At 53.0% G+C, this 53,758-nt stretch carries 63 protein-coding genes and 1 pseudogene (2 of these 64 cut by a window edge); 30 read left to right on the top strand and 34 right to left on the bottom strand.

The features are described from left to right. Positions 1–39: the beginning of a type II toxin-antitoxin system HicA family toxin gene (locus tag CPH80_RS21320; RefSeq protein ID WP_413772248.1), read on the bottom strand. It extends 177 nt beyond the left edge of the window; 39 of the gene's 216 nt are visible here — the first part of the coding sequence; the start codon lies at positions 37–39; the stop codon falls past the left edge of the window. 257 nt (positions 40–296) lie between these two features. On the opposite strand from CPH80_RS21320, the gene tnpA (CPH80_RS21310) reads away from it, so the two are divergent. After that, positions 297–650 carry an IS200/IS605 family transposase gene (tnpA, locus tag CPH80_RS21310; protein WP_319823058.1) on the top strand — a complete coding sequence of 118 codons (354 nt, stop codon included), beginning with the start codon at positions 297–299 and terminating at the stop codon, positions 648–650. 39 nt (positions 651–689) lie between these two features. After that, positions 690–830: pseudogene (locus CPH80_RS21305) on the top strand (IS256 family transposase); the annotation flags it as partial. A 48-nt stretch (positions 831–878) separates the two neighbouring features. Here CPH80_RS21305 and CPH80_RS21300 read toward each other — a convergent pair. Then, positions 879–1,127: a HigA family addiction module antitoxin gene (locus CPH80_RS21300; protein ID WP_096281865.1), complete on the bottom strand. Its 249-nt coding sequence runs from the start codon at positions 1,125–1,127 to the stop codon at positions 879–881. Positions 1,128–1,419: 292 nt separating this feature from the next. On the opposite strand from CPH80_RS21300, the gene CPH80_RS21295 reads away from it, so the two are divergent. Then, a complete protein-coding gene (locus tag CPH80_RS21295) occupies positions 1,420–2,382 on the top strand; it encodes a transposase (protein WP_096281240.1) in 963 nt (320 codons plus the stop codon). Positions 2,383–2,395: 13 nt separating this feature from the next. On the opposite strand, the gene CPH80_RS21290 is transcribed toward CPH80_RS21295, so the two are convergent. Both CPH80_RS21290 and CPH80_RS21285 read right to left on the bottom strand, forming a co-directional pair. Continuing rightward, positions 2,396–2,953, bottom strand: a complete 558-nt coding sequence (locus CPH80_RS21290; protein WP_096281238.1) for a GNAT family N-acetyltransferase — start codon at positions 2,951–2,953, stop codon at positions 2,396–2,398. Next, complete coding sequence (locus CPH80_RS21285) at positions 2,928–3,227, bottom strand: DUF1778 domain-containing protein (protein WP_096281236.1); 300 nt, start codon at positions 3,225–3,227, stop codon at positions 2,928–2,930. Before CPH80_RS21285 ends, CPH80_RS21290 begins: the two co-directional genes overlap by 26 nt. A 421-nt stretch (positions 3,228–3,648) precedes the next feature. On the opposite strand from CPH80_RS21285, the gene CPH80_RS21280 reads away from it, so the two are divergent. Genes CPH80_RS21280 through CPH80_RS21275 form a run of 3 tightly spaced genes read left to right on the top strand, consistent with a single transcriptional unit; the run spans position 3,649 to position 4,556 of the window. Next, a complete protein-coding gene (locus CPH80_RS21280) occupies positions 3,649–4,005 on the top strand; it encodes a helix-turn-helix domain-containing protein (protein ID WP_096281234.1) in 357 nt (118 codons plus the stop codon). Continuing rightward, positions 3,995–4,132, top strand: coding sequence for a hypothetical protein (locus CPH80_RS22100; RefSeq protein WP_197703578.1), 138 nt, complete (start codon positions 3,995–3,997; stop codon positions 4,130–4,132). The genes CPH80_RS21280 and CPH80_RS22100 overlap by 11 nt, the downstream gene beginning before the upstream one ends. Continuing rightward, on the top strand, positions 4,119–4,556 hold the full coding sequence (locus tag CPH80_RS21275) for a HipA domain-containing protein (RefSeq protein ID WP_197703577.1): 438 nt from the start codon (positions 4,119–4,121) through the stop codon (positions 4,554–4,556). Before CPH80_RS22100 ends, CPH80_RS21275 begins: the two co-directional genes overlap by 14 nt. Here the strand turns inward: CPH80_RS21275 and CPH80_RS21270 are convergent. Continuing rightward, a complete protein-coding gene (locus CPH80_RS21270; RefSeq protein ID WP_096281231.1) occupies positions 4,553–5,773 on the bottom strand; it encodes an RNA-guided endonuclease InsQ/TnpB family protein in 1,221 nt (406 codons plus the stop codon). The two genes, CPH80_RS21275 and CPH80_RS21270, sit on opposite strands and share 4 nt — an antisense overlap. Positions 5,774–5,796: 23 nt before the next feature. Here CPH80_RS21270 and tnpA (CPH80_RS21265) point away from each other — a divergent pair, with 23 nt between their 5' ends. Both tnpA (CPH80_RS21265) and CPH80_RS21260 read left to right on the top strand, forming a co-directional pair. After that, a complete protein-coding gene (tnpA, locus tag CPH80_RS21265) occupies positions 5,797–6,207 on the top strand; it encodes an IS200/IS605 family transposase (protein ID WP_096281229.1) in 411 nt (136 codons plus the stop codon). 39 nt (positions 6,208–6,246) lie between these two features. Next, positions 6,247–6,609 carry a HipA domain-containing protein gene (locus tag CPH80_RS21260; RefSeq protein WP_096281227.1) on the top strand — a complete coding sequence of 121 codons (363 nt, stop codon included), beginning with the start codon at positions 6,247–6,249 and terminating at the stop codon, positions 6,607–6,609. 51 nt (positions 6,610–6,660) lie between these two features. Here CPH80_RS21260 and CPH80_RS21255 read toward each other — a convergent pair whose 3' ends face one another. The 6 genes from CPH80_RS21255 to CPH80_RS21230 all read right to left on the bottom strand — a co-directional run bounded on the left by CPH80_RS21255 (position 6,661) and on the right by CPH80_RS21230 (position 11,457). Then, on the bottom strand, positions 6,661–7,050 hold the full coding sequence (locus tag CPH80_RS21255; protein WP_096281225.1) for a type II toxin-antitoxin system HicB family antitoxin: 390 nt from the start codon (positions 7,048–7,050) through the stop codon (positions 6,661–6,663). 2 nt (positions 7,051–7,052) lie between these two features. Then, entirely contained in the window at positions 7,053–7,259 is a 207-nt protein-coding gene (locus tag CPH80_RS21250) for a type II toxin-antitoxin system HicA family toxin (protein WP_264754805.1), read from the bottom strand. 228 nt (positions 7,260–7,487) lie between these two features. Then, entirely contained in the window at positions 7,488–8,702 is a 1,215-nt protein-coding gene (locus tag CPH80_RS21245) for a hypothetical protein (RefSeq protein WP_134036946.1), read from the bottom strand. A 456-nt stretch (positions 8,703–9,158) separates the two neighbouring features. Next, positions 9,159–9,575, bottom strand: a complete 417-nt coding sequence (locus CPH80_RS21240; protein WP_096281221.1) for a helix-turn-helix domain-containing protein — start codon at positions 9,573–9,575, stop codon at positions 9,159–9,161. Between the two features lie 34 nt (positions 9,576–9,609). Further along, on the bottom strand, positions 9,610–9,783 hold the full coding sequence (locus tag CPH80_RS21235; RefSeq protein ID WP_227520547.1) for a type II toxin-antitoxin system HigB family toxin: 174 nt from the start codon (positions 9,781–9,783) through the stop codon (positions 9,610–9,612). Positions 9,784–9,978: 195 nt separating this feature from the next. Continuing rightward, on the bottom strand, positions 9,979–11,457 hold the full coding sequence (locus tag CPH80_RS21230) for an O-antigen ligase family protein (protein ID WP_096281219.1): 1,479 nt from the start codon (positions 11,455–11,457) through the stop codon (positions 9,979–9,981). Between the two features lie 469 nt (positions 11,458–11,926). Between CPH80_RS21230 and CPH80_RS21225 the strand changes: the two genes are divergently transcribed. Together CPH80_RS21225 and nadS are read left to right on the top strand one after the other, a co-directional pair. Next, on the top strand, positions 11,927–12,889 hold the full coding sequence (locus CPH80_RS21225) for a transposase (RefSeq protein WP_096281218.1): 963 nt from the start codon (positions 11,927–11,929) through the stop codon (positions 12,887–12,889). Beyond that, a complete protein-coding gene (nadS, locus tag CPH80_RS21220; RefSeq protein ID WP_227520289.1) occupies positions 12,890–13,036 on the top strand; it encodes a NadS family protein in 147 nt (48 codons plus the stop codon). A 111-nt stretch (positions 13,037–13,147) separates the two neighbouring features. Here the strand turns inward: nadS and CPH80_RS21215 are convergent, their stop codons facing one another. From CPH80_RS21215 to CPH80_RS21195, 5 genes are all read right to left on the bottom strand, one after another. Then, the gene (locus tag CPH80_RS21215) at positions 13,148–13,450 is read right to left on the bottom strand and encodes a CopG family antitoxin (protein ID WP_096281216.1); all 303 of its coding nucleotides are present in this window, start codon (positions 13,448–13,450) and stop codon (positions 13,148–13,150) included. Position 13,451: 1 nt separating this feature from the next. After that, on the bottom strand, positions 13,452–13,724 hold the full coding sequence (locus tag CPH80_RS21210; protein ID WP_096281214.1) for a BrnT family toxin: 273 nt from the start codon (positions 13,722–13,724) through the stop codon (positions 13,452–13,454). A gap of 129 nt (positions 13,725–13,853) precedes the next feature. After that, positions 13,854–14,087, bottom strand: coding sequence for a BrnA antitoxin family protein (locus tag CPH80_RS21205; protein ID WP_096281212.1), 234 nt, complete (start codon positions 14,085–14,087; stop codon positions 13,854–13,856). Continuing rightward, complete coding sequence (locus tag CPH80_RS23480; RefSeq protein ID WP_227520546.1) at positions 14,071–14,289, bottom strand: BrnT family toxin; 219 nt, start codon at positions 14,287–14,289, stop codon at positions 14,071–14,073. Before CPH80_RS23480 ends, CPH80_RS21205 begins: the two co-directional genes overlap by 17 nt. A gap of 10 nt (positions 14,290–14,299) precedes the next feature. Next, complete coding sequence (locus tag CPH80_RS21195) at positions 14,300–14,779, bottom strand: BrnA antitoxin family protein (RefSeq protein ID WP_096281859.1); 480 nt, start codon at positions 14,777–14,779, stop codon at positions 14,300–14,302. A 589-nt stretch (positions 14,780–15,368) separates the two neighbouring features. Here CPH80_RS21195 and CPH80_RS21190 point away from each other — a divergent pair. Further along, on the top strand, positions 15,369–15,914 hold the full coding sequence (locus CPH80_RS21190; RefSeq protein ID WP_227520288.1) for a hypothetical protein: 546 nt from the start codon (positions 15,369–15,371) through the stop codon (positions 15,912–15,914). A gap of 62 nt (positions 15,915–15,976) precedes the next feature. Here CPH80_RS21190 and CPH80_RS21185 read toward each other — a convergent pair whose 3' ends face one another. The 3 genes from CPH80_RS21185 to CPH80_RS21175 all read right to left on the bottom strand — a co-directional run bounded on the left by CPH80_RS21185 (position 15,977) and on the right by CPH80_RS21175 (position 18,025). After that, a complete protein-coding gene (locus CPH80_RS21185) occupies positions 15,977–16,237 on the bottom strand; it encodes a helix-turn-helix domain-containing protein (protein WP_096281208.1) in 261 nt (86 codons plus the stop codon). Position 16,238: 1 nt separating this feature from the next. Then, positions 16,239–16,559, bottom strand: coding sequence for a type II toxin-antitoxin system mRNA interferase toxin, RelE/StbE family (locus tag CPH80_RS21180; RefSeq protein ID WP_227520287.1), 321 nt, complete (start codon positions 16,557–16,559; stop codon positions 16,239–16,241). A 992-nt stretch (positions 16,560–17,551) separates the two neighbouring features. Beyond that, the gene (locus tag CPH80_RS21175; RefSeq protein ID WP_096281206.1) at positions 17,552–18,025 is read right to left on the bottom strand and encodes a pilin; all 474 of its coding nucleotides are present in this window, start codon (positions 18,023–18,025) and stop codon (positions 17,552–17,554) included. Between the two features lie 323 nt (positions 18,026–18,348). Between CPH80_RS21175 and pilB the strand changes: the two genes are divergently transcribed. From pilB to CPH80_RS21120, 11 genes are all read left to right on the top strand, one after another. Then, positions 18,349–20,064, top strand: a complete 1,716-nt coding sequence (gene pilB, locus CPH80_RS21170; protein ID WP_096281204.1) for a type IV-A pilus assembly ATPase PilB — start codon at positions 18,349–18,351, stop codon at positions 20,062–20,064. Between the two features lie 2 nt (positions 20,065–20,066). Continuing rightward, positions 20,067–21,284 carry a type II secretion system F family protein gene (locus CPH80_RS21165; protein WP_096281203.1) on the top strand — a complete coding sequence of 406 codons (1,218 nt, stop codon included), beginning with the start codon at positions 20,067–20,069 and terminating at the stop codon, positions 21,282–21,284. An 89-nt stretch (positions 21,285–21,373) separates the two neighbouring features. Then, positions 21,374–22,249 carry a prepilin peptidase gene (locus CPH80_RS21160; RefSeq protein ID WP_096281201.1) on the top strand — a complete coding sequence of 292 codons (876 nt, stop codon included), beginning with the start codon at positions 21,374–21,376 and terminating at the stop codon, positions 22,247–22,249. Positions 22,250–22,257: 8 nt separating this feature from the next. Beyond that, on the top strand, positions 22,258–22,857 hold the full coding sequence (gene coaE / locus CPH80_RS21155; protein ID WP_096281199.1) for a dephospho-CoA kinase: 600 nt from the start codon (positions 22,258–22,260) through the stop codon (positions 22,855–22,857). Further along, positions 22,829–23,941, top strand: a complete 1,113-nt coding sequence (locus tag CPH80_RS21150) for a hypothetical protein (RefSeq protein WP_096281197.1) — start codon at positions 22,829–22,831, stop codon at positions 23,939–23,941. Before coaE ends, CPH80_RS21150 begins: the two co-directional genes overlap by 29 nt. Positions 23,942–23,947: 6 nt before the next feature. Next, positions 23,948–24,691: a tRNA (N6-threonylcarbamoyladenosine(37)-N6)-methyltransferase TrmO gene (gene tsaA, locus CPH80_RS21145; RefSeq protein WP_096281195.1), complete on the top strand. Its 744-nt coding sequence runs from the start codon at positions 23,948–23,950 to the stop codon at positions 24,689–24,691. Positions 24,692–24,734: 43 nt separating this feature from the next. Next, on the top strand, positions 24,735–27,095 hold the full coding sequence (locus CPH80_RS21140; RefSeq protein ID WP_096281193.1) for a response regulator: 2,361 nt from the start codon (positions 24,735–24,737) through the stop codon (positions 27,093–27,095). A gap of 17 nt (positions 27,096–27,112) precedes the next feature. After that, complete coding sequence (gene yacG / locus CPH80_RS21135; RefSeq protein ID WP_096281191.1) at positions 27,113–27,301, top strand: DNA gyrase inhibitor YacG; 189 nt, start codon at positions 27,113–27,115, stop codon at positions 27,299–27,301. A gap of 131 nt (positions 27,302–27,432) precedes the next feature. Further along, positions 27,433–27,990 carry a YfaZ family outer membrane protein gene (locus CPH80_RS21130; protein WP_096281189.1) on the top strand — a complete coding sequence of 186 codons (558 nt, stop codon included), beginning with the start codon at positions 27,433–27,435 and terminating at the stop codon, positions 27,988–27,990. Between the two features lie 145 nt (positions 27,991–28,135). After that, entirely contained in the window at positions 28,136–30,322 is a 2,187-nt protein-coding gene (locus CPH80_RS21125) for a hypothetical protein (protein ID WP_096281187.1), read from the top strand. Positions 30,323–30,424: 102 nt separating this feature from the next. Beyond that, positions 30,425–31,348: a glucosaminidase domain-containing protein gene (locus CPH80_RS21120; protein WP_096281185.1), complete on the top strand. Its 924-nt coding sequence runs from the start codon at positions 30,425–30,427 to the stop codon at positions 31,346–31,348. A gap of 38 nt (positions 31,349–31,386) precedes the next feature. On the opposite strand, the gene CPH80_RS21115 is transcribed toward CPH80_RS21120, so the two are convergent. The 4 genes from CPH80_RS21115 to zapE form a co-directional block, all read right to left on the bottom strand. Next, a complete protein-coding gene (locus CPH80_RS21115) occupies positions 31,387–34,074 on the bottom strand; it encodes a LuxR C-terminal-related transcriptional regulator (RefSeq protein ID WP_096281183.1) in 2,688 nt (895 codons plus the stop codon). Positions 34,075–34,243: 169 nt separating this feature from the next. Beyond that, the gene (locus CPH80_RS21110) at positions 34,244–35,605 is read right to left on the bottom strand and encodes a DUF1329 domain-containing protein (RefSeq protein WP_096281181.1); all 1,362 of its coding nucleotides are present in this window, start codon (positions 35,603–35,605) and stop codon (positions 34,244–34,246) included. Positions 35,606–35,638: 33 nt separating this feature from the next. Then, positions 35,639–37,495, bottom strand: a complete 1,857-nt coding sequence (locus CPH80_RS21105; RefSeq protein WP_096281179.1) for a DUF1302 domain-containing protein — start codon at positions 37,493–37,495, stop codon at positions 35,639–35,641. A gap of 152 nt (positions 37,496–37,647) precedes the next feature. Beyond that, entirely contained in the window at positions 37,648–38,781 is a 1,134-nt protein-coding gene (zapE, locus tag CPH80_RS21100) for a cell division protein ZapE (RefSeq protein WP_096281177.1), read from the bottom strand. 194 nt (positions 38,782–38,975) lie between these two features. On the opposite strand from zapE, the gene CPH80_RS21095 reads away from it, so the two are divergent. Further along, positions 38,976–39,404: a YhcB family protein gene (locus CPH80_RS21095; RefSeq protein ID WP_096281176.1), complete on the top strand. Its 429-nt coding sequence runs from the start codon at positions 38,976–38,978 to the stop codon at positions 39,402–39,404. On the opposite strand, the gene CPH80_RS21090 is transcribed toward CPH80_RS21095, so the two are convergent. The 11 genes from CPH80_RS21090 to CPH80_RS21040 form a co-directional block, all read right to left on the bottom strand. Further along, positions 39,405–40,148 (bottom strand): Nif3-like dinuclear metal center hexameric protein, encoded by a 744-nt coding sequence (locus CPH80_RS21090; protein WP_096281174.1) that lies wholly within the window; start codon positions 40,146–40,148, stop codon positions 39,405–39,407. It lies immediately after the preceding gene. Between the two features lie 169 nt (positions 40,149–40,317). After that, positions 40,318–41,370 carry a histidinol-phosphate transaminase gene (gene hisC / locus CPH80_RS21085; RefSeq protein ID WP_096281172.1) on the bottom strand — a complete coding sequence of 351 codons (1,053 nt, stop codon included), beginning with the start codon at positions 41,368–41,370 and terminating at the stop codon, positions 40,318–40,320. After that, on the bottom strand, positions 41,363–42,673 hold the full coding sequence (gene hisD, locus CPH80_RS21080) for a histidinol dehydrogenase (RefSeq protein WP_096281170.1): 1,311 nt from the start codon (positions 42,671–42,673) through the stop codon (positions 41,363–41,365). The genes hisC and hisD overlap by 8 nt, the downstream gene beginning before the upstream one ends. Positions 42,674–42,700: 27 nt before the next feature. Further along, positions 42,701–43,339, bottom strand: coding sequence for an ATP phosphoribosyltransferase (gene hisG, locus CPH80_RS21075; protein ID WP_096281168.1), 639 nt, complete (start codon positions 43,337–43,339; stop codon positions 42,701–42,703). A 29-nt stretch (positions 43,340–43,368) separates the two neighbouring features. Next, a complete protein-coding gene (gene murA / locus CPH80_RS21070; RefSeq protein WP_096281166.1) occupies positions 43,369–44,631 on the bottom strand; it encodes a UDP-N-acetylglucosamine 1-carboxyvinyltransferase in 1,263 nt (420 codons plus the stop codon). 28 nt (positions 44,632–44,659) lie between these two features. Then, positions 44,660–44,902: a BolA/IbaG family iron-sulfur metabolism protein gene (locus CPH80_RS21065; RefSeq protein WP_096281164.1), complete on the bottom strand. Its 243-nt coding sequence runs from the start codon at positions 44,900–44,902 to the stop codon at positions 44,660–44,662. Positions 44,903–44,927: 25 nt separating this feature from the next. Next, on the bottom strand, positions 44,928–45,245 hold the full coding sequence (locus CPH80_RS21060; RefSeq protein ID WP_096281162.1) for a lipid asymmetry maintenance protein MlaB: 318 nt from the start codon (positions 45,243–45,245) through the stop codon (positions 44,928–44,930). After that, on the bottom strand, positions 45,242–45,895 hold the full coding sequence (locus tag CPH80_RS21055; RefSeq protein ID WP_096281160.1) for a phospholipid-binding protein MlaC: 654 nt from the start codon (positions 45,893–45,895) through the stop codon (positions 45,242–45,244). Before CPH80_RS21055 ends, CPH80_RS21060 begins: the two co-directional genes overlap by 4 nt. A 39-nt stretch (positions 45,896–45,934) precedes the next feature. Continuing rightward, the gene (mlaD, locus tag CPH80_RS21050) at positions 45,935–46,384 is read right to left on the bottom strand and encodes an outer membrane lipid asymmetry maintenance protein MlaD (protein ID WP_096281158.1); all 450 of its coding nucleotides are present in this window, start codon (positions 46,382–46,384) and stop codon (positions 45,935–45,937) included. A gap of 34 nt (positions 46,385–46,418) precedes the next feature. Then, positions 46,419–47,201: a lipid asymmetry maintenance ABC transporter permease subunit MlaE gene (gene mlaE, locus CPH80_RS21045; RefSeq protein WP_096281156.1), complete on the bottom strand. Its 783-nt coding sequence runs from the start codon at positions 47,199–47,201 to the stop codon at positions 46,419–46,421. After that, positions 47,198–48,010, bottom strand: coding sequence for an ATP-binding cassette domain-containing protein (locus CPH80_RS21040; RefSeq protein WP_096281154.1), 813 nt, complete (start codon positions 48,008–48,010; stop codon positions 47,198–47,200). Before CPH80_RS21040 ends, mlaE begins: the two co-directional genes overlap by 4 nt. A gap of 277 nt (positions 48,011–48,287) precedes the next feature. On the opposite strand from CPH80_RS21040, the gene CPH80_RS21035 reads away from it, so the two are divergent. The 7 genes from CPH80_RS21035 to hpf form a co-directional block, all read left to right on the top strand. Beyond that, positions 48,288–49,268, top strand: coding sequence for a KpsF/GutQ family sugar-phosphate isomerase (locus tag CPH80_RS21035; protein ID WP_096281153.1), 981 nt, complete (start codon positions 48,288–48,290; stop codon positions 49,266–49,268). Next, positions 49,269–49,832 carry a KdsC family phosphatase gene (locus CPH80_RS21030; protein ID WP_096281151.1) on the top strand — a complete coding sequence of 188 codons (564 nt, stop codon included), beginning with the start codon at positions 49,269–49,271 and terminating at the stop codon, positions 49,830–49,832. It begins immediately after the preceding gene. 2 nt (positions 49,833–49,834) lie between these two features. Next, complete coding sequence (gene lptC, locus CPH80_RS21025; RefSeq protein WP_227520285.1) at positions 49,835–50,455, top strand: LPS export ABC transporter periplasmic protein LptC; 621 nt, start codon at positions 49,835–49,837, stop codon at positions 50,453–50,455. Beyond that, a complete protein-coding gene (gene lptA, locus CPH80_RS21020) occupies positions 50,439–50,981 on the top strand; it encodes a lipopolysaccharide transport periplasmic protein LptA (protein WP_227520284.1) in 543 nt (180 codons plus the stop codon). The genes lptC and lptA overlap by 17 nt, the downstream gene beginning before the upstream one ends. A gap of 27 nt (positions 50,982–51,008) precedes the next feature. After that, complete coding sequence (gene lptB, locus CPH80_RS21015; protein WP_096281147.1) at positions 51,009–51,734, top strand: LPS export ABC transporter ATP-binding protein; 726 nt, start codon at positions 51,009–51,011, stop codon at positions 51,732–51,734. Positions 51,735–51,915: 181 nt separating this feature from the next. Further along, on the top strand, positions 51,916–53,445 hold the full coding sequence (locus CPH80_RS21010) for an RNA polymerase factor sigma-54 (protein WP_096281854.1): 1,530 nt from the start codon (positions 51,916–51,918) through the stop codon (positions 53,443–53,445). A 106-nt stretch (positions 53,446–53,551) separates the two neighbouring features. Next, positions 53,552–53,758, top strand: the 5' portion of a protein-coding gene (gene hpf / locus CPH80_RS21005; RefSeq protein WP_096281146.1) for a ribosome hibernation promoting factor. Its footprint extends 102 nt past the window's final position; only the first 207 of its 309 coding nucleotides appear in the window; the start codon lies at positions 53,552–53,554; its stop codon lies off the right edge, out of view.

The following is a 53,758-nucleotide window of genomic DNA, read 5'->3' as shown; positions in this document are numbered from 1 at the left end:
TTTCACATAAGCCCCTTCTCGGCCGATAGTGGTTATCATACCCACACTTTAGATTTAAGCAACACCATACCCACCAACACCAAACAGCGCATCGAACAAATCAGTGTTTCAGATACTCCGTTCTACCACGTAATCTCCCGCTGCGTGCGGCGAACATTTCTGTGCGGAAAAGACCGAACTATCGGGCGTGATTACGAACACAGGCGGGCTACGTGTGCCTGTCCATGATTATTCTTTCATCAGATTCCTTGGCTAGCCTCAAGTGAGACGAGGCCTGCTTTTTAGCATAAGTACCGATAAATGCGGAGGCAGTTGGGCTGTGCCTGTCCACCAGATCTTCTGTATTAGCTCGCCTGTCTGAACTGATTTCTGAGCGTGTGAGCGCTTGGGAGGGGGAGCTTTTTGAGGTAAACGGCGAGCCTGACCACATCCATATTTTGATGGAACTACCCCCCAAATACGCCGTAGCTGATTTTGTGAACGCCCTGAAAACGGGAACCTCTCGAAGAATCAGGAAAGAGTTTGCCGACCACGTTAATAGCTATTACTGGAAACCAGTTTTCTGGTCGAAAAGCTACTGCGTAATCACCTGCGGTGGCGCACCGCTTTCGACTATAAAGCAATACATTGAAAACCAAAAAGGCGCTTAACCCTCACCAAACTTCGTATGGAAAGGGAATGCAGCGCTAATGCTGTTCAAGTTGATGCAAAGTGCCCAGAAGCGCTGGAAACGCATCAAGGGATTTCAGCAATTGGAACTGGTGATTAACAACGTCGAGTTCCGCGATGGAGTACCGACAAAGGATCAATCAGACAGGAACACTGCCTGATGCTCGTACACCAGAAACGAGGCTGTGCCCGAACGAGGCTGTGCCTGTCTATTGAACGAGGCTGTGCCTGTCTATGACTTTCGTTAGCCAAAATTCGGGAGTATTACCAAGCGCCGCAGCTAATTTAATTGCCATGTGAGCAGTTAAAGCCCCCTTGTCATGCACAAGCCGGCTCAGGGTGTTTCTGTGAACTCCCATAGCCTCAGCCAGTTCGCTGATCTCTACATGCATCGGCTCCAGAAATTCGATAACCAGCATTTGGCCAACAGTTACCGGACGACGTTTTGTATCTCTCATAATCTTCACCTCCACTAGCCCCTTCACGCATGAGGGTCTAGATAAGTATCCCTATATTCAACAGCCATAGTTCTCTGTTCGCTTTTTGACCACTATGCGCACAACGTCATTGTGCGTAAAGCCGATGATATAGACAAGAAAGCCTACTGCCCATGTGGTTGGCCATACTGCAATCCTTGCGAATTCGTGATTTGCCATCCGGGCCAACCCATATTACTGTACATTTATACATCTGTATATTTATACAGAAAACACCAAATATCAACAGATCACGGAAGATAAGGATTTCGACATGCCCAGAGCTCGCGCTGAATTAGTCTGCGTTTCGGACACCCCTTTTTACCACGTAATTTCGCGCTGCGTGAGGCGTACCTTCCTCTGCGGCCGAGATCACGCCACCGGGCGCTGTTACGAACACCGGCGCGGCTGGATTGAAGAACGAATTCGCCTGCTGGCTTCAGTTTTTGCGATGGACATTGCCGCGTACGCGGTGATGTCCAACCACTATCATTTGGTGGTCAAGCTCTGCCCAGATGACGTTGAACCTTGGAGTAACGATGAAGTTCTGGCGCGCTGGTGCAGCCTGCACAAGGGGCCGCCCCTAGTTCAACGGTATCATCGGGGGGATAAGCTATGCGCTGCCGAGCTAGGGCGAGTGGCGCAGTACGCGGAAACTTTCCGGGTCCGGCTTGGCGATTTGAGCTGGTTCATGAAATGCCTGAACGAACCCATTGCCCGGCAAGCCAACCGAGAGGATCAGTGTACTGGGCATTTCTGGGAAAGCCGCTTCAAATCCCAGCCTCTAGACACCGAAGAAGCCCTGCTCTCCTGCATGGCGTATGTGGACTTAAACCCCATTCGAGCCGCGATGGCGGATACCCCGGAAACATCAGACCACACCAGCATCAAGGAACGTATCAAACCCACCTTCAGCTTAGCCGAGTCCATTCAACGGCAAACGGAGCAGCAGGCCTTGAATGATTTTTCGGTGCCGCTAAAGCCATTACTAGGATTTGAAGGGGTCATCCGAAACAGCTTCCAGCGGGGCATTCTGTTCAGCTTTGAGGATTACCTGGAACTAGTCGACTGCACCGGCCGGATTAGCCGGGATGACAAGCGCGGCGCGATCGATGATAAAGCCCTGCCCATTCTGGAGCGGCTGAACCTTGATCCTGGCCAGTGGTGTGAACGAGCTACCCGATTTGAGGAAACTTACCAGGATTATCGCAAGAGCCGGCGACGACGGGCAGCCTGAGTGCTGCTAATATTTAGACCGGGCTATACTCTAAATTAGGCCTTGCCTGTCCATGATCCGTTAGCCCCACAGCTTCAATGCAGTGCTCGATGGAGAGCCAAAGCGCTAACGGGTCGCCATTAACATCATCGATGGGGATAAATCCAAACTTTTCATAGAACCGTTTTGCATCATCGTCTTTGGCATCCACCGCACAGCCGATTCCGCCGACTGATAGAGAAGCGTTAACAATACGTTTTAAAGACTCGATAAGAAGATACGCACCCAAGCCGTATCCCTTAGCGGAGTTATCGATGGCCAGGCGAGCTAGACGATAAACCGGTGGATCTGACGGGTACCTTTTCTGAAGAGGGTGCCCTTCAGGAAAGATAACCGCACTGGGGAGGAGGGTGTAATACCCAAGAATTTCCATTGGGTCACCTTCATCCTCAATGAGGACATAGGTGCGAGTTGCCATCTTTTCACTGCTCTGCCGAGCAATTTTCTTCAGGAACTCGTTCAATGCTTCCTTGCCGCAATCAAACTTACGACGGTTGTGCTTCTTATTAATTTCTTCTGTCTTTAAAGTCACGCGCTAACTTCCTGTGTTTAAGCGCAGCAGCACGGAGTTCCGGGTTAATCGGCTCTGGATTGTCCAGAAGTGCCAACATTCGATCCGCACTTTTTCGTGAGACTCGAATTTGAACTGCCTGGCGCTCGGCTTCCATCGCTTCTTTTTTCGCGGCATAAACCAGGAACTGACTCAGGCTACGCCCCGTTAACTCTGCCGCATGCGCAATGAGCTTTTGGGTTTCTTCGTCGACACGCGCCACTAAACGAGTATCTTTACTTTGTGTATTCATCATATTTTAAATCGATGCGTGGAGCTGGACTGGACAGGTCCCCACCGCATCGTCTCCCCTTTGGTTTATTGGTATCGATCCGCATTGCCCTTTATATCTAAAATATACCCAACTCCTAACCTATCCAATGCTGCCATAATGGCACACACATGCACAAAAAACAAAGACCTCGTGCCAAATTGGCACACATTAAATTATTCCAATAAACGGTCGTTAACCGGTCATCCTAATTGTCGCCGAACATCACTTGGGGGATCGGATCGGATCAGACTAATACCTGATCATAACTAAATGTCTTCTGAAATAATGACTTGCGAGTGCCTGTCCATGATCATTATTTTACCGTATTAATATGGAAACTTTTAAAGTATAACTAGTTCACAGATGAGCGATTATAGACTAATATAGCTTACAGGTGAACGAAATGGCGCGAGTAAAGCAGCGAAACTATTCTACATACACTAGTGAAGCGTGCCGCCTTCTCGGTCTGCTCATAAGCAATGGCCGTAAAGAGAAACGCATGTCCGTTGAAGAGCTGGCAGAGAGGGCCGGAACATCGCCAAGTTTTGTTCGTCGCCTCGAAAAAGGTGGGCTTAAGGGAGAAATGGGGGTCGCCTTTGAAGTGGCTTTCATTGCCGGAGTCAACTTGTTTACACCTGAAGTGTCAGACACAAAGGCGCAAGCAAAACTTAGCTCACTGATTGCGCAAGCGGAGGCAAAAGCCACCCTACTCCCTAAAAGTGTTCGTAAGCCCAGGGAGGAAGTGAAAGATGACTTCTAAAGACTCGGTGGATGAGTTGTATGTATGGGTCTGGCTCCCCGATGCAACAGAGCCTGTGGTCGCCGGCCGCCTGTATCGAGACTCAAACAATCCGGGCGTTTATAACTTCAACTATGGTGGCACGTAACAAAGTACTGAACCACGGCAGCTCCATAGGGGGTGGTGCGCGACCAAAAGCGCTCATTCAGGATGGCAATACCAAGTACGTCGCCAAATTCTCATCAACCACCGATCACTACAACGTGGTGAAAGGTGAGTTCTTGGCTATGCGACTTGCCGAGATCGCAGGGTTGAACGTTGCGCCTGTGCGCCTGGAACGTTCCGCCAAACGGGATGTCCTGTTGGTTGAGCGCTTTGACCGTACGCACACCCCCAAGGGATTTAAGCGCCACATGATGGTTTCGGCACTGACCATGTTTGAGCTGGATGAGATGATGGCGCGGTACGCCAGTTACGAGCAATTGGCTGACATTATCCGCCAACGGTTTACCAGCCCGTCAGCAACGCTGCTGGAGCTGTACAAGCGCCTTGTTATAAACTACCGCCACTAAGCCACACTTAGAAGCGGTTTTGCAGAGTGACCTGCATTGGGCGAGTTTCCGCCCAAACCTAAAGCCCACTTGATAGCTACAAGGCCGCTCGCCGCGTCACGCGGCATGGTACAGCCGCAATCGCACTGATGCGTTCGTTCGCTGAGCGTCTTTTTTACGACCTCCCAGCAGGCAGGGCAACGCTGACTCGGCTTTGCTTTTCGAGTGGGTATTTCGACAAACTCACCACCAGTTTCTTCGACTTTGTAGTGAATCATGGCCAGCAACTTTGCCGGCGCGGTGTCTAGTATCTCCCGGTTTAACCCGGACTTCTGCTTGACCATTTTCCCTGGCTTTTCGAGTGTGCCTTTTGCCGTTCGGGTCATGTTCCGAATGGTCAGTTTTTCCGTGGCAAAGAGCGTGTATTCCTTCGCTAGATCGTGGCTCAGTTGATGGTGATCGTGGTGGCGCTGCCGGGCAACCTTAGCTCTGGCTTGAGTCAGAACTTTACAGGCCCGCTTCCACCGGTTGGAACCTCGCTTTTTGCGTGATACAGCCTGCTGCATCGGCAGCAAGCTCTCTTTGGAGTCCCGGTAGTAACGTGGGTTCTCGATCGCGTAATGCTCGCCGTTTTCGTACGTAACCGTGCCTAAATACTCCACGCCCCAATCGAACCCGCAAGCTTTCTGGCCTTTGCAGGCCCGCACAGGCTCACATTCGACGGTGACTGATAAGAACCACTGCCCGTGCTTATGGATAACCTGGCTAGTTTTGACCTTTCCCAGAGTTCGAGCCTTCCCCCGAGCCTTGATGCGGCCAATGCCGTTGATCGAAAGCCTGCCGTGCTTACCGTTCGCCTCGGGAATAAACGCCCAGCCGCTGCCACCGCACATCTCAAAACTGGAAAACCGGCTGAGTGAGCGAAAGCGGGGGAACCCCGGAGCCTGGCCTTTCTTTACGCGCTCAAAAAATGCTTTGAACGCTTTGTCCAGGCGGCGAAGCGTCATTCGGGTAATGTAAACCGGAATGGCTTTGTATTCGGGATGGTCGGCGCGGATCTGAGTCAAACTGGCTTGTTGGTCGTTATAGGAGATCGACTTTCCGGTTTTTCGGTAACAGTCGATACGCTCTTGTAGTGCGGCATTATAAAGTTGTTGGTGTAAGCGCAAGCTCTCAAGCAACCGCTCAGATTGCGATTGGCTGGGGTAGAGCTTGTAATTGATTTTGCGCTTATCCATGAATCCTAATATAATTGGTTCCTATGTCTAAAACAACCCTGAAAGCTCAGAACCATTGCGTATACAACACAAAGTATCACTTGGTTCTTGTGACAAAGTATCGAAACCCGGTCATTAACGAGGGCATATTAGCTCGCCTGTCTGAACTGATTTCTGAGCGTGTGAGCGCTTGGGAGGGGGAGCTTTTTGAGGTAAACGGCGAGCCTGACCACATCCATATTTTGATGGAACTACCCCCCAAATACGCCGTAGCTGATTTTGTGAACGCCCTGAAAACGGGAACCTCTCGAAGAATCAGGAAAGAGTTTGCCGACCACGTTAATAGCTATTACTGGAAACCAGTTTTCTGGTCGAAAAGCTACTGCGTAATCACCTGCGGTGGCGCACCGCTTTCGATTATAAAGCAATACATCGAAAACCAAAAAGGCGCTTAACCCTCACCAAACTTCGTATGGAAAGGGAATGCAGCGCTAATGCTGTTCAATGTTCTCACTGGAAATACCGATGATCATGCTCGCAACCATGCTGCATTCTGGGACGGACATAACCTGACACTCACACCTGCCTATGACATTTGCCCACAAAGTCGCTCAACCGGAATCGCAACCCAGGCAATGCTTATACTGGGGGAACGTAACGACAGTAGACTATCGCTATGCCGGCAAGCCGCATACAAATTTAATTTAGGTGACGACAAAGCTCAGGATGTCATCGACCAGTTGCGTCAAAGCATTCTGGATAACTGGGCAGGTGTATGTGACGAGGCGCAACTGTCAGAACCAGAGAAGAAGTTCTTTTGGCGCCGGCAGTTTCTTAATCCGTCCATCGATGAGTAAGTCGGGCGGCTGGGTTAAACGGCGGGCTGTGCCTGTCCATGGTCTTAGCCGTTACGCCCCCAGTTCCCGCTGAGCGGACATAGCCAGAAAGGCAGATCGGCTCATGTGCCGGCTTTTAGCTTCGTCGTCGATGCGACGCAACAGCCCTTCCGGCAGACTGACATTCAACCGTATCGACTTTGTTTTCAATTTACCCGTATCGATATCCACCATCATCCAGATACCACCCTGATAATTGAGGCTGGCCATCAACTTCTCGAGCGACGAAGGTGAAGGAACCACCATATCCTCATCCTCGCAATACAACTCTACTGCCTCCTGGATGTTGCCCGCCAGATCGTCCCAACTGTCCGCTGCAGAAAAGCAGCCGGGGAAGTCTGGCACTTCGACACCGTGAGCATGTGTTTCATCGCCTGTTTGCACGTAAACGGGGAACAGCATACTTACCTCCAGTCCCATCCTGCTTGCCTGAAAATACTGCGCAGAGTGCCCAACAGCATATCTTTACGCGGATGAGGAACAACAACATGGCCGGGTTTGTTCGGATGCTTGAATTTCTCGTGGTCACCTTTGCCCCCACCTTCACCCAGCCTTCTGCTTTCAGCCGTTTGATAATGTCTGCGATTTTTATGTTGTATAGTCTTACGCACCGAACTGACTTCAGCAATCTGAAGAACTGTAATTGCTCGCCCACGCTAGATCTTTCAGCCGGGCCGTGCGTGTCCCCAAAGACTTGACCTTAACCCATCTATCGGGACTACAGCGGGACTACAGTGCCTGTCCGTGATTTTCCTCAGGTGCCTGGTCAGCCCGGGCAATGCCTGACTCATAAATCAGGTTTCATTACCCGGACAACGTCTAGCCGCCTCAAAAAGTCTTTATTTGGCTGCCGAAAGCGCCCTCAGACCCGCATCGTATGCCTTTAATGAGTCGCTAACGGTTTCTTTAGAGAACCCCATCTGAGCCTCAACCCGAATCGTTCCGTCTGGAGCCTGGGTAACATCGTGAGAGGCAATGCCAAGTGTTCGCTCAAGAACGGTCACACGCTTGTCTTCGTTTAGGTTGATAACGTTGATCTTGCGAGTACCCGCTTCCTGAACAACCGCAAACGGCCCTTCTGGTGTTTGCATCCAATCTACGCGCCAGAAATAGTGACCCCGATTTCGAGTTCCGTCTGGGCGGTAGAGGCTTTCATAAGAATCAAATGAACTACACTTGTTCACAAAATCATTTTGGCGTTCGCAACCGCGGCCAATTGAAACATCCTTATCATCTGTGCTGATATCAAGCTTAACGAGCTCTCCGGTTTCAGCGTTCAACAGCATATAGCCGTCCGCCTCAGAAAGGCCCACCGTTTCCCCAAGGGAGCCGACAATACTGGTCAGGCCCGCCAAGCCTTCTTTTGTTTCTTCGTTCTTTTCAATGAGCAAGTAACCCGTGGAGCCAAAATCCCCTTTCTGCAAAGCTGCAACGTGATAACTTTCTGGCACCATCAAAGTGCTGACACGCTGCCCCGGCGTATAATGGAACACCGACGCATCGCGGGTAACCAGCACCCCGGTGGATGTGCCAACCACGTTTTGCCCCGCAAGCTTCTTGCCTGTTACGGAAGTAAATGAAACACCCGTGGTATCTTTAGTAGCCGTGCCCAGCGTTACAGGCTCGGAGTTTCCGGCACTGGAGAGATACTTAAACGTGAGTTCGTTGCGACCACTCTTTAGGGCGTAAACGATGTCGCCGGCCAGGGCATTTGCAGAAAATCCAGTAATCTCGCCTTCAGGATCCAAATAAGGCGCTCCACCAATCATCAGGCCATCACGCACACGGCGAATTTCAACCGCATCCCCATCACTTTTTACAGCGGCAATCTGTTCTGCCAACTCTTGTTCACTAATCAAACTAACTGGTTCCGACACGGGTGCTGGTTGCGCCGCCTGCTGCTGTCGTACACCGGCATTCATTCGAGCAATAAATGCTTTTTGCATTTCTTGCGCCATGGCTTGCTGCTCAGGCGTCATTGGCGGTCGAGGGCTCGCGCACCCACCCAGTAACGCTATAGATATAGCAACAATCATTCCCCTGAATTTGTGCATGCTTACTCCCAAAAGTGGTGATCTGATTTAGCCGAAATATTGTGTATATAGTCTGAAACGCGCAGCATTATATATCAGTGCGAAGGCCGACACTTTTAAATGATGTAAAATGGAAACTGGTTCTCGGAAACTGCCCCATCATTTGGGAAAAAGCTCATATACGCGTGCAGTGACTATCCATGATGATTGGAGAGCCAGCGATGGATGGGGAGTGATTGTGGGGGCCTACCCATCACACTCGCCGAACAGGGCCTGGGTAACGGGCCACCAGCTCATCGGCAGTGAGTAATAGAAGCAGGTTCACGTCAGGCCCCGAACATTTCGGTTATCTCACCCTGCTCCATCCGATCGAAATCATCAGGAACCTTGAACTCACCCGCCATAAAACCAATCCGCCATGGCTTGCGGAAGGCCTTAGGCTATGGCTGTCCATGGTCTTATATAATTTCCTATACCTCAAAAAAACAGGGTTGGAGGTACCCCGAAACGCTGACCTAACGCTTCCATATGCTTGCGGGTCAATTTCTTTCCTTCCGCGCCGTTGAGGATCTTGCTCACGTTGCCCTTTGAACCCAGCTCCGGAAGATCGGCAACGCCGAGGCCATATTGTGCCATCAGCGTTTTCAGTACAGCAATACCATTATCCATTTTAGCAACTGTGGCATTGAACTCTGAGAACTCCTCGGCCTGATCTTCCCAGCGCTCGATGCTCAAAGCCAAAATCTCAATCAGTGACTTATTGGCAGCATAGTCGCTCACCAATGCATCCATCAGCGCCATGGCGTGCTCGTAGTCGTCTTGGGTATCGATACGAGCAAGGAAGGGCACTTGCGCCAGAGCGTTTCTCATTTGAATACAAGCAGCGGATAGCATAAGTGTCACTCCTTGTTTCTGCGGTATTTCTGGGTTAGGCGGTCGTACGCAAGTTGTTACCGCCAATGTCAATCACCCACCATTTGTCCCGATACTTAAAGTTGTCTAAAGACGGAAAAACTTGGCGTAACTGATCGGGAGCTTCAAATTTCCCGCCACGCAAGGTTATGTAAGTGTTGATCAACGCATCCCTGTCATTGGGATGCATCCGAACTGCGTCATTAAACGGCTTCCTTGAAATAACGTGCACCGACCTTCCTTGTTTCCGTTTTAGAAACTTTATCATAGATGTTTCCAAAAAAGAAACTCATCTTTATTATCGGCTGTTCTGTGCCTGTCCATGATCACCTATGATCACCTATGGCTGCGCCCTCATCAGCCTTGATAACCTTCACCGCAATCATCACAAGGGCATTTGACTCGGATGGCGAGGGAAATTCCCATGAAACCAGAATCTCGGCAGAGTACCCGCGGGCACCTCTTCATAATAGAACTCCAGATCGTCCTCCATGGATTCATGGTAGGCCGACACCTCAGACAACCAATAAAAGCATGAAATACCCATCACGAGTGCAACGATAGCCGCAGCTACAAACCTTTTCCCAGTGCGCCTCTTCTGGGTGGCAGGCAATAAATCAGGAGTAATGAGTGCCCAGAATACAGAAAGCACGAGAAACCCAATCAACATTGAGCCCGGAGCCATAAATACGGCCGAAACACCTGCATGCAGCAGCGCAGCGGAGACTGACGCCGTGAACGCCGCCAGCGAAAGTGCCAGCTCACCACCGCCAGCAACACGTACTTCTGCTCGCCGCTGCCAGAACAATCGCACAGCTTGGCCAACAAACAGCATAAGTGCGCCGATCAACAGCCACCCGTATTCTGCAGCCCACATCAAATACATATTATGGGGATGACCAAATTTACGAGACTGCTGGTACTCTTCAGTCAATACTTCGTGGGTCAGCCAAGACTGCGGCCCCAGGCCGAAGGGGAAGTTTTCAAGGCTCATGCGCCAAGCTTCAAGAAATAACGGCATCCGGCCAGACGAATCCGACTTTAAGGAGCGCATGCTCACTTCATCCAAAAAGATCGAGGGGATGATTACGGAGAGCAGCAGCCATGCCAGCACGCCATAAGCCAGATAACGTAAAAACACTCGCAGCCAAGGCAAAACTGGTCGCCCGATCAGCACAGCCGCCAATATCACACCAAAAGCAATGCCCAGCATGCTGCCCCGAGAAGTGGAAAGAAACTCGACCCACCACCAAAGCGCAGCGCCAAGTGCTACGAAGAAGCGCCAGAGCCGTTCATCTTTTAAGGGCCCTATAAGAACCGCCAGGGGCAAGAGAGGCAACAGCCAGGTTGCGGTATGGCTCCAGTAGCGAATATTAACAAAGCCCCAGGGGATAAAATTCGACATATTTGCTACCTGGTCAGAAAGCGCAAACATGTAAACCGTTATAGTGGCACCACCATAAAAAGCGGCAGTGACCGCCGCTACACCAACCAGAACGACTACCGAATACCGCCTCTGCTCGTCGCTTCTCGGCAAACAACCCGATAACACGAAACCAAGAAAGAATGCCCCATACATTCCGGGCTCTGCCCAATTGTAAGAAGCTTCACCAAATGGCAGCGCAAGCAGAATGAACCCGCCTGCAATTAGGGCTACAGGCCACACATATCTGACCAGCGGCCAGCCGTATCGGTACACTAAAACCGTCAAAGAAAAAACAACGACCAACCCCAGCAGGCCTACCAATATAAACCGCTGTGAAGCATAGCCGCCGAATGGCAGCGATAAAAAGTCTGCAAATAAAACGCAGACAAATACGGCAGCAACTAATAGCCAAAGCGCTGCATTCCAGGCTGTTCGCATTATTTCCTCAAGCGTATAAGAAAAGAGTTGAGCTCAGGCAATTCCATTCCGGGCATACGGGGGCCTAAATTGTGCCTGTCCATGATCCCTGTCCTCGAAGATTATCTGGAACTGGTGGACTGTACCGGCCGGATTAGCAGGGATGACAAACGCGGCGCGATCGATGAAAAAGCCCGGCACTCTGTGCCTGTACGCAATTTTTCACCATATTAACATGCAAATTTTAAAGTATAACTAGTTCATAGATGAACGATTAAAGCCTCATATCGCTCACAGGTGAACGAAGTGGCACGAGTAAAGCAGCGCGGACTAGGCTGTGCCCGGCCTAGGCTGTGCCTGTCCATGATTATTCCTTGCGAGTTCGTGATTTGCCATCCGGGCCAACCCATACTACTGTACACTTATACATCTGTGTATTTGTACAGCTTACGCCAAATATCAATGGATCACGGAAGATAAGGATTTCGACATGCCCAGAGCTCGCGCTGAATTGGTCTGCGTTTCAGACACCCCTTTCTACCACGTAATTTCGCGCTGCGTGAGGCGTACCTTCCTCTGCGGCCGAGATCACGCCACCGGGCGCTGTTACGAACACCGGCGCGGCTGGATTGAAGAACGAATTCGCCTGCTGGCTTCAGTGTTTGCGATGGACATTGCCGCGTACGCGGTGATGTCCAACCACTATCATCTGGTGGTCAAGCTCTGCCCAGATGACGTTGAACCTTGGAGTAACGATGAAGTTCTGGCGCGCTGGTGCAGCCTGCACAAGGGGCCGCCCCTAGTTCAACGGTATCATCGGGGGGATAAGCTATGCGCTGCCGAGCTAGGGCGAGTGGCGCAGTACGCGGAAACTTTCAGGGCCCGGCTTGGCGATTTGAGCTGGTTCATGAAATGCCTGAACGAACCCATTGCCCGGCAAGCCAACCGAGAGGATCAGTGTACTGGGCATTTCTGGGAAAGCCGCTTCAAATCCCAGCCTCTGGACACCGAAGAAGCCCTGCTCTCCTGCATGGCGTATGTGGACTTGAACCCCATTCGAGCCGCGATGGCGGACACCCCGGAAACATCAGATCACACCAGCATCAAGGAACGTATCAAACCCACCTTTAGCCTCGCCGAGGCCATTCAACAGCAAACGGAGCAGCAGGCCTTGAATGATTTTGCGGTGCCGCTAAAGCCATTACTAGGATTTGAAGGGGTCATCCGAAACAGCTTCCAGCGGGGCATTCTGTTCAGCTTTGAGGATTACCTGGAACTAGTCGACTGCACCGGCCGAATCAGCCGGGATGACAAACGCGGCGCAATTGATGAAAAAGCCCTGCCCATTCTGGAGCGGCTGAACCTTGATCCTGGCCAGTGGTGTGAACGAGCTACCCGATTTGAGGAAACTTACCAGGATTATCGCAAGAGCCGGCGACGACGGGCAGCCTGAGTGCTGCCAATACTTCAACCAGGCTATGCTGTCGACACCATCAGAAGCTGGGAAACCAAGCGCCGCAACCCCACTGGCTTGGCGGCCAAAGTGCTGGCAACAATTCAGGACAATCCGTCGTTTTTCAACGAATTGGCCTCGCACTGACTGATGATCAGCCGTGTCGGGCCTGTCCATGATTAGTTTAGAGCCACGGGGTAGCTTGAGCACAGCCAATATTTCAACCGGGCTATTCTCACGTTGAACCCAATGGATGTACTAGCGTGTCTGCTGGCCCGACTTGTTAGCAGAAATATCCTTGAGCCCGCCGGACACATACTTGTGCAAAACGCTGGATACGAGTGATTGATATGGAAGACCCTCTTCCAACGCACGGCGCTGGAGCGCTTCCAGATCTCGGCTAGAAATACGGATATTAATGCGCTTGTCTTTCTTGAATGCATCTTCTGCCGTCTTTGCAATGAATTTCCGGCGCTCGTCGTCCAAGTCGGGCTGAAACTCACCAGCCTCATACGCTTCAAGAAGCTCCTGCTCTTCTCGCTTCAGATTTGTGCTACCCATACTACCCCCTTAAATACTGTTTGGTGGCTTTGCGACTGGGAATAATTGTCTTGAGGAAAAACTCCGTCTCGCTCTCAACATACGGAACCAACCAAGCGTAATCGTCGACCTTTACCACGAACATACGCTGACTTGGGTACTTTTCTGTGTTCGGATGAGCCAGATCATCGAGCAAGCCACCGGACTGAAGACCAAACACAACATCCTCAAAAGAGATGCCACGCTCGATCATCAAGGTTTGATTCTTTTCAGAATTCCAGTTTATTTGCTTCATGGGAGAAGCATAGCAGATTGTGTGCCTATTGGCATCTCTCCCGCCTCAGAGCGCGCACACTAAAACAGCAGAGCCCCGGGGCCCGCGCAGCCAAGCAGTGCTTGTCCATGATCTTATAGTCAATGCCCCTCAACTGTGCTCCGACACGTATTGTCGCAGGGCTTCGTTCATTCTCGTCTGCCAGCCACTACCGCCGCTCTTGAAGAACTCGATAACGTCTTCATCAATTCGCAGCGTGGTGGACTGTTTGGGGGATTTCGACTTTGGCCGCCGTGCCTCGCTTAGCTTAGCTTTGGCAAACATAGCGTCAGACCACTCGGGGCTGTCTGTATCTATCATTTCTGGGTCAGTTGAATTGCTCATAGCGTCGCACCTCGCGTTTATTGGCCTTGCGCAAGCTGATTACACGAACGATATTTATGCGCAGCGTATAAACCAGAGCGTAAAGGCGGGGGCCTATATGGCCGAGTGCAAAGTAACGCTGTTCGCCGTTTACTTCCTGCTCTACCTCAATCGCTCCATCGAAATAGCGGCTATGTTGTGCCTGTCCACGACTAACTGCGATCAGCCCGCATTCAGCCTAACCTTTCTATATCAGACTGATTGTGATTGCTCAGGTATTCCTGTAACGCCTTATCCATGCGGGTCTGCCAACCGCTGCCAGTGGCGCGGAACTTTGCAACCACTTCAGGTGAGAGACGAATAGTGATCCGCTCCTTGGTGACCTCGGCTTTCGGCCTGCCCATGGGTCGTAGTTGTTCAAACTCCTTCTCTGTGAGCTCACGAGCGTCTGGATCTGCGTCAATACCGGCATTGATCTCTGCCTCTTCCTGATCCGATGGCAAATCAAAAACTCGACCAAATTTAGATTTTATCTGCATATAGACCCTTGAACCAATTGGTGCGTACCCGATCATCCGGCGTTCACCGTAACAATTTCGCACGTCCTCGATGAGCCACATACACTCCCATTCGAGCAACGCTGCATCAGCCAAAGAAACACCGTGTTTCCTAGTGTTGATGGCGTCCTTCCCTGGATCGAAATCGATTTTCATATCACTTATTGTACATACAAAAAGTATAGAAACAAATCGCACGGTGCCGAGGGACAGGTCTCGCCGGAACAGGATAAACATAACGCCGACATATACGCGGGATACAAAAAGGCCCGGGGGTCGAAACCTCCGGGCCTTTGGGAATCAGGTCAGGCTATGCTGTGCCTGTCCATGATTGTTGCGAGGGTCGAAACCTCCGGGCCTTTGGGAATCAGATCAGGCTACGTGTGCCTGTCCATGACCGGTCCTCTGGGAATCAGGTCAGGCTAGTGCCTGTCCATGATGATTCAGGCTAGTGCCTGTCCATGATGATTCAAGAACGGCAAAGGCCCGGAGATCGAAACCTCCGGGCCTTTGGGAATTAGGTCAGACTACGTGTGCCTGTCCATAATTTTTTGTTAAGCTCTGCCCGGATGACGTAGAACCCTGGAGTGACGATGAAGTTCTGGCGCGCTGGTGCAGCCTGCACAAGGGGCCGACCCTAATTCAACGGTATCATCGGGGGGATAAGCTATGCGCTGCCGAGCTAGGGCGAGTGGCGCAGTACGCGGAAACTTTCAGGGCCCGGCTTGGCGATTTGAGCTGGTTCATGAAATGCCTGAACGAACCCATTGCTCGGCAAGCCAACCGAGAGGATCAGTGTACTGGGCATTTCTGGGAAAGCCGCTTCAAATCCCAGCCTCTAGACACCGAAGAAGCCCTGCTCTCCTGCATGGCGTATGTGGACTTAAACCCCATTCGAGCCGCGATGGCGGACACCCCGGAAACATCAGACCACACCAGCATCAAGGAACGTATCAAACCCACCTTTAGCCTCGCCGAGGCCATTCAACGGCAAACGGAGCAACAAGCATTGAATGATTTTTCGGTGCCGCTAAAGCCATTACTAGGATTTGAAGGGGTCATCCGAAACAACTTCCAGCGGGGCATTCTGTTCAGCTTTGAGGATTACCTGGAGCTAGTCGACTGCACCGGCCGAATCAGCCGGGATGACAAGCGCGGCGCAATTGATGAAAAAGCCCTGCCCATTCTGGAGCGGCTGAACCTTGATCCTGGCCAGTGGTGTGAACGAGCTACCCGATTTGAGGAAACTTACCAGGATTATCGCAAGAGCCGGCGACGACGGGCAGCCTGAGCGCTGCCAATACTTCAACCAGGCTATGCTGTGCCTGTCCATTGTCATTCCCCTGATTATTTTTATGCGGCGGATTCATGCTCAATATCCCAACCTGGGAATACGAGCACAGCCGGATGGCATTGCAGAGCCCGAGCCAAGATCTTTGCACGCTCGACACCCAGACGCACCCGATCATTTTCAATAGCTGAAATAGTAGACTGTGGTATGCCAGTGGCCGCTGCCAGATCATTCTGACTCATATCTTGAAGCTCACGCAGAATCCGGACAGATTCGCCAACAGACACTTCAATCCTTCTTTTAGCCTTATGATATTCGCTCATTTCATCTCCTCCCATAATCATGGGGAGTTACTTTTTCAACTTCTACAAGCACCTGCTTGTTCTGCACTTTATAAATAACGCGATACTGAATATTGAGCCGCGAGGATCGAAAACCCTTCCACTTCCCTGATAACGCTTCATCGTTAAAGCCTCGAATTTGTTTTAGCCCCTGCGGGCCCGAAATGGAAACGATATCCTTCCATTTCTCATAGCGCTTTTGCACCTCAACAGGTGCCGCCGACAAATTTTTCGTTACTCGCCTATGCTCAAGTATCCCCCACATACCATATAAGATATAGACACTAAATGGTATGTCAAGCACAGACTGCGGGCATCATAACGCTGGAAAACCAACGCAGGCTTACCATAACCCCCGAATAGACGCACTAAAACGGCAAAGGCCCGAGGGTCGAAACCGTCGGGCCTTTGGGAGTCAGGTCAGGCTACGTGTGCCTGTCCATGATTATTTTTATGTCCATGATGATCGATCGATTCATGCGATGGACGGGCTGTGCCTGTCCATCAGGCTATGGAATTAGGCGCAGGACACAAAAAGGCCCGGGGGTCGAAACCGCCGGGCCTTTGGGAATCAGTTCAGGCTAAGCTGTGCCTGTCCATCACTATTGGTGTAGTGCCTGTCCATGATCATTTCCGCTGTGCCTGTCCATGACTGTTTATGATCAGGTCAGGCTATGCTGTGCCTGTCCATGACTGTTTATAGACACTAAATGGTATGTCAAGCACAGACTGCGGGCATCATAACGCTGGAAAACCAACGCAGGCTTACCATAACCCCCGAATAGACGCACTAAAACGGCAAAGGCCCGAGGGTCGAAACCGTCGGGCCTTTGGGAGTCAGGTCAGGCTACGTGTGCCTGTCCATGATTATTTTTTGTTTTATTAACCCATCTTTCGATGAATGAGTCTGGCGGCTGGGTTATACGGCGGGCTGTGCCTGTCCATGATCATTTCCGCTGTGCCTGTCCATGACTGTTTATGATCAGGTCAGGCTATGCTGTGCCTGTCCATGACTGTTATAGCAATCACAGGCTAAGCTGTGCCTGTCCATCAGGCTATGTCCTGTCCATGATTATTTGTTGGAACAGGCCGAACATAACACCGAATTAGGCGCAGGACACAAAAAGGCCCGGGGGTCAGAAACCTCCGGGCCTTTGGGAATCAGGTCAGGCTATGCTGTGCCTGTCCATGATTGATCTCTAGGTCTATTGAGCCATCGCATCACCGCGTTCGATGGACGAGCTGTGCCTGTCCATGATCATTATCAATTGTGTGCCTGTCCATGATCACTTATACTTACCTGCAATTAGCAGGCAAATACTTCGCCGGAACTGCTGTGGCCGTGATTCCCGAATTCGTAATATTACAGTCCCAGGTCACACTCGCATCACCAATTGCTGATGTGACCTCCAATACAAACTGCTCACCACCAGTTAAACCGCCATCGTCAAAGGCGGATGCTAGCGTAATGAGTATCGCTGAATTAGTCTTATCCCACGCGATCGTATTAACCACCTCGCCGTTAATTGTACCGGTAAACCCTGCAGCTGCGGTGTCTGCCGGAAGATCACCTTGAGTAATGATAAACTCGGACACGGTGGTTTTGGCGTTTGCGGCCAAACCGATAGCCTCCGACATTTTTGCCCTAACCGTGTAGTCTTGATAGGCAGGCAATGCCACCGCCGCCAAAATACCAATGATCGCAACAACGATCATCAATTCAATCAGTGTAAAACCCTTCTGAGCATGATTAATGTTCATGTTCTTCATATTCAACCTCTACCTTTGTCGTTAAGAATCTCGAAACGGCCCGCAAGCAGTTTTATTGAGCCTGTCTTAGCTAAAGCACCCCGCGTGCCAACTAGAGAAACCCAACTAAAAACCTACATAAATCAAATAACTAACCAAATAAATAACACTCAGGACGACATACCCAAACAAAAACCCCACTACTACTCCCCGTCACCCCCTGACAAAATTTGTCACTACCCAAACCACCCACACGCCTTTCCAAACCCAGACCAGCCATCTAAACTCCCCTCCATCACTTAAATCTCATTTCAGTCACACAGGCAGCACTCTCTACCTCATTTATGGCTACTAACAAAAGCAACATCACCCTAACCGGCCTGGCCCGGCGCTTTGTAGACGACGGGCTTCTTGATGAAGCAACCGCGAAGGACGCGTTTATACAAGCGTCCCAGAACCGAATTCCGCTGATCACTTATCTCACCCAGAACAAACTGGCGGACAGCTCTCGGCTGGCTTTCTCTGCGGCAATGGAGTTTGGGGTATCGGTTCTGGATCTCACATCCTTCCTTCCGGAGATGATGCCGGAGGGCGTGGTCGACGATAAGTTGGTGCGAAAGCACAACGCGCTTCCGCTTTATAAGCGCGGCAATCGGCTGTTTATTGCAGTATCGGACCCCACCAATATTCAGGCACTGGATGAGATTAAGTTCAACACCGGCCTGAGTACCGATGCGATCCTGGTCGATGATGCGAAGCTTCGTGAAGCTATCGACAAATATCTGGAGTCCCAAGACACCAGTATGGGTGACCTGGATGATGCCGACCTTGAGGGTGTAGAAACCGAAGGTGGCGAACAAGAGGATGAAGGGGCCGTTGCTGTCAGCGATGTAGACGACGCGCCCATCGTAAAGTATGTGAACAAAATGTTGCTGGACGCCATTCGCGGCGGCGCTTCGGACGTGCACTTTGAACCGTACGAAAAAACCTACCGTGTGCGTTATAGAACAGATGGCATTCTTAAAGAGATGTCACGGCCCTCCATTAAGTTGGCGCCGAAGATATCGGCGCGCATAAAGATCATGGCACAACTGGACATCTCGGAACGCCGAGTTCCTCAGGACGGCCGCATCAAGATGAAGCTGTCCAAAACCAAGGCTATCGATTTCCGGGTTAACACTTTGCCTACCCTTTGGGGTGAGAAAATCGTTCTGCGGATTCTGGATCCCAGCCAGGCCAAGCTGGGCATTGATGCGCTGGGCTATGAGGAAGACCAGAAGAAGCTGTATATGGATGCACTGTCCCAACCACAGGGCATGATTCTGGTTACCGGGCCCACAGGCTCTGGTAAAACCGTATCGCTTTATACCGGCTTGAACATCCTCAACACTGCAGACATCAACATCTCCACGGCGGAGGATCCGGCCGAGATCAACCTGGAGGGCATCAACCAGGTTAACGTGAACAACCGGGTTGGCTTGGGATTTGCCGAAGCACTGCGGGCCTTTCTCCGTCAGGATCCGGATGTGATCATGGTGGGTGAGATCCGGGATCTTGAAACTGCCAATATTGCGATTAAAGCGGCGCAGACGGGCCACCTGGTTCTATCTACACTGCACACCAATAGTGCGGCAGAAACTCTCACCCGAATGATGAACATGGGCGTGCCCGCCTTCAACATTGCAACGTCTGTGAGCTTGATCATTGCTCAACGGCTTGGCCGAAAACTATGCAGTGCGTGCAAACAGCCTGGCGATGTGCCAAAAGACCTACTTTTGTCCGAAGGGTTCACACAGGAACAAATTGATACAGGCTTTACGTTGTTCCACCCCAAGGGCTGTGATAAATGCACTAATGGGTATAAGGGCCGCGTCGGTATTTACGAGGCGGTCAAGGTAACCGAAAAGCTGGCTAGCATGATTATGGAAGAAGCCAGCTCCATTAAAATTGCAAAGCAGGCTGAGGCCGAAGGTTTCCGGAATTTACGCCAAGCAGCACTCCTAAAAGTGATTGCGGGCGTGACCAGCCTTGAGGAAGCCAACCGCGTGACGAAGGATTAAGCATGGCAGAGAAAACGCAAAAGCTGGAATCGTACATCTGGGAAGGCAAAGACCGAAAAGGCAACAAGTCCAAGGGTGAACTTAGCGGTTCTAGCCTGGCCTTGGCTAAGGCCCAGCTACGCAAACAGGGGATTATTCCGAATAAGGTCAAGAAGAAAGCTAAGCCTTTGTTTGGTGGCAGCAAGAAAATCACACCCTTCGACATTGCCATGCTTACCCGGCAGCTGGCGACGATGATGAAGGCAGGGGTGCCACTGGTACAGAGCTTTGACATTGTGACTGACGGCCTTGAAAACAAGGGCTTGCAGGAACTAGTGATGTCAGTCAGGAACGACATCGCTTCTGGTACCAGTTTTGCGGGAGCGCTTCGTAAGCACCCCAGGCACTTTGACGATCTCTACTGCAACCTGGTTGATTCCGGTGAAAAAGCGGGTGCGCTAGAGAAGATGTTGGATCGTATCGCCACATATCTCGAAAAAACCGAAATACTCAAGAAAAAAGTTAAGAAAGCCATGACTTATCCCGCAGCGATCATCGTCGTTGCGGTAATAGTTACGGCAATACTACTGGTAAAGGTAGTACCGCAATTTGAAAGCCTGTTTCAGGGCTTTGGAGCAGAGCTTCCGGTATTTACTCAGATGGTTGTGCGGCTTTCAGACTGGATGCAGGCTTGGTGGTTTGTGGTATTACTTGGGATTGCGGGCACGATATACCTGTTCAAAGAGGCCAATCATCGTTCACAGAAGTTCTCGGATTTTGTGGATAAGTATGTCCTAAAGCTACCTATTGTTGGTGAGATTCTTGATAAGTCTGCGGTCGCCAAATTCGGCCGGGTGCTTTCTACTACGTTTGCTGCGGGTGTTCCGCTTGTGGATGCGCTGGACTCGGTGGCTGGAGCTACAGGTAACGCGGTTTACCGGGATGCGATTCAACGCATTAAGAACGATGTTTCCAGTGGTACTCAGTTGCAGGCTTCTATGCGGCAGCAGGATATTTTCCCGGTGATGGCGGTGCAGTTGACGGCGATTGGTGAGGAATCTGGTAATCTGGATGAGATGCTTGAGAAGGTTGCTGAGCACTATGAGAGTGTGGTTGATGACATGGTGGATAATCTGACTGCATTAATGGAGCCGATGATTATGGTGGTTCTTGGCGTGCTAGTTGGCGGATTAATTATCGCCATGTACCTGCCGATATTTCAGATGGGGCAGGTTGTGTAATTTGGTTCCGCACCCCCCCTCTCCCCCGGCCCCTCTCCCGCGAGGGGTGAGGGGAGTAAAGAAAAAGGAGAAACATTAAGAGTTTTTGAATGGCTACATTAGATATTTTCCTTTCAACACCTTGGCTCCTATACCTCGCTGTAATATTCGTCTCTCTATGCATTGGCAGTTTTCTGAATGTGGTGATTCTTCGTTTACCGAAGATGATGCATCAGGATTGGCGGTGTCAGTGTGAGGCGTTTTTGGAGGTTGCTGAGGATCAGCGTAAGCCGGAGGAAGTGGTAACGCTTTCCAGCCCTGCTTCCACCTGCCCTTCTTGTGGGCATAAAATCCGTGCTTGGGAGAATATTCCGGTTATCAGCTACCTATTCCTTCGCGGGAAATGTGGTGGTTGTAATGCGCATATTTCTATTCGCTATCCGCTTGTAGAAGCAGTAACGGCGCTGTTTTCTGTGATGACGGTTGTGATCATCGGGCCTTCGGAAACGGCTTTGTGGTCGCTGTTGCTGGTTTGGGCGCTGGTGGCTCTTACGGTGATCGATTTTGATACTCAGCTGTTGCCAGATAGCATTACCCTGCCTTTGATGTGGCTTGGGTTGATGTTGAGTTATTTTGGGGTGCTGGGGGATTTCAACGGTGCTTTTTGGGGCGCGGTTGTTGGTTACCTTTCTTTGTGGTCTGTGTACTGGCTGTTCAAGCTTGCGACCGGCAAGGAAGGCATGGGGCATGGAGATTTTAAATTGTTGGCTGCTCTGGGTGCTTGGTTGGGGTGGGAGTTGTTGCCGGCGGTTATTCTGCTGTCCTCACTTGTAGGTGCTGTGGTGGGTATCAGTTTGATGGTATTCAAACAACACGGGCGGGAAGTGCCGATTCCGTTTGGGCCTTACCTTGCCGCTGCTGGGTTGTTGTGTTTGTGGTTTGGGGTTGAGATTCAGGCGTTTTGGTACGGGCTGCTAGGAGTTTGACGGAGCGGATGGTAGTTATTGGTTTAACAGGCGGCATCGGGTCGGGAAAATCTACCGTCGCGCGGCAGTTCGGAAGCTTGGGCGTGCATTGGGTGGATGCAGACGATGTGGCCCGGGAAGTGGTGGAGCCGGGTACGCCGGCGCTGGTGGCGATTGCTGAGCATTTTGGGGAAAACATTCTCACGGATGACGGCGCGCTGAACAGGGCTAACCTTCGGCAAATTGTATTTGAGCAGCCGGAGCAGCGTGCCTGGCTTGAAGGCCTGCTGCACCCTATTATTCGTGAAGAGTTGATTCGACAACTTCACCCGAGTGACTATGCTTTGCCCTATGTTTTGCTGGTGTCGCCCCTGCTGCTGGAAACCGACCAGCATGAACTGGTAGAACGGGTGCTTGTGGTGGATGTGCCGGTAGATGTTCAAGTAGAGCGCACCATGGCGCGGGACACCAACTCCCGCGAGCAGGTGGAGCGCATTATTTCCGCTCAGATGCCCCGGGAGCAGCGGCTTGGCCGGGCAGATGCTGTGATTGACAATAGCCTGCCCTTAGATAGGGTTTTAGCCGAGGTTCGCGCATTGCATGAAGCGTTCATGGTGGACTTTGGTTGAGCAGTTTGCATTTACCTGGATTGTAACTGCCTCTCTGCTGCTCGGAATCAGTTCTAACAGCTATGGTATGGAGCCGGTGTTCGAGGTTGAAGAACACTCCATCCCTGACACGCTGCTGCCTGAAAAGCTGCCGTTGTCGTTTTATACGTTCGATCCTGAGGAGTACTGGGCGGAGCCGCGCGAGTCCTACTGGATGAACTTCAGCAACTTCATTTTGCGCCAGGAGCGTATTCAAAGCCCAAAGGTTCAATCCCTTGGGAATTGGGCCGACCGGGCGCTCTCCGGTGCAGACCATAACCTCCCCAACAACGCAAGTTACTTGCGCGTTGGCTTCGCCACCGAATCGGAATATGGCGACCCGGCCAGTTTTAAACCGGAAGTCCGGTTTCGGCTGGATATCCCAACCACAAAACGTAAGCTGCGCTTGGTTATCGAAAGCGAAAGTGATGAGCTGATTCCTTTGGAAGAACGGCAGCGCGACCGCCAGCTCACTAAGCCAGACCGCACTTCGGGCCAAACCACGGGTGCCGTGCGGTATTTATCGCAGGTCGGCGACGCCATCAACCTATCTAACGACATTGGTGCCCGACTGCATTTTCCGCCAGATGCCTTTTGGCGGACGACGGCGGAAAAATACTGGAAAGCGGATGCCGACTGGGGCCTGCGCGTGCAACAACGTTTTTACTATTATCACCAAGATGGCTGGGGCGCCCGCTCCTGGTTCAGCGCCAGCCGGGACGTCGGCAGTGGTTGGCGCTTCTGGTCTTCCACGGAGCTTGAGTGGGTTCACCGCGACAGCAAATTTGTGACAGCGCAGATTTTTAGTACGGCTAAAAGGCTGAATAATCGTTCGATAATCACCCCCCGCTTAGGTGTTCTTGGTGAGAGCCAGCCGGGCTGGCGTACAACGTCTGCGTTTGCGGATCTCACTTGGCGTTACCGACTGCACAGCGACTGGTTGTTTGCAGAGCTTATACCGGCATTAACATTTCCCAGAGAAGAGAGCTTTAAAGACCAGGGCTCAGTGGTTTTTCGCATAGAAATGTACTTTTCCGGTAGCATTAACCCGAATTTCATGAATTAAGGCCCCATGCCCAGACACCACTCGATACCCGCCGAAGACGCTCTGGCTTTAACCCCTATTGCGATCACCCGATCCTGCTTTAAAGACAAATTTGGAGTGCCGCGCCAACCTGGGCTCACCCGGCATGCCAGGGCCGATTTGATCATCCAACCGCCCTACGATCGCGAAGACGCATTTCGTGGCCTGGAGACGGCCAGTCACCTGTGGCTAATCTTTCAGTTTCACGAAGCCGTGCGGGCCGAGTGGCGGCCGGTTGTTCGGCCCCCTCGTTTGGGCGGTAACCAAAAAATGGGCGTTTTTGCCAGCCGTTCGCCGTTCCGGCCCAACAGCTTGGGGCTGTCTGTGGTTCGCAACGAAGGACTTGTGCGCAAAGACGGCCAGTTGGCCCTGCAGATTAGCGACCACGACTTGATTGATGGCACGCCGATTCTGGATATCAAACCTTACCTGCCCTTTGCCGACTCAATCCCGGATGCCGCTCTGGGCTGGGCCGAAACGGCGCCCACTGATCGCCTAGAGGTTGTATTTCTGGCAGAGGCCGACGCACAGTTGGCTAACCTTCCGCCGGCGCAATATCCAGACCTGAAACTATTGATTACAGATGTGGTGAGTTACGACCCTCGGCCTTCGTTTCGCAGGGGCCGTGATGAGGCGCGTATTTACGGCGCACACCTTTATGATTTAAACGTGCGGTTCCGGTTTATAAACGAGGGTTCACAGAAACGTGTCGAAGTGCTGACGGTCTGTTAAACTCCCGCTGATGATTTTGTAGTCGACACAGGGAATTTGTGCCTTGCCTTCAAACCGGTTTTTCACCCGCATGGGTATTCGGCCGCTCGCGATGCGGCTGCTCGTGTATGTGTTGCTGTTCAGCCTGGTCATTTCTCTGGTCGCCACCGGCGTGCAGATGATCGGTGAGTTTGAGCGCCGCAAATCTGATCTGCAGGAAACCCAGCAAAGAGCCGCTGGGCTGGTTTCCGGTGGCATGAGCAACAACATTTGGCTGATGAATTTCAGCGAGGTGGCTAATAGCCTGGATGATATGCGTAACGTGGAGGCCATTCACTACGCCCGAGTTGTCACCTCCACCGGTGAGCAGTTCACCACCGGCAGCTACCCCGAAGGCCGGGTTATTTCGCAAACCTTCCCGCTGGTGTTCAACCGTTCTACCTTTCGCGGCCCGGAAAACGTGGGCAGCCTTACCCTCACCTCTTCTATCGAGCAAGTGTATTCAGAGCTTCGTAACGGCGCCCTGATCAACCTGCTATTCCAGTCGATTGTGGTGATGCTGGGCACGCTGGGGCTGCTGGTGATCGTTCGCCTTACCCTCTCCCGGCATCTGGAAACTATGGCGGACTATGCTGCGCGGCTGAACCTGGATGCGCTGGTGGATCCGCTGCAGCTAAAGCGTAAATCCCCCAGAACCCCTGATGAATTATCTGAGCTTGAGCACGCGCTTAATAAAATGCGCCTGCAGATTTTGGAAGATACTCGCTCACTTCGGCAAACCACCATTCAGTCACAGGGGGAGCGGGATGATGCGATACGGGCCAATCGCGCAAAAAATCAGTTCTTAGCGAACGTAAGCCATGAACTGCGCACACCGCTACAATCGGTTCTGGGCTACGCCAATCTGCTTACCGACACGCAACTAGATCACGAGCAGCGGGAATACGTACACACCCTGCTCAGCGCCTCAGAGGGCCTCTCGTCTATCATCAACGATCTGCTGGACATCTCCAGCATTGAGGCGCAGAAGTTGGTGCTTGAGAACATTCCGTTTGATTTACGGGAAACCCTAAACGATCTGGTGCACATGCTGGGCGCCCGTGCCCGGGAGAAAGGCCTGGCACTGGAGCTTCGTATTGACGAAGAGCTGCCCTGGGCGCTGCGGGGAGACCCGGTACGGATTCGCCAGGTTTTGCTTAACCTGGTCTCCAACGCCATTAAATTTACCGATTCAGGGCATGTGCTGATCAGCATTGAAGTGCTCGGGCGCCGGGATGAGAAGGTTCGCCTGCGCCTAGCGGTGGAAGATACGGGCATTGGCATTAACCCGGAAGATATCCCTCTGGTGTATGAGCCCTATGTACAGTTAGGCCAAAGATTTCAGCGCCAACTGCCGGGTGCCGGGCTGGGGTTAACGATCTGCCGCCAGCTGGTCAACTTAATGCAGGGCTCTTTGGATGTGGAAAGCCGGCCCAGGGAAGGCTCTACTTTCTGGGTTGAGCTAACGCTACCCACGGCACCGGAAAGCACTTCGCGAGTACGCCCGGATGCGCGCATGGTAAAGGGCAAGCGGGTGCTGGTGGCGGATTCCTACGAGCTGTCTCGCAAAATTACATTGGAAATGCTGTCGCGACATGCGGTGCACATTGAGGCCGTAAAATCTGCGGGCGAGGCTTTGACGTCGGTGCGCTTGGCCTTTGACAGCCAGGAACCGTTCGATGCCATTATTCTTGACGGTTTTTTGCCCGACATGGACAGTGATTTGCTGTGCCGTCAGGTTCGCGGCAACCCATTATGGGCCGGCATGCGCCTTCTTATTCTCTCCTCCAACCCTCAGCGCGGCGATGCGGAACACTTTCGCCAGGCGGGGGCGGATGCGTTTCTGAGTAAATCCCTGAGGGAATCCTGCCTTACGCCTATTCTCAATCAGCTCTTTGAGGATGTCAGGAAAGACGAGCGGCATTTTCTCACGCGGTTTTCTCTGCAAGCCACCGGCGATACGGAGAAACGCCGTGAGCTTACCTCTCGCCGTATGAAGGTGCTTTTGGTTGAGGATAACCCGGTCAACCGCACGTTAACTCGCAGATTGCTAGAGAAACTGGGGTGCGATGTGATGACCGCCAACGATGGCGAGGCGGCGGGCAGCCTGTGGCAGTGGCACCCATTTGATCTGATTTTCATGGACTGCGTAATGCCTAGGGTTGATGGCTTTGAAGCCACCCGACGCCTGCGCGCATGGGAAGCAAACCATAAGCGCTCGCGAGTGCCTGTGGTCGCGCTTACAGCCAGCGCTATGGAAGAAGACGAAGAGCGTTGCCGCCGGGCTGGCATGGATTCCTTTGTTGCCAAGCCTGTCAATATTGAAATGCTACGGGCTGTTCTGGAACAATACGCCCAAGGTACTCCCGCAAAAACCCCTGTTTAACGATTTGAAAGGTTCACATGAACGTAGAATGCCCTACCTGTAAAAAATCCGTGGAATGGACGGACACGAACCCCTCGCGTCCATTTTGCTCAGAGCGCTGCAAGCTGATTGATCTTGGTGCCTGGGCCAACGAGGACTATCGAGTTCCGGCGGAGAATTCGTCGCCGGAAGATCTTGATCAAGGCGGCGAAACAACACAGCACTGATTCTGCGGGTACATCTGCGTGAATTTACCTACCAGCTTACAGCGAACTTACACCCTTGTAAGTTGTGGTACCTCTAACAGCCCGTTACCATTCGCACCCATGATTAGCACCGCAATCAAGAAGGTAAAAGAATGAAAGCATCCCGTATTTCCGTTTTGGTTCTTTCTCTGGCTGCTGCTCCAGTGTTTGCAAGCGACGTAGACTTGAGCCTGACCAACGATTCTGTAAAGGGCCAGGTTAACGTTTTCGGAAACAACAACGATCTTCAGCTAGGTGCCGGTTATACCTATCATGAAGGCAGCCGCCATATTGGCAACATAGATTTTCACGCTCAGGGCCGCACTGCGCTGGGCAACCTGCCCACAACCGCCGGTATCGGTGTGCGCGGCATTGCCTGGGACCAGGATAATGCAGACGGTGGCGCAGTGGGGCTGGGTGGTTTTGCGACCGTGAACATTCCTCGCGCGCCAGGCCTGTCGTTCACCGGCGGCCTGTACTACGCACCAAGCATTCTCTCCTTTGGTGACTCTGACGATATGACCAGCCTTGAGCTGCGCGCCAACTATCGGGTTATTCGAAATGCTGAAGTGTTTGTCGGTTACCGGTATTTGAATACTGAGCTGGAAAACTCTTCTATAGATATCAACCTGGACGAAGGTGTTCTGGCGGGCATGAAGATTTTCTTCTAAATCTGCCCAGCTTTCCGAGGCGGGTGCCTGCACTAAGGCGCCCGTTTCGTGCCCTCCCTCACGCTTTACCAAAACCCGCACTGCTAAACTGGCTTCTGACACCTTCAACTCGGTTTTACCGACGTTTTAGCACGGATGGCCATACATGCGATTGAATCTCGGGTTACTTCTGTTCTCCAGTATTACGCTGATCACCGCCTGCGGATTCGGCGACGATGCTATTGACGACGTTCGTAACCAACCCAATAGCTTTTCTGGCAGCAAAAACGCCGTAGATGATTTTAGCCCGGGCAGTACCGGCGATTCTGGCAACAACGGCGGGCTTGCATCCAAAGAAGTCCGCATCACCATGGAAGTACCCGGCGGCTTAGCGCCAAACGGTGAGCCCACACGGCGCAACCTTCGCATTGTTAAGCCAGACCAAATTCGTGTTTACCAAACAAACAGCAATCTGCAGGATCTGGGCGAACCATCTATTAGCACCCGCACGGATGATAACGGATTCACCGTTATCGAGTTTCAGCAGGGATTGCCCCTGGCGCCAGATGTAATTATTGAGGCGCGGTATGGCAACGTTACCATGCGGGCACTGGCGGCCGATGCAGACCGGGATATTAAGATTAATCCGTTTTCCGAGTACTTGGTGCGTAATACCATTACGCAATATACCTCCGGCGAGTTCCAGCGCATTCGAGACTGTGCTAAAGAAACCAATAATGCGCTTTGCCTCAACAAGTATGTTTGGCCCACCCTTGCCGACCAGGTTCATGATTTCGAGATAGATATTCCAACCGGCGCCAGTGTTTCCAGCGCACTGGATGTGCTTTCAGACCGTGCCGATTTTGCCAATTACGTGGCCTCCATGGCGGACTACGCCCTACTGGACGACCAATCCTCCGGTAAAATCTCAGCCAGTTCGGCAGACTACAACTCGGTGTTTATGGGTGTAGAACTGGGGCAAACGTTTCTGGAAAACAGTTTTGCGCAATCCGGCCAATGGGGCGTTCGGTTGGGGCGCGAAAAACAAACCGGTACCAGTGCTCAACCCGCCTATCTATACCCTGGGTTAACACTGGCGAGCTTTGATATTTTCAACATCAAGGTCACCAATCTGGCGACCCAGATTCCTTACGACCGCAAAACGCTGATTCACAAGCGAGGCAATGCGTTTTTTACCCGGGGCGACGATACATGGGATCTAAACACTCACTCAACGTCCCCCGGTGCCGCCACGCTGGATGATGATGCTCGTTTATTAGCGGGACGTGCGCTTTATCAGAGCATTACTGGCAAAAACAGTGCCAGAACCATCGGCTGGACTCGCAACCCCTACTTTCTGGACGCTTATACTAGTGGGGCTAGCGGCCCCAATACTGGCCCAGATCGCGCGTTGGCTGGCTACTTCAGCGCCGGCAAAGCTATTGAGCTGGAATCTGAGAGGGGTAAACTCAAACGTAAACAGGAGCTAGAAGCTCATTACCTTTCAGTGCTGGAGCTTAACCTGCTGCGGCAAGAAGGGTTCGATGCGGATACTCTGAATGGTCGGAATTATAACACTGTCTACCTGGCTACACGGTTTGCAGAAACGTCGACACCCATGCAGGTTGAGGCAGGAACGGGCGACTGGCAGATAAGCTCAGGTTCCGGCAACAGTACAATTACCCAAACGTTTACCACTCTGAGTCGCGACAATACGGGTGCCGTCTCCGTGAATAATGCGGGTAACCGATCTGATAGCTGGATCATAACCCCGCGCACGGCACTTTTAAGTACTGGCGACAAAAACGTTGGCCGGCTTAATCTTGATGTTAACAACCCTGCTGGGCAATTTGGCCAGCCGGATTTGGGCGTCGGCGCCAGTGTGCCTGATGGTTCGCTACTGGCCTTTAACCTGACCGACGCAGCCTCAACTAACGACATCATTGGTGATGGTCTGCTCATTGCTGCAGAGAAGGCCACTTCAGGGGCGCCAAGTTCTGGCAGTTACAGGGTGCAGGGTTTTGTTCTGGGCATGAAAGATGGCTTCAACCGGCTCATCCACCTAGACAACGGCGTTCTGAATCTCTCTGGCGCGACCGCAAGCCTCGATAGTGCGACGCTTGAAGTGCTCCATTCCGTTGATTTCGAAACCGTCTCTGTGCCGGCTTCCGGGCAAGTAGCGGCTAATCTGGCATACACCAATGCCGGTGATGGGCAGGTTAGCTTCAGCGCCGGAGACCTCCTGTTGGAAGGCTTTGTGACGGCCGATCAGAGCCAGTTTTTCCTATTATACCGAGACGAGGTCAACGGCGAGGAGCGGCTTGGTATGCTGATCGCCACTCAACTGCCATGAACCCTCAGACAACCCTACTCGTACAACCTGTTATAATTATGAACACATCGCCCGAATGCATTGGCTTACCGGGCACAAAGACAGGTTATGAAGAGAGGTTTTATGTCGGCTGCACTGCGCTCGCTAATGCTGGTTGTTCCACTGGTCGCTTTTGCTATCGGGGGTGGCCTTTACGTGCCATCGGAACGTTCAGGCAATGACTACAATACTGGCTCAGAGCCCGCCCTGAGTTCACTGCCTCCGTTGCCCTCTTGGGCTCGCGAAGATCTTCCGGATTTCACGGGTTACAGCGACACCACTGAAAAGAAAGTAGCCTTTTTCTCGTTTATGTACCCTCGCGTTGTGCTTGCCAATTCCCGCATCCTTATTGAGCGGGACTATCTTGACAGCCTTACCACCAAAGACACACTGTCGAAAAAGGAGCACTCCTGGCTTACCGCTCAGTCCAAGCGCTTACGTGTGGATGAAGAGCCAGGCAGCCCTGAACAGTTCACGCAGTTGAGAAAGCGGCTGGATGTTATCCCACCTTCACTGATTCTGGCACAAGCTGCCAATGAGTCGGCCTGGGGAACCTCACGTTTTGCACTTCGCGGAAATAGTCTGTTTGGCCAGTGGTGCTTCAGCAAAGGCTGTGGCCTGGTGCCCCTGAGCCGTAATGAGGGTGCCAGCCATGAAGTGGCTGCCTTCCCATCGCCTTACCACTCTGTACGGGCCTATATTCAGAACCTGAACCGACACGGGAGTTACCAGGTTTTACGGGACACCCGCCTTGATGACAGGGAAGCCGGCGACCCGCTGTCTGGGCTCTCTCTAGCACGCGGCCTCATAAGCTATTCAGAGCGTGGCGAGGAATATGTTGCTGAAATTCGATCGATGATCCGTTATAACAATCTAGCGTTCTACGACACTCAATTCAGGAACATTTTGAGCGATGGCAGCCCATCGCATTTGAAGCGTCTGGCATCGGCAAGCGCTGAGCAGTCTCTGCTTCCCGGCCAGAGCACCGGCTCTGCTGCCGAAGGCTGACCCAAAAAATCGGGGGTCTTCCGGCTTACGAACTGCTATTACAGCAGCCCCAGCTCCCGGGCGCGGACAATCGCTTGGGTGCGGGAGCGCACTTCCAGCTTGGCATTGATACGCCGGGCGTGGGTTTTTACCGTATGCAACGAGATGTGCAGGTGGTCGCCAATCGCCTGGTTCGACAGGCCCTTGGCGATCAGCTCCAGAACGCCCTGCTCGCGCTCACTGATCGGCTCGGCCAGCGCCGTGGGCAACACTTTCCCGGTTATATCAAAAAGCTGACCTAATGCCTCCCGGAACGGGGTTTTGGGCAATTGGCTGTATGCTTTTTCCATAAGCTCCGTCAGCTCTCGCTTCAACTCGGCAAACGGGCTGATGAAGTGTTCTTTTTCTGCTTCGGATACCACCGCTATGAGCTTTTTCTGGCCCGCTGCCACGCCTTTGTCTTCGCTGATAAGTATGGCTTCTAATAACCGTATATGAAGATCCACACCCCAAGGGATGGCTTCATCATAGCGCTTGCGGGTATTTGCGAGGGTTTCCCGGGCCCTTACGGTTTCACCCCGGGCGAGATCCAGGCGTACCTGAAGGCAATCTAGCAACCCGGGCATCATTGGGAAAAGCTCCGGCACACAGCCGGCATCGCGGTATGGCTGCAGCCTGGCAAGCGCCTGAGCGACATTATCTAACTGATTCTGGGCTAGCCAGCAGCTGGCTTTCAGCGCCTCAAGTACCGGCACATAAAGGGATTCATCCACCTGCCAGGTGTGCATGGTCCGCTCGGCGCGGCCAATCCATACAAAGGCGTCTTCCAAGCGACCTTGAGAGCGACACATTAATACCCTAATCGCCATTGCCAACAGTAACCCGAGATCGCGGGTTTGCTCCGCATGGCGGCCACAGGCTACCAGCAACCTATCTGCCTCTGGGTAACGCCCTTGATGCCAGAGAACGAGTACCAGGTTCAACTGAAGCCGTGTTTCGCCTATGCGAGCGGGGCGAGCCAATTCTTGTATAACCGTATCCAGACCGGTTCGTAGAAGCTGCTCCGCATGCTTGAGCGCGCCTTTGCCCAGTTCAATTCGGGCATGGGCGTACACTGCCAGTGCTTCGGAGCCAGAATCGCCCGCTTCTCGAGCCAGGCGAGATGCCGCACGATTGGCCTCCCGGGCTTCTGGAAAACGCCCAGACGCGCACAAGGCACTGGCACGAACCATCTGAGTGACAAGCTGGCCTTGGGGTGAAAAGTCTCCGCTAGCCAAGGCACGATCGGCCATTTCCAACGCTGGCGCTACCTGCCCTTCGCCGCGCAGAATAAACGCTCTGAGGGCACAGATTCGCGCTTCGTGCTCTTGGTAGCTTTTTTCATTCAAACCATCAATCAGCGCTTGCGCCTGCCGAAACTGACCACCAATAGCATGCACCCAGCTATACACAATTCTCAACCTGGGGCTGCGTTCAAGCAGCTGCGCGGGAAGGCTCTTGCGCAAGCGCAGCAGTGAGGCGGTGTCTTGCCCAATCAACAGCGCTTCGGAGCCTTCAGATGCGATGCGGATGACTTCTTCCGTGTCCCCTGCCAGTAATGAATATTTGAGGGCTTCAGGAAACTGATTGCGGTTACCGAACCATCGGCTCGCGGCAAGCATTCGGTCGGTATAGCCGGCCATTACAGGTGTTTTCAGCCATTCCATTAACAATGGGTTGAGCCGGTACCAGCGGCCCCAGCCCGGCATAATCTTTACCGGTAGCCCTCGATCACAGGCTTGGGATGGCAGAAGCATGCTGTCTGGGATCAAATGTTCCAATGCCAGAAGCAGCTCATCGGAGCAAAGCCCGAGTTCCGAAGCGGCTCTCAGAGAACGCACCTGGCCGGACGCTAGGCCGCCCAATACAGACTCTTTCAGAAAACGTTCCACACCAGGGGTTTCCGAAACGGCGTGGCGTTCGATACTATGCAGGACATCCCGGCGATAGAGTGCAAGCGGCGTGGGCCAGCCTTCGGTAAGGTCGTATAAATGATCAATAGCGACACTGGTTAACTGCTGATCGCTCAACACGTCCCGAAAAAACTCAAACGTTTCGCTTCGGCTGAACTCGAGTTTTTCGGTTCCTATGCGGGTAAACCGGTTTTCCAGCTCCAGAGCATGGGTTTCATAAGGCAAAGCCTGCCGCGAAAGCATCGCCACCGAAAAGTGAGACGGTATATCTGCTACCAGCTGCTGAAGCAGGGCTATGGCAGCCGGATTCGTGATGTGGTGGAGCCCGTCTAGAACCAGAATAGCGCGCTGTTCTGGCGCCGTTTTTTTCAGAGCCAGGAGCATGATTGCGAGGGCATCAATGAATGTGGCACCCCCTTGCAAGCTGCTTTCGCAAGATTCGGGAATATCCAGCGCGACAGAAAGCAGGCTGAGAAAACGGGTTGGCGCGTTATCCTGGGAGTTGAGCGGCAGCCAACGGACATTTTCTTCACCCACCCTTGCCGCGAGAACCCCCATTCCTACCGCATGGGATTTCCCATAGCCGCAAGGTGCGTCAACAAAAAGCACACCCCGGGGGGTTAATGCATCGGTAATTAACGCGTCCAAGTGCGGGCGCGCTAACGAATATGCCGGCATGGCAGGCGCTTGTAGTCTCTGCCTAAGCAGATCCCTTACGAGCTCGCCGCGCTGGAGCCCTTTGTTTGCAGACTGAAATTCGTCATTCGCTGCATAACTATCTTGGAATGATTTCACACGCTGCCCTGTATCGAATACGTCTTTAGTATTACAAAGAGGTTAAACCAAGTAAGGGGCTAGCTGCAAAGTTTTGACGTGAAAGGTGTTTATTCAGTGGCGGTTTTCTATCGCGGAAACAAAAACGGCGGGCCGAAGCCCGCCGTTTCTGAAAGATTCACTCGACCCGTTAGCGAGTACCTGCACGGCGCAATGCCGCCGGAGTGTAATCTCTGGATCGATGCTCAACGCCAAACTGATACGGATCGACTTCCTCGTTTGTTAGGCCGTTAACCAGGTAGCGGCCAGACAGGAGGTCATACAAGGTTTCAACTGCATACCAGGGTACGATTTGATCGTAAAACTGCATGGCGTGGGCTTCGGCCACGCGCCACAGCTCACCTCGGCCATCATAATGATCAATAACCGCTGCCTGCCAAGTGTCCTCATCAATATAGAGGTCACGCTGAGCATAGATATGACGCTCGCCTTCTTTCAAGGTTGCGCGCACGTGCCACACGCGGTGAAGCTCGTAGCGGGTCAAATCCTGGTTGATATGTCCCGGCTTAAGTATCTGATCGTAGGTAATCCCACGGTCGACCAGCTTGTAGGAGTTGTACGGAATGTACATTTCCTTCTTGCCAATCAACTCCCAGTTGTAACGATCGGGTGCGCCGTTGAACATATCGAAATTATCGGATGTGCGCATGCCATCAGACGCTGTACCTGGTCCGTCGTAAGCAACCTGAGGTGCGCGACGAACACGACGCTGGCCCGCGTTGTATACCCAGGCACGACGAGGCTCTGCAACCTGGTCAATGGTCTCGTGAACCAGCAATACGTTGCCTGCCAGGCGCGCCGGAGCGGTGATAGCCTGCTTGAAGTAGAACAGTACGTTGGCATCTTCGCCTGGCTCGTAATCCGTGAGGTAGCTTCTCCAAGTCAGCTCATCCTGAAACTTAACAATAGAGTAGGCGCCAGACGCCGTAGGCGTTGCCTGACCCACGTTGCGCTGAACAGAACCACCACGATAGCGTGTAATGTGGTTCCAGATTGCTTCCAAGCCGTTTTGCGGAATGGGGAAAGGGGTCGCGTTCTGGTAATTAGCCAGACCGTTACCGTCCTTGATCATTTCCGTTTTGGTCGCGTTCTCGACCGTCTCATCCATGATCGCTTGTGGATAAGCGCCGGTACGATGGGTCTCGTAAACCGGCAGTACGTAATCCGGGTATTGCTTGATCATGGCAACCTGTCCCGGGGACAGCTTGTCGGCATACTCCGATACGTTGCTCTGGTTGATGGTAAATTTTGGCGCCTCGTCCGGGAACGGATTCACATAAATACCGTCGTCGTTGTAGCTTGCCGGAGGTGTTGTAAGACCACCCGTCCACGCAGGAATAGCACCACCATTACCAGCTTTCTCGGCTCCCATCGGTGTAAGGGAGTCACCCAGCTTGGCTGCCTCTCCGGCAGAAACCGAACCCCAGGCTTGGCCTGCAACAAGACTCGCAGCCAGAATACCTGTGGTGAGTAATTTCTTGTTCAGTTTCATTTAAATTACCTCGTTAAACGAATTCTTGGCGGTTCAGAATGAGTAGGAAACACTGGCACTCACAAAATCTCGGTCAGCCATCTCATTATACTTGCCACCGAAATAGTTTGTGTACCCAATATCACCCGTGATCCTGTTCTGATAAACCGCTTGCAGGGACAAACCGAGAGTCTTGCTACCTTCATTAAAGTTGCCGCCAGGCTGCGGGCTGTAACCTTTCACGTCGTGACTCCAGGCCAGCTGCGGTGACAAATTGATGCCCGCAATGGCGCTCGGGTAATTCCATACAAGACGTGAACGATAGCCCCACGAGAAATCTGTGGTAAAGCCTTCATTGGTGCAGTAGCTCGAGTTGATGTTGGCACCATCTCTGCCTCCAGTACCAACAGCACAGGCATCAAGGATAGTTCCGCCAGATTCGGTTGGAAGCGTACCAATACCGTAAGTACCGGAGCGGCCATAACGGGCCTCGTCCAGACTCGGAAGATCATGAACATACGTGGCACCGAACTCTGTGATCAGAGATACACGGCTGGCGCCCATGATCCGATCAAAGAACTTGATCAACGTGAACTGGGCCTGGGAAACGCCGTAACGGTCATAGCCAGGTACCTCTTGGCCCCCGCTAAGAGATCCATATTGCTGCTCCAAACGCTGCTGAAGCTTACTTACTGCAAGATCGGGATCAACCGGGTTTCGTTTATCTGCACCACCATAAAGAAGTTCAAAAGCGTTCCACTGCAAAGGCAGTTTGTCGCGATAGGAGTATTCAGCGCCCAAAGACCAGCCACCTGGCGTGTTGGTGTTGACACTGATGCCGTACAGGTTGATATCTTCTGGATACTCAATGAAATACGATGGGAACGGAGCTCCAACGGTACCACTCACGTAGGGCAAGCGGCTATTATATTTTATATAATAAAAACCGAATTCGGAATCGTTCAGCGCCGGCACATACCAACGCATAGCTACACCGAACTGATCCTTGGAGTCCGCTTCCTTGTCCGCCATGCGCGGCGCAACAAAGCCTTGAGCAAGTGCCTGTGAATCCGACAGTTGACCTGCCAGAAGAACCGGGCCGCAGCCATCAGATGAAAAATCACTGGTGGAGAAGAATGTGCCGCAATCATCCGGGCGAACTGGCGCCCAATCCGTCTGCACGAAGGCTTCTAAAGTGATGTTCTGGGTTACACCTGCAGACAGGTAGAGCATTTCAACAGGCAAAAGAGCATCTTTCAGCTCAGAGCCAGGCGCACGAAACGCAGGAACATCGACCGGGTTAATGGTGTTGATGCCACCCTGAATAAAGGTACTCTCACCCCAGCTCAGCACTTGTTTGCCGTAACGGGCACTCACGGGAACCTTGCCTAGGTACCAATCGGTGAACACGTATGCGTCGAGAATTTCACCGCCGGAGGCATTGCCTTTCGCTCTGTCGTTCAGCTCACGGCGCTGCCCGACGTCATCGGTTGCGCGGCCTTCATCTTTCAGTTCAAAGTCGTACCAGTAGCGGCCACGAACCAACGCGCCAACCCGGGTGAGAGCATCACTGTTCACATCGTAGTTCAGGAACAGCTCACTGTTGCCCTTAACGATTTTGGAATAGGTGTCGCCCTTATCGAAGTTCAGGTTGCCGTCATCGTAGTTGTTTGTTGAGGAACCGGTTGTTGTGTTGACGTACTGGGGCCCAAGGTTACCTTGAGCGATCAAGTCGCTATCTTGATCTTGGATACGCCAACCGGCGCCCGCAGATAGCGTGGTGTTAAATTGGGCTTCTACATCCCCGACATAAAATGAATAAGCAGATGCTTGGCCAGACATACTGGCTGCTACTGCGACGGCAAGCGGTATTCTTGTCCAACGCTGCCATTGATGGTTTTTTCTTGTCATTGGAAGGCTACTCCATTGTTGTTCTGAGTCGCTGCTCTGATTATTGGTATTCACGAATATGTTGGAGGCTTCATGCACAGTGCTCGTGATGTAAGCACTATAGCTAACGCTGTATAGGGCTTTGATCAGTCAAAAGTATGATTTTATCCTTTTTAGGACTTGTGCGGGGCTTCCAGATATTCCTGCGACTGCATTTCAAGAAGGCGCGATTCAGTGCGTTCAAATTCAAAACTCAGGCGCCCACCGGAATAGAGCTGGGTAATGGGAGCAGCCGCAGAAATGATGACTTTCACATTGCGGTCGTAGAATTCATCAATCATGTTCACGAAACGGCGAGATTGGTCGTCTTTGTCGCCGCCGAGCACAGGTACATTACTGACAATAATCGCGTGAAACTGGCGCGCAATCTCGATGTAGTCGTTCTGGCTGCGGGGGCCGTCACATACATCTTTGAAATTAAACCAAACCACGTCGTCGGCGTGGGCCTGTGCCGGAATCTTGCGGCCGTTAATCTCCATCGTCTTGCTGTGCTTTCCCGCTTCGACCGCTAGGGAGTCAAAGCTTCTGCGCAAGCTGGCGTCTGCCTCTTCATCCAGCGGCGAGTGGTAAAGCTCGGCCTGCTCAAGGGTGCGCAATCGATAATCGACGCCGCCGTCTACATTCACGACATCGGTGTATTTTTTTACAAGCGCAATGGCTGGCAGAAAGCGGGCCCGCTGCAAACCATCCTTATAGAGGCCATCAGGTTTAATGTTGGACGTACATACTAGGGTGACGCCCCGCTTGAACAATTGATCCATTAGTGTTGCGAGGATCATGGCATCGCCGATGTCAGAAACGAAAAATTCGTCGAAGCAGATCACGCGGGTTTCGTTGGCGAATTTTTTGGCGACCAGATCCAGCGGGTTTTTTTGACCTTTGAAGATTTTGAGCTCCTTGTGAACCCGCTGCATGAACCGATGAAAATGCACGCGCATTTTGCGCTTGAACGGCAGCGACTCAAAAAAAGTGTCCATCAGGTAGGTTTTGCCGCGGCCAACGCCACCCCAAAAATACAGGCCTTTGACTGGCTCTTCCCTGCCCTTTTTTAACTTACGCCGCAATTTGATGATTGCTTTGCCGCGTTCGCTTTCCGCCTCCACGAGTTTATCGTAGAGTATCTGTAGGCGCTGCACCGCATCGACTTGGGCGGGGTCTTTAAGGAAGTCCGGGCGCTCGAGATCTTCTTGGTAGCGCTGCCAGGGAGTCTGGTTCGCAGTGGATTCAGAAGGCATAGAAGCTGTCATCAGCACATCCCGGGGTCTAATCGTTGATTTTGGGCGACTTATTATCGCGTATTTGCGGTTTTTTCGCCATGCGCAGAGGCTGTTGGGCAATACGACGATTGGCGCAGCATTCAGGCATGGGCTGAGGAGGCTGTGGGCGTTATACTGATCAATATGGCTTGGTTCATTTTTTAGGTAACAGGACGATACAGCATATGACAAACCTGATTTTGGCAGCGATTGCCGCACTTGTTGTTGGCATTGTCATCGGAGCGTTGGTTGGCCGCTCGGGGCGGGGCTCTTCTCTGCGGCAGCGCCGTGCGGAGCAGCAGGCTGAGGAGGTGCGTAATGAATACCTGCGTTATCAGGCCCAGGTGAATGAGCATTTTATGGAGTCGGCCCATTTGCTGCGTCGGTTTAATGATGCTTACCGCGATGTGAACCAGCATATGGCTCGCGGCGCGAATCGCTTGTGCAATGATGAGGAGTGGTTGGCTGAGCTTGCACAGGAGACGTCCAGCAAGCGCCTTGAGGAGGTTGGCGAGGATGGTGCTGAGCCGCCACGGGATTATGCGCCTGCGACTTCTGGGACTTTATCTGAGGACTTTGGGCTTAAGAAGGGCGACAAGCCTTCTGAGGCTTGATCAGACAGGGTTGTCGCAGTCTATGAAGCGGTGACTAACGCCAAATTCTTTTTCAAGTGCAGCTCCCAGGGCTTTTACGCCGTAGCGTTCGGTTGCATGGTGGCCAGCGGCGTAATAGTGGATACCGCACTCTCTGGCGGTGTGGGTAGTCGGTTCAGAGATTTCACCGCTGATGTAGGCGTCGAGGCCGGCATCAATTGCTGTGTTGATAAACCCTTGCGCTGCGCCGGTGCACCAACCTACTCGTTTGATTTCCGCTTTGCCGTCTCCGACTATTAGCGGTTCACGGTGGAGGGCTCGGGCAATGTGTAGGCCAAACTTTTCTGGGCTCATGGCTTCGGGAAGCTCACCTTCCCAGACTAAACCGTTTAGAGGCCGTGGATTCTCGATACCGAGAATGCCTGCTAGTTGGCGGTTGTTGCCGTATTCGGGATGGTCATCCAGCGGTAGGTGATGGGCAACTAGGTTGATGTCGTTGTCCAATAGCCGCTTCAGGCGTTCGCGTTTCATGCCTTGAATGCGCTGGTCTTCGCCTTTCCAGAAGTAACCGTGGTGAACGATCAGCATGTCGGCATTTGCGGCGATAGCGGCTTCTATTAATGCGCGGGAGGCAGTTACACCGGTGACAATCGTGTTTACGTCACTCTTGCCTTCAACCTGCAAACCATTAGGGCAATAGTCCTGGAAATTTTCAGGCTGTAGCCACTCGTTAATCTTCGCAAGAATAGCGTCACGTGTTGCCATGCTTGATCCTCTTTTAACTTAAACACTGGAGTTGCCGGCTAGCAGGGAGAGAGGGCGTTCCGGGAACCGCTACGAGCACATCCATGTGCGCTTGACTCCGGCCATCCATGGCCTCCGACATTCCCGGAACGCCCTCTCTCCCTGCCAGCCTTGATCAGACTTCAGTCGTTTACAGAGATTTAAGGCCAGAAATTAACGCGTCATTCTGCTCTGGCGTACCAATGGTAACCCTTAAAAATTCGCTAATTCTAGGCTTATTAAAATGGCGAACGATGACACCCTGCTCTCTGAGGGCTTTCGCCAGACTTTTACCGGACTTCTGTTCGTGACGGGCGAAAACGAAGTTAGCTTTGGAAGGCAGTACCTCAAAGCCCAGGCATTCCAGGGCCTCGGTGACACGCTCACGCTCAGAAATCACACCTTCACAGGACTTCTGGAACCAGGCTTTGTCTTCGTAGGCGGCTTTGGCGCCAGCCAGTGCAAGCCTGTCCAGAGGATAGCTGTTGAAGCTGTTTTTGACGCGATTCAGGGCTTCGATTAGATCCGGGTGGCCGATGGCGAAGCCTACGCGGAGGCCTGCCAAGGAACGGGCTTTAGAGAGCGTTTGGCAGACCAATAGGTTGGGATACTTATCAACAAGCTTGATGGCGGATTCGCCGCCAAAATCCACGTAAGCCTCATCGACCACGACAACACGCTCGGAGTTCGCCTGAAGGATTGTCTCTACGTGCTCAAGCCCAAGGTAACGGCCGGTGGGCGCGTTAGGGTTGGGGAAGATGATCCCGCCGTTGGGTTGTTTGTAATCTTGGGGATCGATTTCGAAGCTGTCTGTCAGGGGTACGGTTTTGCCTTCTATGTTGTAGAGGCCGCAGTACACCGGGTAGAAGCTGTAGGTTACATCCGGGTATAGGATGGGTTGGCCGTGCTGGAACAGGGCGTGAAATATGTGGGCCAGAACTTCGTCTGAGCCGTTGCCTAGGAATATCTGTTCTGGCTTTACGCTGTGGTAGTTGGCGATGGTGCCGCGCAGGCTTTCGCCTTCCGGGTCTGGATAGAGGCGGAGGCTGTCATTGAGTTCGGCCTGTATGGCTTCGATGACTTTGGGCGAGGGACCGTACGGATTTTCGTTGGTGTTCAGCTTTACCAGGTTGGCCATTTTCGGTTGTTCGCCGGGTACGTAGGGAACCAAACCTCTGACCAAAGGACTCCAGAATTTACTCATCGTATTTAATCCTATATTCCGCAGACCGCGCGTGGGCCGTCAGGCCCTCGCCTCTTGCTAAAACCGATGCAACCCGCCCCATCCGATCCGCGCCTTGGGCGGTGAAACCGATGATGGATGAGCGTTTCTGGAAGTCGTAGACGCCCAGCGGTGACGAGAACCGAGCTGTGCCGCTGGTCGGTAGCACGTGGTTTGGGCCTGCGCAGTAGTCGCCCAGGGCTTCCGCTGTATAGCGGCCCAGGAAGATGGCGCCGGCGTGGCGGATTTCATCCAGTAGGGTTTTGGGATCCTCTACGGACAACTCCAAGTGTTCGGGGGCGATTCGGTTGGAGACTTTGGCGGCTTCGCTTAGGTCGGCGACCTGGATCAGGGCTGCGCGGTCGGTCATGGAGGTGCGGATGATGTCGGCGCGCTCCATGGTGGGCAGCAGCCTGTTGATGCTGGCCTCTACGGCATCGAGGAAGCCCGCATCTGGGCTAATCAGGATGGACTGGGCTTGTTCGTCGTGTTCAGCTTGAGAGAACAAGTCCATGGCGATCCAATCTGGGTCGGTTTTGCCGTCGCAGATCACGAGTATTTCCGAGGGGCCGGCGATCATGTCGATGCCGACCGTGCCGAATACTTCGCGCTTGGCGGTGGCGACGAAGATGTTGCCGGGACCCACGATTTTGTCTACGGCTGGGATGGTTTCTGTTCCGTATGCCAGAGCACCCACTGCCTGTGCGCCGCCTACGGTGAATACACGATCAACACATGCGATAGCGGCTGCAGCCAATACCAAGTCGTTCACCACACCATCTGGAGTGGGAACCACCATGATAATTTCACCCACGCCGGCCACTTTCGCGGGGATGGCGTTCATCAAAACGGAAGAAGGATAAGCAGCTTTTCCGCCGGGCACGTAGAGACCAGCGCGATCCAGGGGCGTTACTTTCTGGCCCAGCACGGTGCCGTCTTCGTCCTGATACTGCCAGGATTTCTGATTCTGCCGTTCGTGGTAATCCCGAACTCGCGCTGCAGCTTTCTCCAACGCAACACGCTGATCTTCTGGAATGGCCTTCAAGGCTTGCTGCAAGCGACTCTGGCTCATTTCCAGTTCTGCAACACTGGCAACTTTTAGCCGATCAAACTTTTCTGTGAACTCCAAAACTGCCTGATCGCCACGGGTTTTCACTTCATGCAGGATATGACGCACCGTCTCGTTCACCTGATGATCAACACTGTCGTCCCAAGCCAGCAATTTCGCCAACTCACTGTCAAAGTCACTTTGGGAAGCGTTCAATCGCCTGATGTTAACGGTCATTTCTCAAGTCCTGCTTTGGATTACACGTTATCTGCGTTTATCAACGGCCGCAGCCATATTCTCAATAATGGGGTTAATCCGCTCATGCTTCATTTTCATGGAGGCACGATTCACCACCAGCCGAGTGCTGATGTGGTCGATCAGCTCCCGCGCTTCTAGTCCGTTAGCCTTCAAGGTATTACCCGTATCCACGATATCGACAATCTCATCCGCCAAGCCCAGAATCGGCGCCAGTTCCATCGCACCATAAAGCTTGATGATGTCGGCCTGGCGACCCTGCGCCGCGTAATACCGGCGCGCCAAATTGACGAACTTGGTTGCGACACGGATACGCCCAACCGGAGGGGTTTCGCCTTTGGGGCCTGCGGTCATCAGGCGGCAACGGGCGATGTTCAGATCTAACGGTTCGTACAGCCCTTCGCCACCGTGCTCCATCAGCACGTCCTTGCCGGTGACACCCAAATCCGCGCCGCCGTACTGCACATAGGTAGGCACGTCGGTTGCCCGCAGAATCAGTATGCGCACGTTCGGATGGGTGGTGGGAAACACCAGCTTTCGCGATTTTTTGATGTCATCGACCAGCTCAATCCCGGCTTCCGCCAGCAGTGGCAGGGTTTCGTCCAGGATTCGCCCCTTCGACAAAGCGATGGTAATGAAATCTGTCATGCGTCCTTCCGGTTTCCCGTGTGTGTCTGTCACGCTGGCAGGCGGCGGATACTCGCGCCAAGCAGCTGCAGTTTCTCTTCAATGCACTCGTAGCCGCGGTCGATATGGTAGATACGATCGATAATGGTATCGCCGTCTGCCAGCAGGCCTGCGATCACCAGGCTGGCCGATGCACGCAGATCTGTCGCCATAACGGGCGCTCCCGTAAGGTGGTCAACGCCTTTAATAATCGCGGCATTGCCTTCCAGGGTGATATCGGCGCCCATGCGGGTTAGTTCCTGCAAGTGCATGAACCGATTCTCGAATACGGTCTCTATGATGGTACCTGTGCCCTCTGCCACGGCGTTCATGGCAGCGAACTGGGCCTGCATATCCGTGGGGAACGCGGGGTAAGGCGCTGTACGAATATTGACCGCTTTCGGGCGCTTGCCTTTCATATCCAGCTCGATCCAGTTGGGGCCAGAGGTGATATGGGCGCCGGCTTCTTCAAGCTTTAGCAGTACAGCGTCGAGAAGATCCGCGCGGGTATCTTTCAATTTTACCCGGCCGCCGGTCGCCGCTGCCGCCACCAGATAGGTACCCGTTTCGATACGGTCTGGTAGTACGTTGTAGTGGCAGCCGTGCAGGCGCTCAACGCCTTCTATTTCAATGGTCGAAGTGCCGTGGCCAGTGATTTTCGCGCCCATAGCAATCAGGCACTCTGCCAAGTCCACGACTTCCGGCTCGCGGGCAGCGTTTTCGAGGATGGTTTTGCCATCGGCCAGCGTTGCAGCCATCAACAGGTTCTCAGTGCCGGTTACCGTCACTGTGTCCATGAAGATGTGCGCGCCTTTTAGGCGCCCATTGCTTTTCGCTCTGATGTAGCCGTTTTCTACCTTGATATCCGCGCCCATCTGTTCAAGGCCTTGGATATGCAGGTTTACCGGGCGGCTGCCGATAGCACAGCCACCAGGCAGTGATACTTCTGCTTCGCCAAAATGCGCAACCAGAGGCCCCAGTACTAGGATGGAGGCACGCATGGTTTTGACCAGCTCGTAAGGCGCGTGGAAATGCTTGATGGTATTGGCGTGAATTTCTACGCTCATTTTCTCATCAATCATCAAATCCACACCCATGCGGCCCAGCAGCTCGATCATGGTGGTAACGTCGTGCAGGTGCGGCAGGTTGCCCACGGTAACCGGTTCATCGGCCAGCAACGTTGCCGCAAGAATGGGAAGCGCGGCGTTTTTTGCACCGGAAATCCGGATTTCACCGTCCAGAGGCTTTCCGCCCCGGATCAAAAGTTTGTCCACAATAATAATCCTGTCGTGTGCGAGCAGTTCAGCCCTGGCGCGCAGCCCATTCAGCCGGGGTAAACGGTTTCGGGTGTAGGGCGTGAATAGTGCCATCCATCATTTGCTGAAATAGCGCTTTATTAATCAGTTGCTGCCGTTTGATGGTCGACAGGCCTTCAAAAACCTCACCTACGACTACCACCATGTAATGGCTACCGTCGATCTGTACCTGCACGTCGCAGTCAGGCAATGCTTCTTTGACCAACTCGGTGACTTGGGCGGCGTCCATAGTAACTCCTCGGGTATTTTTGAAATCAGGGGCGGGATTGTAACCAATCCTCGAGGTTGCTCAAAGCGGCAAGAGAAACAAGGCGTTCTGGCGCCTCTGCGAAAGACAGCGAAATGCCCTGTTTTTTAGCCAACCGACTCCAGCACAGGAGCATAGAGAGAACAGCGCTGAGGGTTGTGGACAAGCCTTGGAGATTAACCACTAGGCTTTTCGGGCTCTCACTGGCTGTTTTGATCAGCCGTTCGCCCTCGGCCCGTAGCGATATAACGGTGTGAACGTCGATTGCGCCGGAAACCAAGAGCACGCCTTGCTTTAACTGCACGCTTGGGGCTTCTGCACTCATGATTTGTTTACTTCATTTTCTAGATTGAAAGATTTCACGGCATCGCTCCACCCGTCAATCACAACCTGAAGCTGCCCGCGGCTTGCTTCCATTTCCTGGGTAAAGCGATCCCGGAATGAAAGGCCTATGTTAACCCCTTCGACAATCACGTTTTCCATCATCCAGTCGCTATCTGCCTTGCGGTACATGGAGTAAGTCACGGAATGGCGGTTGCCAGAGGCCGTAATCACTTCCATCGTCACCGAAGCACGGTTGTCATCCTGCGGATTAATCGTGGCGTCGTTCACTTTGATTTTGAAATCTTCGGCGCTTACCAAAGCTTGGGCGTAGCTGTCGAACAGGCTGCGCTTGAACTTAACGACAAATTCGTCCCGCTGCTCAGGCGAAGTCTGGCGCGCATAGCGCCCCATTACCCGCGCGGCGATCCGGCGAAAATCCACGAAACCGTCTAAAGCATCGTCCATATTTTTGTAGAAAGCTTCCGGATCACGTTCGTAAAGCCCGCGTTCCGCATTAAGCTGATCCACCAGCTGCTGGGTGTTGTCGTCTACGTACTGCAGCAGGTCTTCTTCTGGGCCCGCCTGAGCGGATGCCACACAAAACGCCATCAGGGTCAGTGCGAGAAAAAATCGTTTCGTTAATGCAATCATCTGAGTTCTCCTGCGCTATATCGGAGCCGGTTGAGCGGCTTACTTGCCAGATGCGAAATTGCTGATCAGCCGCTCAATATTCATGGCGGACTGAGTGGAATAAAACGTATCACCAGCTGCGAGAGAGTCCATTTCCCCACCAATGGATATATCAATGTACTGCTCACCCAATAGACCGGATGTACGTATTACTGCAGCGCTGTCGGCCGGAATATTGTCTACGTCGCCATAGATAGACATGGCCACACGCGCTTGAAAGGTTTCTTTGTTCAGGCTGATGGAATCGATACTGCCTACCGTTACCCCCGCCATAGAAACCCGGCCCCGGGGCGTGATGCCGCCGGTGTCGTTAAAATCTGCGTAAATAGTGTAAGTGCTTTCGGCGGATTTTGGCGATAGCCCGCTTACCTGTAGCGCCAAAAACAGCAACGCAGCCAGCCCGGCCAACATAAACAGGCCAACTGTGATATCCGTTTTTCTTTGTGTCATTACCGGCTCCCGGTGTTATCTCGTCAGTCGTTTATTAGAAGTTGCCGAACATTACGGCGGTGAGCACAAAATCTAGCCCCAGCACGGCCAGCGAGGAGTACACCACGGTTTTCGTGGTGGCCGAGCTGATTCCTGCTGATGTGGGTACACAGGCATAGCCTTGGTAAACGGCAATCCAGGCGCACACAAACCCGAATACAACGCTTTTGATCACGCCGTTTACCACGTCGTCCCAGAAATCCACGGAGGCCTGCATGTTGCCCCAGTAGGAGCCTTCAAACACGCCAAGCCATTCTACGCCAACCAGCATGCCGCCCCAGATACCCACTGCAGAGAAGATAACCGCCAGCACCGGCATCGCCAAGAAACCTGCCCAGAACCTAGGCGCAATAACCCGGCGCAAAGGATCTACGCCCATCATTTCCAAACTGGACAGCTGCTCGGTCGCTTTCATCAGGCCAATCTCGGCCGTGAGCGCAGAACCTGCGCGCCCAGCAAACAGCAAAGCGGTTACAACCGGCCCCAGTTCGCGCACAAGAGTAAGCGCTATCATCTGGCCGATCGCCGCTTCGGAGCCGAAATCGCTCAGAATCGTGTAACCCTGAAGGCCCAGCACCATGCCAATGAACAGGCCAGACACCACCACAATGGCCAACGACAACACGCCGACCGAATACAGCTGTTTCAATAATAGAGGAAAGCCGGTTGCCAGGCGCGGAACACCTACCAGCGCGCTCGCCAGAAAGCGGCCGGCGCGACCAAAGGCGATCACGAGACCCACCCCACTGCGCCCGAAGGACGCGACCCAATCGATCACGACACACCTCCCACAAGCCCGAAATCCTCAGCCGCCGCAGCAGATGGGTAGTGGAATGGCACAGGGCCATCCGGATACCCCTGCAAAAACTGCCGCACCTGTTCTGACGGATGTTCCTGCAGCTCGGCTGGCGTGCCGGTACCGATCACTTTTCCGTCGGCAATAATGCATGCGTAATGGCAAATGCTCAGAGACTCTTTTACATCGTGAGACACCAGAACACTGGTAAGCCCCATGGAACTGTTCAGATCACGGATTAATTTTACCAGCACACCCATGGCGATCGGGTCCTGGCCGGCGAATGGCTCATCGTACATGATCAGTTCCGGGTCCATAGCGATACTACGGGCCAAGGCGACACGCCGGGTCATACCACCGGAAAGTTCAGACGGCATCAGTTTGCGCGCGCCCCGTAGGCCGACAGCCTCGAGCTTCATCAGCACAATGTCGTGAATCATGTCTTCAGGGAGCTTGGTGTGTACACGCAAGGGAAAGGCCACGTTCTCGAATACACTCAGATCGGTAAACAGCGCACCGCTCTGGAACAACATGCCCATTTTTTCCCGCAATGAATAAAGTTCCTTGCGGCCCAGCTTCGGCACTGAGTGGCCATCCACGGTCACGTCGCCGGAATCTGGCTGTAGCTGGCCGCCGATCAGTCGCAGCAAGGTAGTTTTGCCGCTGCCGCTGGGGCCCATAATGGCAGTGATTTTCCCACGGGGAATCTCCACGGACACACCGTCAAAAATACGGCGATCAGCGCGGGAAAACACAACGTCCTTCAGTGAAATGTACGAGCGTAAACCCATAGTCCTTACCTTTCAGCTCATAGCCCTTAGCTTTCAGCTCATAGCCCTTAGCTTTCGGCCCATGGCACTTAGTATTCAAAGAGCGGCTACATTATGCCAAGGAGCGCTCAAGCTCAATCGATGGTTCTTAAAATGAATTGATAGCAATGATCAATTGCCGTAACCCGACTGCTCAGCTTGCGGGAAATGTTATACTCCACCAACCTAATCGCAACCCTCTTCACAACCCCGTCTTTTCAAATAGAAGGCGCCAACGAGAAAGCAGGTTCTTCGCCCGATGACTGAATGCAGAACGTACGATTTCCGTAACCCCGCTCTCCAGGCCATCCGCATTGAGCGGGATGCAATCAGCGCCTTGGAAAACCGCATCGACGACCACTTTATACGTGCTTGCGAAGTAATCATGGCATGCAAGGGCCGAGTTGTGGTGACCGGCATGGGAAAATCCGGCCATATTGGCCACAAGATTGCGGCCACGCTTGCCAGCACCGGAACCCCCTCATTCTTTGTTCATCCCGGGGAGGCCAGCCACGGCGACATGGGAATGATTACAAGCCAGGATGTGGTTATTGCTATTTCAAACAGTGGCAACACCAGCGAGGTGGTTACCATTTTGCCACTTATCAAACGCATGGGCGCACCTCTGATCAGCATGACCGGCAACCCCAACTCCACACTGGCAAAAGAGGCGGTGGCGAACCTAGATGTAAGCGTTGAAACAGAGGCTTGCCCGCTCGGCCTAGCACCGACATCCAGCACAACCGCAACTCTGGTGATGGGCGATGCCTTGGCCGTCGCGTTGCTGGAAGCCCGTGGCTTCAGCGCGGAAGATTTTGCATTCTCACATCCCGGCGGCAGCTTGGGGCGCAAACTCTTACTGCGCGTATCGGACATTATGCATACCGGCGACCGCATACCCATCGTAAAAGAGGACACCACACTGAGCGGTGCTTTGCTGGAGATGTCCCGCAAAGGGCTGGGCATGACCACCATTGTGAACGCTACCGGCGCCATGTCAGGCATTTTCACCGACGGCGACTTGCGCCGGACTCTCGACAAAGCGATCGACGTGCACACCACCCCCATGCGAGATGTGATGACACGCAACGGAAGAGCCATTCAGCCTGACCAGCTTGCTGCAGAAGCGCTTAACGTGATGGAAGGCTTGAAAATCAGTGCGCTCCCGGTTGTTGACGCCCAAGGCACTCTAGTCGGTGCCATCAACATGCACGACCTGCTTCGGGCCGGAGTGATTTAAATGGCAGATCTTAAAAACCCATGGGCAGAAAACTGGCCGGAAACTCTGCTCGCCAAAGCTTCGCGTATCAAGCTTGTCGCCCTAGACGTTGACGGCATTATGAGCGATGGCAAGATCTACTTCAGCGCCAAGGGCGATGAAGTGAAAGGCTTCAATATTCTGGATGGGCTGGGACTGAAACAGATTATGGCGGCGGGAATCAACGTTGCCGTCATTACTGGCCGCAGTTCACCGTTGACCGAAAAACGCATGCAAGACCTGGGGATTCCCCATCTAATGCAAGGGCGCGAAGATAAAAAGGTCGCCCTGCAAGAATTGGTGAGCACACTGGGCATACCGCCGGAGGCAATCGCCTATATGGGCGACGACTTGCCTGATTTGCCGGCCATTCGCTACTCAGGCCTTGGCGTAACGGCTCCTAACGGCTATTGGCTGGTGCGCGAGCATGCGGATTACTGCACCCAGGTTACCGGAGGCAATGGCGCGGTACGAGAGTTATGCGACCTGCTGCTGACCGCCGGGGGGCATTTAGACGCCGCCCTAGCGCCCTACCTGGAGCGTTAACCATGGCAGAGAGCGTTAAAAGCAGCCGGATCTCCACGCTGGCCATGGCGAACAGGCCCCGGCTACGCATGCTGGCATTGGCGCTCACTATTGCAGCCACAATGTTCCTGCTGTGGCGAGGCGATGAACCGCCAATGTCCAGCTACAGTGACGCCCGACAGCTTCGGGGCGAAGCAGAACCCGACGGCTTTGTAATCAACAGCAGCTACACGTCGTACGATGAAGCTGGCCACCGCAAGATCGTTTTTACAAGCCCGCGCATCGAACAGTTTGAAGAAGGCAACCTCGCTATTATGGAGTCGCCCAGCGCAGAACTGTTCAGCAAGTCAGAAGAAGGGCCTTGGGTTCTGAATGCCGAGAAAGGCAGCCTACAAAGGGATCAAGACATGTTATTCCTTAGCGGCAACGTTCGTGTGCTACGAACCATTGGTGACCGGGAAGCAACGTTGAATACTGAAAGCCTGACCTTGGACAATCGCAAAGGCACTGTCTATACCGATGATCTGGTAGAAATTACCGACAGCGTTGGCACTACCCGGGCAAAGGGTATGAAGGCGTGGATCGATAAACGCATTCTGGAACTCAATTCCCAGGTGGAAGGACGTTATGAAATCGCTAAATAACTCTATGCGCACGTTACTGGCTGTGATTCTGGCCGCATACCTTGTAAGCCCGGCTTTAGCTTTTGATCTTGATTCTGACATGCCAATTACCGTAGGCGCAGACAGTGCCCGCCTAGACGATGGCAAAGGCATTGCCACCTATACCGGAGCAGTAGAGCTGGTTCAGGGTAAAACCCGCCTGACAGCGGAACGCGTGGTTCTGTACCGCAACGCCGAAGGCCTCAACCGTATTGAGGCAACCGGTTCTCCCGCCCGCTACCAGCAACCGGTCACCAGCGGTGAAGGTGAAACCGATGCCAAAGCCCGAAACATCACTTGGTCTGCCACTGACAAGCAGCTTACCTTTGAGCGGGAGGCGGTGATTGAGCAAAATGGCAACGTATTCCGCGGTGACATTATTCATTACGATACCGAGCAGCGAGTGGTCACCGCAGAAGGCAGCCAAGATACTGGCTCCGGCCCCGGCCGAGTTGAGATGGTTATTCAGCCCCGCAGTGGCAACATCAGCAGCGACTCCAGCAATTAACAGCAGATAACAGTAAGCAGGAATCCGATGGCAGTTCTCAGAGCGAGTAACCTGGCGAAAAGCTATAAGCAGAAAAAAGTGGTCATTGATGTCTCGCTGGAAATTCGCAGCGGTGAGATTGTCGGCCTGCTCGGCCCGAACGGTGCAGGAAAAACCACCTGCTTCTACATGATCGTGGGGCTGGTGAACGCCGATAACGGCCGCATAACCATCGACAGCGAGGACATCACGCCGTTACCTATGCATGGCCGCGCCCGCAAAGGCATTGGCTATCTGCCGCAAGAGGCCTCGGTATTCCGCAAGCTTTCGGTGCGGGATAACATTATGGCGATTTTGGAAACCCGCAAAAACCTAAGCCGGGCGGAGCGTTTGAGCAAGCTCGAGCAGCTGTTAGAAGAGTTCCACATTACCCATATCCGCGACAGCATGGGCATGGCACTGTCTGGCGGCGAGCGGCGTCGGGTGGAAATTGCCCGGGCCCTGGCCATGGAGCCGGCCTTCATTCTGCTTGACGAGCCCTTTGCCGGGGTGGACCCAATCTCCGTGAGTGATATCAAACAGATCATCCGCCACCTGCGGGATAAAGGCATAGGCGTGCTGATCACCGATCACAACGTGCGCGAAACCTTAGATATCTGCGAGAACGCTTACATCGTGTCTGGCGGACATATTATTGCCTCCGGAAACTCCGAGGCGATCCTTGCCAACCAGCAAGTCAAAGAAGTGTATCTTGGCAATGAGTTCCGCTTGTAGCGTCTGCTTTTTGACACGATGAAACACCCGTTCGATTGTTTTGCTGAGCGGGAGCAAGTAAACTCGGCAGAGAACTTGCAAGGGCTTCACCATATGTCGCCAAGTAGCCGACATATAAAGATTTTTTTGGCCGATGCAAGAAATTCCGAGTGGGTAGAGTGACGGATCCTGAGCGATGGTTATGAAAGCCTCATTACAATTAAAGCTGGGTCAGAGCCTAACAATGACGCCCCAGCTGCAACAGGCTATCAAGCTTCTGCAGTTATCAACTCTCGACCTTCAGCAGGAAATCCAGCAGGCCCTGGAATCCAACCCCCTGCTGGAAACCTCTGAAGACGACGACCAGGTTGAAACGCCGTCGGCAGACGATGATCATAATCAAGACAACACCCCCGACGAATCCTCTCCGGATGCGGCTGCTGACGCTGCCAGCTCTGACTGGGATGAGAGCGAAAGTGCCCCCGACTGGCAATCTGAAAACGAAATCCCCGATACGCTTCCCGACGATCTTCCCGTTGATACCGCCTGGGAAGATGTTTACCAGTCCGCCCCTACCCCGGCTGCGCGGAATGACGACGAAAGCGACCACGATTTCGAAACCCGGAACTCTCCAACGGAAACACTCAGGGATCACCTTGAGTGGCAGCTGAACCTCACCACCTTTAACGAGCGCGACCAGGCCATTGCCCACGCGCTGATGGATGCGGTAGACGATCGCGGGTATCTCACCAGCCCTGTTGAGGATATCTACGCAGGCTTAGCCGACGATGCGGATGAAGACCCTCTTGAGATGGATGAAGTGGAAGCCGTTTTACGTCGGCTGCAGTACTTCGACCCGCCTGGGGTTTTTGCCCGCGACCTTCAAGATTGCCTGCTAATCCAACTAAACCAGCTGCCACCCGAGACCCCTTGGCTCGCCCAAGCACGGCTGGTTATCACCCATTACATAAACCTGCTGGGCAATCGCGATTATGCCCAGCTGCTTCGCCGCAGCCGGCTTAAAGAAGACCAGTTACGGGATGTGCTCGCCTTAATTACCAGCCTCAACCCGCAACCCGGCGACATCATTGATCGCACTGAACCGGATTACGTGATCCCCGACGTTATCGTGCGCAAGCACAACGACCGCTGGCGAGTGGAGCTGAATCCTGACATTGCGCCGCGCATACGCGTGAATGCCAGCTATGCTTCATTAATAAAGCGAGCTGATAGCAGCGCTGACAACACCTACCTGCGGGACCAACTGCAGGAGGCGAAGTGGTTTATCAAAAGCCTGCAAAGTCGGAACGAAACACTGCTGAAAGTTGCCACCCGCATTGTTGAATATCAGCAGGGTTTTCTTGACTACGGGGAGGAAGCGATGAAGCCGTTGATTCTCTCGGATATTGCCCAGCTTGTGGAAATGCATGAATCGACCATTTCGCGTGTAACCACGCAGAAATACATGCACACGCCACGGGGTATCTTTGAGCTGAAGTACTTTTTCTCCAGCCACGTCAGCACCGACGAAGGCGGCGAATGTTCCTCTACCGCTATCCGCGCCATGATCAAAAAACTGGTTGCGGCAGAAACACCGAAAAAGCCATTGAGTGACAGCAAGATTGCGGCCATGCTGGGAGAACAAGGAATCAAGGTGGCGCGGCGTACGGTTGCAAAATACCGCGAGGCGATACACATTCCGCCCTCAAACGAACGCAAGCGCCTGGTTTAAACTCGGCATTTTTTACCGACGTATAGGGATTTCGCAGGCACGTTCATGTGCCCGCACATCATACCGGCTCCCCCCGAGCCGGAGTGGATGACAACAGGAGACGTCTATGCAACTCAACATTTCAGGCCATCACGTAGAGCTGACTCCCGCATTAAAAGACTATGTATCCGAAAAATTTGAACGGCTAGAGCGACACTTCGACCATATCAGTAACTGTCAGGTGACTCTGGAAGTGGAAAAAGTTCGTCAGATCGCGGATGCTACGCTCCACGTGGTGGGTGGCGAGATTCACGCAAAGGCGGAGAACGAGGAC

This window comes from Marinobacter sp. LV10R510-11A (genome assembly GCF_900215155.1).
GTDB lineage: Bacteria > Pseudomonadota > Gammaproteobacteria > Pseudomonadales > Oleiphilaceae > Marinobacter.
This window is presented reverse-complemented; position numbering and strand designations above follow the sequence as displayed.

What these genes read in the sequence shown, in the direction of transcription:
- CPH80_RS21055 (WP_096281160.1), bottom strand. Translation starts at nt 45,895, where the DNA reads ATGATTGCATTAACGAAACGATTTTTTCTCGCACTGACCCTGATGGCG.
- CPH80_RS21065 (WP_096281164.1), bottom strand. Translation starts at nt 44,902, where the DNA reads ATGGACGCCGCCCAAGTCACCGAGTTGGTCAAAGAAGCATTGCCTGAC.
- CPH80_RS21295 (WP_096281240.1), top strand. Translation starts at nt 1,420, where the DNA reads ATGCCCAGAGCTCGCGCTGAATTAGTCTGCGTTTCGGACACCCCTTTT.
- CPH80_RS21165 (WP_096281203.1), top strand. Translation starts at nt 20,067, where the DNA reads ATGGCAGAGAAAACGCAAAAGCTGGAATCGTACATCTGGGAAGGCAAA.
- coaE (WP_096281199.1), top strand. Translation starts at nt 22,258, where the DNA reads ATGGTAGTTATTGGTTTAACAGGCGGCATCGGGTCGGGAAAATCTACC.
- CPH80_RS21040 (WP_096281154.1), bottom strand. Translation starts at nt 48,010, where the DNA reads ATGGGTTTACGCTCGTACATTTCACTGAAGGACGTTGTGTTTTCCCGC.
- CPH80_RS21270 (WP_096281231.1), bottom strand. Translation starts at nt 5,773, where the DNA reads ATGGATAAGCGCAAAATCAATTACAAGCTCTACCCCAGCCAATCGCAA.
- lptC (WP_227520285.1), top strand. Translation starts at nt 49,835, where the DNA reads ATGGCAGAGAGCGTTAAAAGCAGCCGGATCTCCACGCTGGCCATGGCG.
- CPH80_RS21120 (WP_096281185.1), top strand. Translation starts at nt 30,425, where the DNA reads ATGTCGGCTGCACTGCGCTCGCTAATGCTGGTTGTTCCACTGGTCGCT.
- hisG (WP_096281168.1), bottom strand. Translation starts at nt 43,339, where the DNA reads ATGACAGATTTCATTACCATCGCTTTGTCGAAGGGGCGAATCCTGGAC.
- hisD (WP_096281170.1), bottom strand. Translation starts at nt 42,673, where the DNA reads ATGACCGTTAACATCAGGCGATTGAACGCTTCCCAAAGTGACTTTGAC.
- CPH80_RS21240 (WP_096281221.1), bottom strand. Translation starts at nt 9,575, where the DNA reads ATGCTATCCGCTGCTTGTATTCAAATGAGAAACGCTCTGGCGCAAGTG.
- CPH80_RS21230 (WP_096281219.1), bottom strand. Translation starts at nt 11,457, where the DNA reads ATGCGAACAGCCTGGAATGCAGCGCTTTGGCTATTAGTTGCTGCCGTA.
- CPH80_RS21215 (WP_096281216.1), bottom strand. Translation starts at nt 13,450, where the DNA reads ATGGGTAGCACAAATCTGAAGCGAGAAGAGCAGGAGCTTCTTGAAGCG.
- zapE (WP_096281177.1), bottom strand. Translation starts at nt 38,781, where the DNA reads ATGACAGCTTCTATGCCTTCTGAATCCACTGCGAACCAGACTCCCTGG.
- CPH80_RS21245 (WP_134036946.1), bottom strand. Translation starts at nt 8,702, where the DNA reads ATGCACAAATTCAGGGGAATGATTGTTGCTATATCTATAGCGTTACTG.
- CPH80_RS21160 (WP_096281201.1), top strand. Translation starts at nt 21,374, where the DNA reads ATGGCTACATTAGATATTTTCCTTTCAACACCTTGGCTCCTATACCTC.
- CPH80_RS21205 (WP_096281212.1), bottom strand. Translation starts at nt 14,087, where the DNA reads ATGAGCAATTCAACTGACCCAGAAATGATAGATACAGACAGCCCCGAG.
- CPH80_RS21110 (WP_096281181.1), bottom strand. Translation starts at nt 35,605, where the DNA reads ATGAAACTGAACAAGAAATTACTCACCACAGGTATTCTGGCTGCGAGT.
- CPH80_RS21260 (WP_096281227.1), top strand. Translation starts at nt 6,247, where the DNA reads ATGCTGTTCAATGTTCTCACTGGAAATACCGATGATCATGCTCGCAAC.
- tnpA (WP_096281229.1), top strand. Translation starts at nt 5,797, where the DNA reads ATGTCTAAAACAACCCTGAAAGCTCAGAACCATTGCGTATACAACACA.
- yacG (WP_096281191.1), top strand. Translation starts at nt 27,113, where the DNA reads ATGAACGTAGAATGCCCTACCTGTAAAAAATCCGTGGAATGGACGGAC.
- CPH80_RS21090 (WP_096281174.1), bottom strand. Translation starts at nt 40,148, where the DNA reads ATGGCAACACGTGACGCTATTCTTGCGAAGATTAACGAGTGGCTACAG.
- CPH80_RS21275 (WP_197703577.1), top strand. Translation starts at nt 4,119, where the DNA reads ATGGTGGCACGTAACAAAGTACTGAACCACGGCAGCTCCATAGGGGGT.
- CPH80_RS22100 (WP_197703578.1), top strand. Translation starts at nt 3,995, where the DNA reads ATGACTTCTAAAGACTCGGTGGATGAGTTGTATGTATGGGTCTGGCTC.
- CPH80_RS21060 (WP_096281162.1), bottom strand. Translation starts at nt 45,245, where the DNA reads ATGAGTGCAGAAGCCCCAAGCGTGCAGTTAAAGCAAGGCGTGCTCTTG.
- CPH80_RS21210 (WP_096281214.1), bottom strand. Translation starts at nt 13,724, where the DNA reads ATGAAGCAAATAAACTGGAATTCTGAAAAGAATCAAACCTTGATGATC.
- mlaD (WP_096281158.1), bottom strand. Translation starts at nt 46,384, where the DNA reads ATGACACAAAGAAAAACGGATATCACAGTTGGCCTGTTTATGTTGGCC.
- tsaA (WP_096281195.1), top strand. Translation starts at nt 23,948, where the DNA reads ATGCCCAGACACCACTCGATACCCGCCGAAGACGCTCTGGCTTTAACC.
- CPH80_RS21190 (WP_227520288.1), top strand. Translation starts at nt 15,369, where the DNA reads ATGAAATGCCTGAACGAACCCATTGCTCGGCAAGCCAACCGAGAGGAT.
- pilB (WP_096281204.1), top strand. Translation starts at nt 18,349, where the DNA reads ATGGCTACTAACAAAAGCAACATCACCCTAACCGGCCTGGCCCGGCGC.
- CPH80_RS21125 (WP_096281187.1), top strand. Translation starts at nt 28,136, where the DNA reads ATGCGATTGAATCTCGGGTTACTTCTGTTCTCCAGTATTACGCTGATC.
- lptA (WP_227520284.1), top strand. Translation starts at nt 50,439, where the DNA reads ATGAAATCGCTAAATAACTCTATGCGCACGTTACTGGCTGTGATTCTG.
- CPH80_RS21130 (WP_096281189.1), top strand. Translation starts at nt 27,433, where the DNA reads ATGAAAGCATCCCGTATTTCCGTTTTGGTTCTTTCTCTGGCTGCTGCT.
- CPH80_RS21300 (WP_096281865.1), bottom strand. Translation starts at nt 1,127, where the DNA reads ATGAGAGATACAAAACGTCGTCCGGTAACTGTTGGCCAAATGCTGGTT.
- hisC (WP_096281172.1), bottom strand. Translation starts at nt 41,370, where the DNA reads ATGAGTAAATTCTGGAGTCCTTTGGTCAGAGGTTTGGTTCCCTACGTA.
- CPH80_RS21185 (WP_096281208.1), bottom strand. Translation starts at nt 16,237, where the DNA reads ATGAGCGAATATCATAAGGCTAAAAGAAGGATTGAAGTGTCTGTTGGC.
- CPH80_RS21280 (WP_096281234.1), top strand. Translation starts at nt 3,649, where the DNA reads ATGGCGCGAGTAAAGCAGCGAAACTATTCTACATACACTAGTGAAGCG.
- CPH80_RS21175 (WP_096281206.1), bottom strand. Translation starts at nt 18,025, where the DNA reads ATGAAGAACATGAACATTAATCATGCTCAGAAGGGTTTTACACTGATT.
- CPH80_RS21010 (WP_096281854.1), top strand. Translation starts at nt 51,916, where the DNA reads ATGAAAGCCTCATTACAATTAAAGCTGGGTCAGAGCCTAACAATGACG.
- CPH80_RS21255 (WP_096281225.1), bottom strand. Translation starts at nt 7,050, where the DNA reads ATGCTGTTCCCCGTTTACGTGCAAACAGGCGATGAAACACATGCTCAC.
- CPH80_RS21150 (WP_096281197.1), top strand. Translation starts at nt 22,829, where the DNA reads ATGAAGCGTTCATGGTGGACTTTGGTTGAGCAGTTTGCATTTACCTGG.
- CPH80_RS21195 (WP_096281859.1), bottom strand. Translation starts at nt 14,779, where the DNA reads ATGAAAATCGATTTCGATCCAGGGAAGGACGCCATCAACACTAGGAAA.
- lptB (WP_096281147.1), top strand. Translation starts at nt 51,009, where the DNA reads ATGGCAGTTCTCAGAGCGAGTAACCTGGCGAAAAGCTATAAGCAGAAA.
- CPH80_RS21285 (WP_096281236.1), bottom strand. Translation starts at nt 3,227, where the DNA reads ATGATGAATACACAAAGTAAAGATACTCGTTTAGTGGCGCGTGTCGAC.
- CPH80_RS21105 (WP_096281179.1), bottom strand. Translation starts at nt 37,495, where the DNA reads ATGACAAGAAAAAACCATCAATGGCAGCGTTGGACAAGAATACCGCTT.
- CPH80_RS21235 (WP_227520547.1), bottom strand. Translation starts at nt 9,783, where the DNA reads ATGCATCCCAATGACAGGGATGCGTTGATCAACACTTACATAACCTTG.
- CPH80_RS21035 (WP_096281153.1), top strand. Translation starts at nt 48,288, where the DNA reads ATGACTGAATGCAGAACGTACGATTTCCGTAACCCCGCTCTCCAGGCC.
- CPH80_RS21225 (WP_096281218.1), top strand. Translation starts at nt 11,927, where the DNA reads ATGCCCAGAGCTCGCGCTGAATTGGTCTGCGTTTCAGACACCCCTTTC.
- CPH80_RS21095 (WP_096281176.1), top strand. Translation starts at nt 38,976, where the DNA reads ATGACAAACCTGATTTTGGCAGCGATTGCCGCACTTGTTGTTGGCATT.
- CPH80_RS21030 (WP_096281151.1), top strand. Translation starts at nt 49,269, where the DNA reads ATGGCAGATCTTAAAAACCCATGGGCAGAAAACTGGCCGGAAACTCTG.